Origin of the sequence: Pseudomonas jinjuensis, from assembly GCF_900103845.1 — a bacterium.
GTDB classification, from domain to species: domain Bacteria; phylum Pseudomonadota; class Gammaproteobacteria; order Pseudomonadales; family Pseudomonadaceae; genus Pseudomonas; species Pseudomonas jinjuensis.
In genome coordinates this window covers 1-56306 of record NZ_FNIJ01000004.1, presented here as the reverse complement: position 1 = coordinate 56306, position 56306 = coordinate 1, and the positions used below count along the sequence as shown (strand labels likewise).

51 protein-coding genes and 1 pseudogene (1 of these 52 running past the window's edge) are annotated in these 56306 nt (G+C 65.4%); 30 read left to right on the top strand and 22 right to left on the bottom strand.

Annotated elements, in window-relative coordinates; genetic code table 11:
- The 3 genes from BLR75_RS06650 to BLR75_RS06640 all read right to left on the bottom strand — a co-directional run.
- Positions 1-1851 carry the 5' portion of a glycogen/starch/alpha-glucan phosphorylase gene (locus BLR75_RS06650; protein ID WP_084314321.1) on the bottom strand. It extends 603 nt beyond the left edge of the window, so 1851 of the gene's 2454 nt are visible here — the first part of the coding sequence; it begins with the start codon at positions 1849-1851; its stop codon lies beyond the left edge, outside the window.
- A 153-nt stretch (positions 1852-2004) separates the two neighbouring features.
- Positions 2005-4521, bottom strand: coding sequence for a DNA ligase D (ligD, locus tag BLR75_RS06645; RefSeq protein WP_084314370.1), 2517 nt, complete (start codon positions 4519-4521; stop codon positions 2005-2007).
- 92 nt (positions 4522-4613) lie between these two features.
- A complete protein-coding gene (locus tag BLR75_RS06640; protein WP_245726111.1) occupies positions 4614-4835 on the bottom strand; it encodes a hypothetical protein in 222 nt (73 codons plus the stop codon).
- 365 nt (positions 4836-5200) lie between these two features.
- Here BLR75_RS06640 and BLR75_RS06635 point away from each other — a divergent pair, with 365 nt between their 5' ends.
- From BLR75_RS06635 to BLR75_RS06630, 3 genes are all read left to right on the top strand, one after another.
- Positions 5201-5374, top strand: a complete 174-nt coding sequence (locus tag BLR75_RS06635) for a con-10 family general stress protein (protein WP_084314319.1) — start codon at positions 5201-5203, stop codon at positions 5372-5374.
- A gap of 62 nt (positions 5375-5436) precedes the next feature.
- Entirely contained in the window at positions 5437-5589 is a 153-nt protein-coding gene (locus BLR75_RS26660) for a hypothetical protein (RefSeq protein ID WP_169720286.1), read from the top strand.
- Positions 5586-6116: a DUF3509 domain-containing protein gene (locus BLR75_RS06630; RefSeq protein ID WP_245726110.1), complete on the top strand. Its 531-nt coding sequence runs from the start codon at positions 5586-5588 to the stop codon at positions 6114-6116. The genes BLR75_RS26660 and BLR75_RS06630 overlap by 4 nt, the downstream gene beginning before the upstream one ends.
- A 10-nt stretch (positions 6117-6126) precedes the next feature.
- On the opposite strand, the gene BLR75_RS06625 is transcribed toward BLR75_RS06630, so the two are convergent.
- The 3 genes from BLR75_RS06625 to BLR75_RS06615 form a co-directional block, all read right to left on the bottom strand.
- Positions 6127-7065 carry a site-specific integrase gene (locus tag BLR75_RS06625; RefSeq protein ID WP_084314317.1) on the bottom strand — a complete coding sequence of 313 codons (939 nt, stop codon included), beginning with the start codon at positions 7063-7065 and terminating at the stop codon, positions 6127-6129.
- 586 nt (positions 7066-7651) lie between these two features.
- On the bottom strand, positions 7652-8755 hold the full coding sequence (locus tag BLR75_RS06620; RefSeq protein WP_084314316.1) for an amidohydrolase family protein: 1104 nt from the start codon (positions 8753-8755) through the stop codon (positions 7652-7654).
- A gap of 149 nt (positions 8756-8904) precedes the next feature.
- Positions 8905-9387, bottom strand: a complete 483-nt coding sequence (locus BLR75_RS06615) for a RidA family protein (RefSeq protein WP_084314369.1) — start codon at positions 9385-9387, stop codon at positions 8905-8907.
- 260 nt (positions 9388-9647) lie between these two features.
- Between BLR75_RS06615 and BLR75_RS26955 the strand changes: the two are divergent.
- Positions 9648-9802: pseudogene (locus tag BLR75_RS26955) on the top strand (IS5/IS1182 family transposase); the annotation flags it as partial.
- Between the two features lie 222 nt (positions 9803-10024).
- Here BLR75_RS26955 and feaR read toward each other — a convergent pair.
- From feaR to BLR75_RS06600, 3 genes are all read right to left on the bottom strand, one after another.
- Positions 10025-10975 carry a transcriptional regulator FeaR gene (gene feaR, locus BLR75_RS06610; protein ID WP_084314315.1) on the bottom strand — a complete coding sequence of 317 codons (951 nt, stop codon included), beginning with the start codon at positions 10973-10975 and terminating at the stop codon, positions 10025-10027.
- A gap of 129 nt (positions 10976-11104) precedes the next feature.
- Entirely contained in the window at positions 11105-11683 is a 579-nt protein-coding gene (locus BLR75_RS06605; RefSeq protein WP_084314314.1) for a DUF3156 family protein, read from the bottom strand.
- A complete protein-coding gene (locus BLR75_RS06600) occupies positions 11664-13163 on the bottom strand; it encodes an APC family permease (RefSeq protein WP_084314313.1) in 1500 nt (499 codons plus the stop codon). The genes BLR75_RS06605 and BLR75_RS06600 overlap by 20 nt, the downstream gene beginning before the upstream one ends.
- Positions 13164-13576: 413 nt before the next feature.
- On the opposite strand from BLR75_RS06600, the gene BLR75_RS06595 reads away from it, so the two are divergent.
- Positions 13577-15076, top strand: a complete 1500-nt coding sequence (locus BLR75_RS06595) for an aldehyde dehydrogenase family protein (RefSeq protein ID WP_245726109.1) — start codon at positions 13577-13579, stop codon at positions 15074-15076.
- 230 nt (positions 15077-15306) lie between these two features.
- Here BLR75_RS06595 and BLR75_RS06590 read toward each other — a convergent pair whose 3' ends face one another.
- A complete protein-coding gene (locus BLR75_RS06590; RefSeq protein WP_084314311.1) occupies positions 15307-16242 on the bottom strand; it encodes a p-hydroxyphenylacetate 3-hydroxylase reductase component in 936 nt (311 codons plus the stop codon).
- An 88-nt stretch (positions 16243-16330) separates the two neighbouring features.
- On the bottom strand, positions 16331-17503 hold the full coding sequence (locus BLR75_RS06585; protein ID WP_084314310.1) for a p-hydroxyphenylacetate 3-hydroxylase oxygenase component: 1173 nt from the start codon (positions 17501-17503) through the stop codon (positions 16331-16333).
- A gap of 308 nt (positions 17504-17811) precedes the next feature.
- Here BLR75_RS06585 and BLR75_RS06580 point away from each other — a divergent pair, with 308 nt between their 5' ends.
- Entirely contained in the window at positions 17812-19056 is a 1245-nt protein-coding gene (locus tag BLR75_RS06580; RefSeq protein ID WP_084314309.1) for an MFS transporter, read from the top strand.
- On the opposite strand, the gene BLR75_RS06575 is transcribed toward BLR75_RS06580, so the two are convergent.
- The 3 genes from BLR75_RS06575 to hpaR (BLR75_RS06565) all read right to left on the bottom strand — a co-directional run bounded on the left by BLR75_RS06575 (position 19010) and on the right by hpaR (BLR75_RS06565) (position 21669).
- Positions 19010-20215 carry a Bcr/CflA family multidrug efflux MFS transporter gene (locus BLR75_RS06575; protein WP_084314308.1) on the bottom strand — a complete coding sequence of 402 codons (1206 nt, stop codon included), beginning with the start codon at positions 20213-20215 and terminating at the stop codon, positions 19010-19012. The two genes, BLR75_RS06580 and BLR75_RS06575, sit on opposite strands and share 47 nt — an antisense overlap.
- 65 nt (positions 20216-20280) lie before the next feature.
- Positions 20281-21198 carry a 4-hydroxyphenylacetate catabolism regulatory protein HpaA gene (hpaA, locus tag BLR75_RS06570; protein ID WP_084314307.1) on the bottom strand — a complete coding sequence of 306 codons (918 nt, stop codon included), beginning with the start codon at positions 21196-21198 and terminating at the stop codon, positions 20281-20283.
- Between the two features lie 48 nt (positions 21199-21246).
- A complete protein-coding gene (gene hpaR, locus BLR75_RS06565; RefSeq protein WP_084314368.1) occupies positions 21247-21669 on the bottom strand; it encodes a homoprotocatechuate degradation operon regulator HpaR in 423 nt (140 codons plus the stop codon).
- 310 nt (positions 21670-21979) lie between these two features.
- On the opposite strand from hpaR (BLR75_RS06565), the gene BLR75_RS06560 reads away from it, so the two are divergent.
- The 9 genes from BLR75_RS06560 (at position 21980) to BLR75_RS06520 (ending at position 30824) form a co-directional block, all read left to right on the top strand.
- Positions 21980-22639: a fumarylacetoacetate hydrolase family protein gene (locus BLR75_RS06560; protein ID WP_084314306.1), complete on the top strand. Its 660-nt coding sequence runs from the start codon at positions 21980-21982 to the stop codon at positions 22637-22639.
- Positions 22640-22649: 10 nt separating this feature from the next.
- Positions 22650-23420: a fumarylacetoacetate hydrolase family protein gene (locus BLR75_RS06555; RefSeq protein ID WP_084314305.1), complete on the top strand. Its 771-nt coding sequence runs from the start codon at positions 22650-22652 to the stop codon at positions 23418-23420.
- 20 nt (positions 23421-23440) lie between these two features.
- On the top strand, positions 23441-24901 hold the full coding sequence (hpaE, locus tag BLR75_RS06550; protein ID WP_084314304.1) for a 5-carboxymethyl-2-hydroxymuconate semialdehyde dehydrogenase: 1461 nt from the start codon (positions 23441-23443) through the stop codon (positions 24899-24901).
- A 117-nt stretch (positions 24902-25018) separates the two neighbouring features.
- Positions 25019-25942 (top strand): 3,4-dihydroxyphenylacetate 2,3-dioxygenase, encoded by a 924-nt coding sequence (gene hpaD, locus BLR75_RS06545; protein WP_084314303.1) that lies wholly within the window; start codon positions 25019-25021, stop codon positions 25940-25942.
- Between the two features lie 10 nt (positions 25943-25952).
- Complete coding sequence (locus tag BLR75_RS06540; protein WP_084314302.1) at positions 25953-26345, top strand: 5-carboxymethyl-2-hydroxymuconate Delta-isomerase; 393 nt, start codon at positions 25953-25955, stop codon at positions 26343-26345.
- A gap of 51 nt (positions 26346-26396) precedes the next feature.
- Entirely contained in the window at positions 26397-27701 is a 1305-nt protein-coding gene (locus BLR75_RS06535; RefSeq protein ID WP_084314301.1) for an MFS transporter, read from the top strand.
- 12 nt (positions 27702-27713) lie between these two features.
- Positions 27714-28517 (top strand): 2-oxo-hept-4-ene-1,7-dioate hydratase, encoded by an 804-nt coding sequence (gene hpaH, locus BLR75_RS06530; protein ID WP_084314300.1) that lies wholly within the window; start codon positions 27714-27716, stop codon positions 28515-28517.
- A 79-nt stretch (positions 28518-28596) separates the two neighbouring features.
- Complete coding sequence (gene hpaI / locus BLR75_RS06525; RefSeq protein WP_084314299.1) at positions 28597-29397, top strand: 4-hydroxy-2-oxoheptanedioate aldolase; 801 nt, start codon at positions 28597-28599, stop codon at positions 29395-29397.
- 170 nt (positions 29398-29567) lie between these two features.
- Entirely contained in the window at positions 29568-30824 is a 1257-nt protein-coding gene (locus tag BLR75_RS06520) for an OprD family porin (protein ID WP_084314298.1), read from the top strand.
- Between the two features lie 220 nt (positions 30825-31044).
- On the opposite strand, the gene hpaR (BLR75_RS06515) is transcribed toward BLR75_RS06520, so the two are convergent.
- On the bottom strand, positions 31045-31467 hold the full coding sequence (hpaR, locus tag BLR75_RS06515) for a homoprotocatechuate degradation operon regulator HpaR (protein ID WP_084314297.1): 423 nt from the start codon (positions 31465-31467) through the stop codon (positions 31045-31047).
- A gap of 264 nt (positions 31468-31731) precedes the next feature.
- Between hpaR (BLR75_RS06515) and BLR75_RS06510 the strand changes: the two genes are divergently transcribed.
- Positions 31732-33030 carry an NAD(P)/FAD-dependent oxidoreductase gene (locus BLR75_RS06510; RefSeq protein WP_084314296.1) on the top strand — a complete coding sequence of 433 codons (1299 nt, stop codon included), beginning with the start codon at positions 31732-31734 and terminating at the stop codon, positions 33028-33030.
- Between the two features lie 36 nt (positions 33031-33066).
- Positions 33067-33432, top strand: coding sequence for a cupin domain-containing protein (locus BLR75_RS06505; RefSeq protein ID WP_084314295.1), 366 nt, complete (start codon positions 33067-33069; stop codon positions 33430-33432).
- A gap of 49 nt (positions 33433-33481) precedes the next feature.
- Here the strand turns inward: BLR75_RS06505 and BLR75_RS06500 are convergent, their stop codons facing one another.
- Positions 33482-34342, bottom strand: a complete 861-nt coding sequence (locus BLR75_RS06500) for a LysR family transcriptional regulator (RefSeq protein WP_084314294.1) — start codon at positions 34340-34342, stop codon at positions 33482-33484.
- 414 nt (positions 34343-34756) lie between these two features.
- On the opposite strand from BLR75_RS06500, the gene BLR75_RS06495 reads away from it, so the two are divergent.
- Both BLR75_RS06495 and BLR75_RS06490 read left to right on the top strand, forming a co-directional pair.
- Positions 34757-36268, top strand: coding sequence for an FAD-dependent oxidoreductase (locus BLR75_RS06495; protein WP_084314293.1), 1512 nt, complete (start codon positions 34757-34759; stop codon positions 36266-36268).
- A 40-nt stretch (positions 36269-36308) separates the two neighbouring features.
- Positions 36309-37181 carry a patatin-like phospholipase family protein gene (locus BLR75_RS06490; protein ID WP_084314292.1) on the top strand — a complete coding sequence of 291 codons (873 nt, stop codon included), beginning with the start codon at positions 36309-36311 and terminating at the stop codon, positions 37179-37181.
- 88 nt (positions 37182-37269) lie between these two features.
- On the opposite strand, the gene BLR75_RS06485 is transcribed toward BLR75_RS06490, so the two are convergent.
- Positions 37270-38205, bottom strand: coding sequence for a LysR family transcriptional regulator (locus BLR75_RS06485; protein WP_169720284.1), 936 nt, complete (start codon positions 38203-38205; stop codon positions 37270-37272).
- A gap of 120 nt (positions 38206-38325) precedes the next feature.
- On the opposite strand from BLR75_RS06485, the gene BLR75_RS06480 reads away from it, so the two are divergent.
- The 10 genes from BLR75_RS06480 to BLR75_RS06435 all read left to right on the top strand — a co-directional run bounded on the left by BLR75_RS06480 (position 38326) and on the right by BLR75_RS06435 (position 49921).
- Positions 38326-39519 carry an FAD-dependent monooxygenase gene (locus tag BLR75_RS06480; RefSeq protein ID WP_084314290.1) on the top strand — a complete coding sequence of 398 codons (1194 nt, stop codon included), beginning with the start codon at positions 38326-38328 and terminating at the stop codon, positions 39517-39519.
- A 43-nt stretch (positions 39520-39562) separates the two neighbouring features.
- Positions 39563-40633, top strand: coding sequence for a cupin domain-containing protein (locus BLR75_RS06475; RefSeq protein WP_084314289.1), 1071 nt, complete (start codon positions 39563-39565; stop codon positions 40631-40633).
- Between the two features lie 24 nt (positions 40634-40657).
- The gene (locus BLR75_RS06470) at positions 40658-41515 is read left to right on the top strand and encodes a fumarylacetoacetate hydrolase family protein (protein WP_084314288.1); all 858 of its coding nucleotides are present in this window, start codon (positions 40658-40660) and stop codon (positions 41513-41515) included.
- Positions 41512-42744, top strand: coding sequence for a CaiB/BaiF CoA transferase family protein (locus tag BLR75_RS06465; protein WP_084314287.1), 1233 nt, complete (start codon positions 41512-41514; stop codon positions 42742-42744). Before BLR75_RS06470 ends, BLR75_RS06465 begins: the two co-directional genes overlap by 4 nt.
- Positions 42745-42754: 10 nt before the next feature.
- Positions 42755-43750, top strand: a complete 996-nt coding sequence (locus BLR75_RS06460; protein WP_084314286.1) for a hydroxymethylglutaryl-CoA lyase — start codon at positions 42755-42757, stop codon at positions 43748-43750.
- Entirely contained in the window at positions 43747-45153 is a 1407-nt protein-coding gene (gene leuC / locus BLR75_RS06455) for a 3-isopropylmalate dehydratase large subunit (protein WP_090416018.1), read from the top strand. Before BLR75_RS06460 ends, leuC begins: the two co-directional genes overlap by 4 nt.
- A complete protein-coding gene (gene leuD / locus BLR75_RS06450) occupies positions 45153-45797 on the top strand; it encodes a 3-isopropylmalate dehydratase small subunit (protein ID WP_084314284.1) in 645 nt (214 codons plus the stop codon). Before leuC ends, leuD begins: the two co-directional genes overlap by 1 nt.
- Before the next feature lie 56 nt (positions 45798-45853).
- A complete protein-coding gene (locus BLR75_RS06445; protein WP_084314283.1) occupies positions 45854-47197 on the top strand; it encodes an MFS transporter in 1344 nt (447 codons plus the stop codon).
- Positions 47198-47466: 269 nt separating this feature from the next.
- Positions 47467-48744 (top strand): OprD family porin, encoded by a 1278-nt coding sequence (locus BLR75_RS06440; RefSeq protein WP_084314282.1) that lies wholly within the window; start codon positions 47467-47469, stop codon positions 48742-48744.
- 148 nt (positions 48745-48892) lie between these two features.
- Positions 48893-49921, top strand: a complete 1029-nt coding sequence (locus BLR75_RS06435) for a DNA-binding protein (protein WP_084314281.1) — start codon at positions 48893-48895, stop codon at positions 49919-49921.
- On the opposite strand, the gene BLR75_RS06430 is transcribed toward BLR75_RS06435, so the two are convergent.
- The 4 genes from BLR75_RS06430 to BLR75_RS06415 all read right to left on the bottom strand — a co-directional run bounded on the left by BLR75_RS06430 (position 49918) and on the right by BLR75_RS06415 (position 54487).
- On the bottom strand, positions 49918-50517 hold the full coding sequence (locus BLR75_RS06430; RefSeq protein WP_084314280.1) for a GNAT family N-acetyltransferase: 600 nt from the start codon (positions 50515-50517) through the stop codon (positions 49918-49920). The two genes, BLR75_RS06435 and BLR75_RS06430, sit on opposite strands and share 4 nt — an antisense overlap.
- Positions 50514-51569, bottom strand: coding sequence for an alpha/beta fold hydrolase (locus BLR75_RS06425; RefSeq protein ID WP_084314279.1), 1056 nt, complete (start codon positions 51567-51569; stop codon positions 50514-50516). The genes BLR75_RS06430 and BLR75_RS06425 overlap by 4 nt, the downstream gene beginning before the upstream one ends.
- Before the next feature lie 13 nt (positions 51570-51582).
- Positions 51583-52026, bottom strand: coding sequence for a hypothetical protein (locus tag BLR75_RS06420; RefSeq protein WP_139206998.1), 444 nt, complete (start codon positions 52024-52026; stop codon positions 51583-51585).
- Positions 52027-52714: 688 nt separating this feature from the next.
- Positions 52715-54487: an acyl-CoA dehydrogenase C-terminal domain-containing protein gene (locus tag BLR75_RS06415; protein ID WP_084314277.1), complete on the bottom strand. Its 1773-nt coding sequence runs from the start codon at positions 54485-54487 to the stop codon at positions 52715-52717.
- A gap of 164 nt (positions 54488-54651) precedes the next feature.
- On the opposite strand from BLR75_RS06415, the gene BLR75_RS06410 reads away from it, so the two are divergent.
- Positions 54652-55668: an AraC family transcriptional regulator gene (locus BLR75_RS06410; protein WP_084314276.1), complete on the top strand. Its 1017-nt coding sequence runs from the start codon at positions 54652-54654 to the stop codon at positions 55666-55668.
- A 211-nt stretch (positions 55669-55879) separates the two neighbouring features.
- Here BLR75_RS06410 and BLR75_RS06405 read toward each other — a convergent pair.
- Positions 55880-56306: electron transfer flavoprotein subunit alpha/FixB family protein (locus tag BLR75_RS06405; protein ID WP_217633585.1), on the bottom strand; the 427-nt coding region annotated here is incomplete at its 5' end.

Below are 56306 nucleotides of genomic sequence, written 5' to 3'. Positions count from 1 at the left end.
GCCGTTCACCGTGCGGGCGATGTCGTTGGCCAGCTTGATGATCAGCTTGGCCGCGTGGTAGCTGGGCGCGGCCTTGCCGGCGAAGATCTTCACCCGCGGGATGCGGTCCGGCGTCGGGTCGTCGCGGATGTCCTGGTACAGCGCCACGGTGTGCAGCAGGTTGAGCAACTGGCGCTTGTACTCGTGGATGCGCTTGACCTGCACGTCGAACAGCGCGTCCGGGTCGAGAGCCACGCCGAGCTGCTCCTCCACCAGCGCCGCCAGGCGCACCTTGTTGTGCCGCCGCTGCTCGGCGAACAGCCGGCGCAGGTGGCTGGTCTCGATGTGCGACTCCAGTTCGCGGAGGGTGGTTTCCGGGCTGTCGAGGATGCCGTCGCCGAGGGTTTCGCGCAGCAGGCCGGTCAGCTCGGGGTTGGTCTGGAACAGCCAGCGGCGGAAGGTCACGCCGTTGGTCTTGTTGCTGATCCGCGCCGGATACAGGCGGTGCAGGTCGCGGAACACCGTCTCGCGCATCAGCTCGGTGTGCAGCGCCGACACGCCGTTCACCGAATGCGAGCCGAGGAACGCCAGCGCGCCCATGCGCACGCGCCGGCCGTTGTCCTCCTCGATCAGCGACACCGCGCGCAGCAGGCCGAAGTCGTGGATGTCCTGAGCGCGCAGCGAGTCGATGTGGTAGGCGTTGATCAGGTAGATGATCTGCATGTGCCGCGGCAGCAGGCGCTCCATCAGCGCCACCGGCCAGCTTTCCAGCGCCTCGGGGAGCAGCGTGTGGTTGGTGTAGGACAGGGTCGCCACGGTCAGCGCCCAGGCCGGGTCCCATTCCATGCCGTGGACGTCCATCAGCAGGCGCATCAGCTCGGCCACGGCGATCGCCGGGTGGGTGTCGTTGAGCTGGATCGCCACCCGCTCCGGCAGGCTGTCCAGCGGATGGCTGCGCAGGTGGCGCTGCAGCAGGTCCTGCAGCGAGGCGGAGACGAAGAAGTATTCCTGGCGTAGGCGCAGTTCCTGGCCGGCTTCGGTGCTGTCGGCCGGATAGAGCACCCGCGAGATGCTTTCCGCGCGCACGGTGTCGGCCACCGCGCCGAGGTGGTCGCCGGCGTTGAAGCGGTCCAGCTTGAGGATGTCCTCGGCGCGCGCCCGCCACAGGCGCAGGGTGTTGACGCTGGCGCGGCGCCAGCCGACCACCGGCATGTCGTAGGCGATCGCCCGCACCCGCTCGTGCGGCTCCCAGACCTGGCGGGTCGCGCCACCCTCCTCCGTCACGCTCTGCACGCTGCCGCCGAAGCCGACGCTGAAGCTGAATTCCGGCCGCTCGAATTCCCAGGGATTGCCGAAGTCCAGCCAGGTCTCGGTGTGCTCCTGCTGCCAGCCGTCGCCGATCATCTGCTTGAACAGGCCGTGCTCGTAGCGGATGCCGTAGCCGTAGGCGGGGATGTCCAGGGTCGCCATGCTTTCCATGAAGCACGCCGCCAGCCGGCCGAGGCCGCCGTTGCCCAGCGCCGCGTCCGGCTCGGCCAGGCGCACGCGCTCCAGGTCCACGCCCAGTTCGGCCAGCGCCGCGCGGGCGATTTCCAGCAGGCCGAGGTTGCTCAGGTTGTCGACCAGCAGGCGGCCGATGAGGAATTCCAGCGACAGGTAGTAGACGCGTTTGCTCCCGCTGCGGTCGATGGAGCGGGAGGCTTCCTCCCAGTGGTCGACCATGTGCTTGCGCGCGGCCAGCGCCAGGGCCTCGAACCAGTCGTGGTCGTAGGCGTCGGCGGGGTCCTTGCCTACCGCGTAGCGCAGGCGGTTGAGGACCGCGTGCCTGAATTCCTCGACCTTGTCGCGATCGGGAGCGGGAAATTGCGTCATGGCTGCCTCCTGCAAGCTGTGCTGGATGGGCGTGTACGGTGACACACATGGATGATGAGTCCATGAAGCGTCACGAGAGTTCAGCGTAGGCAGGCGATATCGCAAGAGAGTTGCCGGCCCGCGGCGGGCTGGCAGGAATCCGCCGGCGGTGACTCAGTCCTCGAGTCCCAGTTGCCGGCGCATGGTCCGGGTCAACGATTGGCGGGTATTTTTCCACTCGTCCCAGGGGTCGTCCCGGCCCCGCAGTTCGAGTCGTTCCGCGACATTATGGATGTTCCAGGCGTTGGCTGCCGGTATTTCGTCCAGCTCCTCGCGGGCCACCGGCACCGACACCGGCAACCCCGGCCGCGCGCGCAGCGACCAGGCGCACACCGTGCTGGCCGAGCGGCCGTTGCGCAGGTAGTCGATGAAGATCCTGCCGACCCGGTTCTTCGGCCCGGAAACGGCGCTGATGCGGTCCGGCATCAATGCCGCCATGTGCCGGGTGATCGCCTCGGCGAATCCCTTGACCTCGTCCCAGCCGTGCCGGCGCTGCAGCGGCACCAGCAGGTGCATGCCCTTGCCGCCGCTGGTCTTGAGGAAGGCGCGCAGGCCCAGTTCGTCGAGCAGCACCAGGGTCAGGCGGGTGGCTTCCAGCATGCGCGCCCAGGGCAGTTCCGGATCGGGGTCGAGATCGAGGACGAAGCGGTCGGGACGCTCCAGTCTGTCGGCGGTGGCGTTCCAGGTGTGCAGTTCGACCGTACCCATCTGCGCCACGCCCGCCAGCGCCTCGGCCGAATCGATGCAGAGCAGCGGCTCGTGGCCCGGATCGAGACTGCGATCGAGCAGCCTGACGCCGGGAATTTCCCTCTGCGAGGCATGGCGCTGGAAGAACAGTTCGCCGCCGATGCCGTCCGGCGCGCGCAGCAGCGACACCGGCCGCCCGGCCAGCCAGGGCAGGATGCGTTCGCTGGCGCGCTCGTAGTACTCGGCCACCTCGAGCTTGGTGGCGCCGCTGTCGGGGTCGATGACCCGCTGCGGATTGCTGATGCGCACGCCGCGGACCAGCGGCTTGCCGGACCTTGCGTGCTTCTCGTGGTTGTCCTCGCGGCCAGCGGGTTGCGCCTGCTCGGTGGTGATCGCGCGGGCCGGCTTGTCCTCGCGCAGGCCCTGGAACACCGCCTGGCGGACGATGCCGTCGCGGGTGATTTCGGCGAACGCCACTTCGCCGAGCAGCTTCGGCGTCAGCCAGGTGACCCCGGCGGCTTCGCGGCCGCGGGGCGGGTTGTCCAGCGCGCTGCGTTCGCGCCGCAGCGGCAGCAGGCGCTTGTGCAGCGCGGCCAGGCTGGCGGCGCTGAAGCCGGTGCCGACCTTGCCGGCATAGCGCAGCCGGCCCTGCTCGTCGTGCAGGCCGAGCAGCAGCGCGCCGATGTGCCGGCGCGTGCCCTTGGGCTCGCTGAAGCCGACGATGACGAACTCCTGGCGGCGCTTGCACTTCAGCTTGATCCAGTCCCGCGAGCGGCGTTCCTGGTAGGTGCTGCCGGCGCGCTTGCCGATCAGTCCTTCCAGGTCCAGGCGGCAGGCGTGGGCGAGAATGTCCTGCGGTTCGCCGGTCAGCTCCTCGGAAAAGCGCAGCAGCGGCTGGTCGACACCCTGCATCAGCCGGCGCAGCGCTTCGCGGCGGGTTTCCAGCGGCTGCCGGCGCAGGTCTTCGCCGTCCAGCCACAAGAGGTCGAAGAGGACGTAGCGCACCTCCTCCTCATGGCCCTGGTCGAAGGCGTTCTGCAGGCGCTGGAAGTCCGGCCGGCCGTCGTCGTCGGTCACCACCAGCTCGCCGTCGAGCCAGGCCTCGTCGAGCGCCAGCCCGGCCAGCGCCCTGGCCTGGCGCGGCAGGCGGCGGGTCCAGTCGTGGCCGTTGCGGGTCAGCAGGCGAACTTCGCCGTGGTCGATGCGGGCGAGGATGCGATAGCCGTCGAGCTTGATCTCGTAGCGCCAGTCGCCGGGCGGCGGCGCGTCCAGCAGGGTCGCCAGTTGCGGCGAAAGCTGCTCGGGCAGCCTGCCCTTCCTTTCATGGGGCTTGCCGGTCTTATGGGGCTTGCCGGCCGCACCTGGGTGTTCGCCCGCCTCCGCGGGCAACGGCCTGCCGCTGATCACGCTCTGCGGTTGCTCGGCCAGCACGTCATGCTGCGGAAAGTCCCGCGCCAGGGCGTCGCGGCCCTTGATCAGGAACCATTGCGGCTGGCGCCCGCGCAACTGGGTGCGCACCAGGCTCCAGCTGCCGCCGAGCTTCTCGCCATGCAGTTCGAACTTCAGATGCCCTTCCGCCAGTCCTTTCTCGGGATCGCCCTCGGGCGTCCAGTAGCCGTGGTCCCAGACGATCACGTCGCCGGCGCCGTAGTGTCCTTCCGGGATATGCCCTTCGAAGTCGGCGTAGTCCAGCGGATGATCCTCCACCTCGATCGCCAGGCGCCGGACGCTGGGGTCGAGGCACGGCCCCTTGGGCACCGCCCAGCTCTTCAGCGTGCCGCCCAGTTCCAGGCGGAAGTCGTAGTGCAGGTGGCTGGCGTCGTGCTTCTGGATCACGAAGGCGAGCGTTTCCTCCCGCCGCCGGCCGCGCCCCGGACGGGGCTCGGGAGTGCCGCTGAAGTCGCGCTTGCGCGCGTATTCGTCGAGTTTCGCTGCGCCGGGCATGGCGTCCTCCTGGGCGGACCGCATCTCCTGCGGTCGACTGGCCGGCCCGACGATGATTCCATCGGATTTACCGCCGGCGAGTCCTCCAGAGTTCAGTCTTCCAGAACCATGTCCATCAGTTCGATCGCCAGGCGCTGCACGCTGCTCTCGTTCTGCAGTTCGGCCGCGCTGATGCCGACGAAGGTGGTCATGGGAATCCCGTGGCTCAGGCTGCTCAGCATGATCGAATAGCTGCCGTCGTTCTCTCGCTGACAGGTGAAGACGAACGATGGACTGGTCGCATTGAGAATGCCCTCGATCTGTTGAAGCATCATTTTCATCGCCCCTGACTTTCCAGTCCCACAATGCCCTCATGCAGGAATGAAAAACCTAGCACTCGTGCGGCACTTGCGCGCTTCGCTGCGACCGCCCATATAGGCCGCGAAATTCATGGCCATGGACAAGTTCAACAGTGGGAGGCGTTTATTCTTCTTGCCAGCCGGGCCGACAAAAAAACGGCACCACGCCGCAGGGAAGTTCTGGACGAGCGGTATCCTTCGTGCAAATTACATTAAAACCACATCGCCGCCCGCCCATGGTTCGAAGTTATAAAAACAGTACGAACTAACCTTCTCCTCCTTCTTTCCGATGAAGTGGGTGCCACTGACACCCCATTGTCGACCCACTCAGGAGAAGCGAAATGGCTGAACATAGAGGCGGTAAAGGCAACTTCGCAGAAGATCCCCAGCGCGCATCCGAAGCCGGCAAGAAAGGCGGCCAGGTAAGCGGAGGGAATTTCCGGAACGATCCCGAACGGGCTTCCGAAGCGGGCCGCAAGGGCGGACGGCAAAGCCACGGCGGCCGTAACAGCTGATCCCCCTACCCTGACTGGCCGGCGCAGGGATGCGCCGGCCAGTCCCGTTCCGGCCTGGTGACATGAAAAGCCCGCACGACACTCCGCACCCCGACCCCGTGGTTACCCGCGAACCGGACGAACTCGACGACCTGATGGAAATCGAGCCCGCCGACAGCCGTCAGGAACCCCATCATTCGGCAGCGAAACAGGAAGGCGTAATCGACGAACAATGAGCGCCATGTTCGTCGTGCAAATAGCAAAGTCGTTCTGCCCGATCCTGCAGGCTGCAACTATCAATTTGCCAGCGCAACTTCGTGCAGCCCACGGAATTCGCCGCATCCGCAAACTTCGAAAGTTCGGAACAGTTGATGCATTGGTCAAGTCCTCGTATTCGAACTTGAAGGAGCAGATCATGCAGGCAATCACGGATTATTTCTGCCAACAATTCAGCGACTATTCCGTGGAACTCCAACACCGCCCCGATGGTGGCGTTCTGCTCAACTTGCAGAACGAACAGGGTGAACAGGTCATGTCCCGCGTCATAAACAATGAAGAGTTGCGCAACAGTGTCCTGCTGAACAACTTCGTCGAAAGAATCCGTCGCGACCTCATCACTGCCTGCGGACCGCTGGAAGAACAGGATGTCGACTGGTTCAAGAAGCGCATCGAACTGCAGACCTTCATTCCCGACTGCCCACGGCACCGCCAGCGCAAGATCGTGGTGGCCGGCGCCAGGCTGCGCGCCCAGGCCGGGCTCTGAGCGGCCGCGCTCAGCGCTCGACGGGAGGCGGCAGGGCCAGCTCCACCGGGAACGGCGCTGCCTCGATGTAGCGCAGCGCCGACTTGCCGTCCTTCCAGCCGACATGCTGCATCAGCGACTTCTGGTCCCAGCCGCTGCGGGTCGCCCAGGTGGCGAAGCCGCGGCGCAGGGAATGGCTGCTGTAGAGTTCCGCCTGCAGCCCGGCGCCTCCCAGCACCGCGCGTAACAGCGGGATCAGGCTGTTCGGGTGCAGCGCCGTATCCGCCAGCCGCCCCCAGCGATCGATGCCGCGGAACACCGGGCCATAGGCGATGCCGGCGGTGCTGATCCAGTCGCTGTAGGCCTGCACCGGGCACAGCCGGGCCAGGGCCGGCGCCGAATGGGTGACACCGAGGTTGTCGCGGTCGCCCTTGCTGCGCGGCAGGAAGATGCGCATCCCCTCGCCCGCCCGCACCTGGATGTGATCCACCTGCAGGCGGCACAGCTCGTCGCTGCGGAACGCCCGCCAGAAGCCGAGCAGCAACAATGCCCGGTCACGCAGGCAGCGCAGCAGGCGGGCGTGATCACCCGCAACACGCGCCTGCCCGGCCTGATCCTCCAGCCAGGCGACGCAGCGCTCCAGCTCCCGCAGCTGCAACGGCTCGGCCTGGCGCTCCTGTTGTGGATGCAGGGTGCGGATGCCCTTCATTACCTGGCGCACCAGCGGCGTCCTGGTCGGATCGGGGAAACCCTGGCTGACATGCCACTGGGCCAGCGCGGCGAGGCGCAGCTTGAGGGTGTTGTGCGATAGCTTGCCGGCATGCTCGACCAGATAGCGAACGATGGCATCGCTGGTCGCCGGCAGGAAACCGCCCCAGCTCACCTCGAAGTGTTCCACCGCGGCGCGGTAGCTGCGCCGGGTGTTTTCCCGGGTTCCCGCATGGATATAGCGCTGGACTTCGTCGTTCACCCTTCTCCCCCTCTTTCGTACCGCTGTGCGCCTGGAATGCGGCTTTGGGCACTCTCACATTGGATAATTCTATATTATCCATTTTCATTTTTGATCATTTCATGTACTGATGTTTTGAATCAGTACAGATGTTTTTACGTAGTATGTAATACAGTACGAAATTGAGGGAGAGTGGCCGTGGCACGCGCGGGATATTGCCGGGGCGGCGGGCAAAATCGCTCCCGGCAAGCTGTTGAACTCCCTCATTGGAGAAGGCTCCCATGGACGATCCCGCCGGCCCCGCCCTGATTCGGCTCCCGCCAACTCCGTTCGCTGTTGATCGACGATCAGGTCCGGTCATCCTCTGGCTTCGATGAAGCACCCGCGAGCGAAGGTCGCGATCTTCCGCCCAGCTGGCGGTTTCAAAGGCTCGCCGCGCAACCGTGATCGCGAGTTGCGCAGCTTGGGGCTTGCGGCAACGTACCGGCCGAAGGTTTCGCCAGTAGAAGGGCTGGTGGAAATTTTGATTTCCCGGTCTTTCAAGCCGCCAGAGGCTGAAGGCCCGTCGTTCATGAATTACCTTGGGGGCGAAAGTTTTTGCCGGCCTCTACTTCAATTCGAACAATCGCTCCGCGTTCTTGTGCGCGATTTTTTCCTTGTCCTGCTGGCTAATCGGTGCATTCTCCAAAAATGTCCGGGCGCCTTCATTGGGGTAGTAAGGGTAATCCACGGAAAACATGATCCTGTCCGCCCCCATTGTCTCAAGGGCGTTCTGGAGTTGCGGCAGGTTGAACATCCCGCTGGGCGTGATGTAGATATTGTTCTGCATGTAATATTTGAAGTCGTGCTTCATCGGCGATGCCGTGGCGGGGAAGAATGTCTGGATACGCTCCATATAGAACGGGATCAATTCGCCCCAATGGCCCATGATCACCTGCAAATTAGGGTGGCGATCGAAAACGCCCGCAAAAATCAGTCGCATGACATGCACGCCGACCTCGTAGTGCCAGCCAATTCCAGCTGAAGCGAAGCGTGCGGCGAACGCCGGATCGGCGTTGTCATAATAGGCATCGCGCACTTCTTTCTTGACGATGGTGGGATGGATGTAAAGAGGCACCCCCAGCTCGGCGGCCGTGGCGAAGAGTGGCTCGAATTCCGGCTCGTCCAGGAAGCGGCCATGAGCTGTGCCGTTGATCATCGCGCCTTTGAATCCCAGTTCCGTGACGCATCTTCTCAATTCTTCGGCAGCCGCCTGCGGATCGGACATTGGCAGCGTGGCGAACCCGAGGAACCGGCCGGGATACGCCTTCGTGGCTGCCGCCAACTGGTCGTTCGCCCGCCTGGCCAGTTCTACGGCCAGCGGCGAGGGTAACAATTCGGTGGCGGGCGAGTTATACGATAGGATCTGCACGTCGATACCGTTCTTGTCCATGCTGGCGATTCTTCCGGCGCCGATATCCGTCAGTTGCTCCGGTTTCATGGTTTGTCTAGAACCAAAATCCCCAACAAACGCCCTGGAGTGTCCGGGTGCAATTTTCTCGACCTCGTCACGCGTGGCGGCAGTGATTTCGGCATTCAGGAAGTGCTCTTCTATAGCGATGATTTTCATTCTTCTGTGATCGTTCTTCACTTTGCTTTCCCCCTGCGCAGCAGCGCTAATTGCCAACGTCAGCGAAAGTGTCAGCATGAGAATTCTATTCAGGCTTTTCATTTCATGGCCCTTACCGATAAACACAAGAAACTGATCTTCAAGGCAACATCGACCTGGTGCACGAGCAAGCGCAAAAGTTCCAATTTATTTTCTTTGCACTGTTTCAAGGCTTGAACGGAAAGATAGGCGCGGCACGACTTTCCCGTTCATCACAACCCGATAATCGCCTCTATTTCGATATTGGCTTCAGGAGAAAACAGGCTTTTTACTTCGATGAGTGAACTGGCGGGCGGCTGTCCGGAATATTGGCTGGACAGCTCTTGTCTGAGTTCCGCAGCCTGGCTCATGTCGGTTACAAATATCGTCACCTTGATGAGTGACGACAGGTCCACCCCTTCTGCTTTGGCTATGGCCCTGAGTTTGGAAAAAATCGCTCGCGCCTGCTCGGAGATTCTTTTCCCCTGAGCTTCGGTACCGATTGCTGTGATTCCGGACACGTAGAGCACGTTGCCGTGCTTGACGGCTTGTGAAAACAACCTGCCCGGCGGCGTTGGCGCCTCATAATTCTTTCGCTCCACTGACGATTGCTTCTCTTCTTGAGCGGCATGGGCCGTGATTTCCGAGGCGGCATGCGTTGCCGTGACAAGGCCGACCAGTGCCACCGCAACGATGAGGGAAGCGTAATTATTCATCCGCATTTCTCAATCCTGCTGTTGAACGCGGCAAACCGCTTGTTCGCCGAGGTTTACCGCGCCTCCAGACTCATGACTATTTCGGGATAGCGGTCGACTACGATGGCTACTGGACAAAAAACCGGTCTAGTACGAAGCAAATATCTGGGATATGAAGCAAATTCATAGTCAAAGGGGAAAATGAAGTTTCCGAGTATCGGAAATATCCACTCCTATGACACTTGAGCTTCAGCCGGGGAATGCGAAATAAGAACTCACCTATTTTTCAGAATTTTTTCGTGCCCAGTGATCCCGTAATGGATGAGGCGCTATATAATTTTCATAATTGCGCCGGTTCGCCAGGTTGACGTTGACCCAAGGCAGCATCCCCGAAGATACGACGATCATGAACTTCCGCCGCCTGCTGGAGCAGCATGCGCAAGATCAAGCGCCTCGAATGCTCCTGTGCCACCGCAGGTTGCCGAGCCGCCCGCAACGCCCGATCGGAACTCTGCACGGCAATCTGGCGCAACCGGCAGCAGTAGCGGAACACGCCTGATGCGGTTGCCGATCACCAAGGCGCTGGCCGCGCCGGAATGCGCAGGCGGTGACGAATGAACCGAAAGAGCGGCTGGAGCGGTATTGCCCCGGCCCCGCTTCAGGCCGCGCCAGCCATCGCCTGCAGCGCACTGGCCCGGTAGTCCTTGGGCGACTGGGCGAATTGCTTCTTGAAGGCGCGGCTGAAGTGCGCAGAGTCGGTGAAGCCCCATTTGTACGCAATCGAGGTGATCGATTCGCCCTTCAGGAACGGATTGGCCAGGTCATCCGCGCTGCGTTGCAGGCGGGCGCGCTGGATGTAGCGGCAGACGCTGTCGCCCTGCTCCTCGAACAGGCGGTACAGGTGGCGCACCGAGATGTTCAGGCGGCTGGCGAGGCTGACCGGGGTGAGATTGGGCTGGGTCAGGGATTCGTCGATCAGCTTGTTCACGCTGCTGCGCAGGCTCGAACCCTGGGCCGGCTCGCTGCTGGGAACCCGCGCGTCATCCGCTGCCAGCGCCGGGCCGAGCAGCGAGATGAAAGCGCTTTCCAGTGCCGCGCTCTCGTCGCCGCCTTCCGGCTCGCGGCACAGCTGGTCGACCAGCAGGTGCAGCATGCGGCCGCTGGCGCAGATGGAAGAAATCTTGCCGAACAGCCGCTGGCGGGAACCCAGGGCCTTCTCGACGGCCGCGCGCGGCAGGTGCAGGGATGCATGATCGATCAGGCCCAGCGGGGTGATTTCGCAGGTGCCGATGGAATCCATCAGCAGCAGGTCGCCGGGTGCCAGGTCGAACGTCAAGCCGTTCTGGCTCACCTGGGAGTAGCCGCTGCGCTGGCTGATGAGGAAGCAGTTGCGGTCGTCGTCGCGGTCGGCCTTGAGCCTGGCGCGGGAGATCATGCCGGCGTTGGTGCGCAGGTGCGCCATGGTCAGGCCGGAGTGGGACTGGGCGGAAATCTCTCCAATGAACAGGGAGCGGCTGAACGCCAGTTGCGTTTCGAACTGGCCGCAGATCGAGCGCAGGGCGCTGTTCCAGCTTTCCAACCCTTCCTGAGCGACGTATTGCGCACGCATGGGAGTCTCCGCGGGTGATGTTATTTTTTGTTGCGCAATTGTTAACATGTTACCTATTCGCACGCAACCGTCTGACAGAGCCTTCCGGTCAAGCGGATCTGGTTTCATGAATTCTTGAAGGAATGGACTTCAGACGTCGCCGAGCAGGCGTTGCAGGCGGGCCAGGGTGGCGAGCAGGTAGAAGCGCTGATCCCGGTCCAGACGGATGTAGCGGCGGAAGCTGGGCATGCGGTTGACCACTTCGCTGGCGCCCATGTGCTCCAGGCGCACCGTCCAGCCGCCCTTCCCGCGCTCCAGGGTCAGGCGGCGGAAATCGAGCGGCAGCAGCACCTCGCGCAACTCGGTGGAATCGATCAGCCGTTCGATGATGCGGGCGCCCGCGAGCGGATCACCGGCGCGCTGCCAGCAGACGATGCCCCGCCGGCGCAGGGCTCCCGAGTGGGCGCACTCGAAGCGCAGTTCGCCCTGCCGCGCAGCGGGCACCTGCAGGACGAACTCGCTCAGCACCAGATGCATGAGGAACTGCGACTGCGGCAGCTCGCGCACTTCGAACGCCAGTTCGCCGTCGACGGTGCTGAAGCGGCCGCGCGCCGGCTCCAGCTCGTCGAAGCGCATTCCGGCGAGATTGCGCCGCACCTGCGCCAGCGTCGCCCCCGGCCGGTAGCCGGAGGGCGCGTTGCGGAAGGTTTCAGACAGCTTTCGAAACATGGCCGAAGAACTCGCTGGAATGGATGCCCGGCTCGTTGCGGAACTCCTTCTCCAGCACGTCCTCCACCGGCACCGGGCGGAACGGGTTGACCTTCTGCACCACCAGCGTCCAGAACAGCGCGTAGGCGGCGGTGGCGCCGAGCATCCAGGCGAACGGAACGTAGATGTCGCCCGGGTTCATCCCCGGCGGGGTGATGTACCACATGCCCAGCAGGATGCCGGCGCTGGAGACGATCTGCGGCAGCGGGAACCAGGGCGAACGATAGGCCCTCGGCAGGTCCGGACGGCGGATGCGCAGGATCACCACCGACAGGGTGACCAGCAGGTACGCGGTGCTCCAGGCGCATACCGCGGCCAGAACGAGATTCATGATGTGGTCGGTATTGCCGCCCAGGTACAGCGCGTGCAGGCAGGGAATCAGCACGGCGACGGCGATGCACAGCACCGGCGTCTTGAAGCGCGGATGCAGGTAGGTGAAGACCTTCGGCAAGGCGCCATCCACGGCCATGCCGTACATGATGCGCGGCACGCCGGCCATCAGGGTGTTGATGGTGGCGGCGCCGGCGAAGAGGAAGCCGATGCCCAGCCAGACCGGGCCGATGTCGCCCATCACCTGCTCGGCGAATTGCGGGATGGCCATCGGCGTATCCAGCAGGTGCACGCCGGTGGCCGCATCCAGCACGACGTTCTCCACCTGGCGCTTCATCGCGGCGCCGTAGATGAACATGCAGCCCGCCACACCGGCCAGTCCCAGTGCCATCGCGCGCGGCAGCACCTTCGAGGCGCGGCGTAGGTCGGGCGCCAGCGGGGTGACGAACTCGCAGCCGACGAACATGAACATCGCCATGCCGATCAGCGAGAGGATGGTGGTCAGGTCGGTGCCGACCATGGATGCGCCGAACAGGCCGTCCAGTTGCACCGCCGGCGCAGCCAGTAGGCCGAGCACGCCGAACGCCATCAGGGTGGTCCACATGCCGAAGGTCAGCACCACTTCGGCCTTGCCGAAGGCATTCACGCCGAACACGTTGAGGATGCCGAACACCACCACGAAGCCGACGCCCAGCAGCCAGGAACCGCCGGCCGATTCGGCGAGGGTATTGAGATGCTCGAAGTTCACCAGCGCCATCACGCCGGAGAGGATGGTCTCGGCGGTGCCGGCGAAGACGTGGACGATCAGGTAGGCCGAGATGGTCCCGGTGATGGCGAAGAAACGGCCCATGCCACAGGAGATGTAGTCGTATACCGAACCGGTAGTAGGCAGGATCGACGCGGCTTCGGCAAAGGTCGTCGACTGCGCCAGCATCATCACCGCGGCGATCAGCATGGCGAGGGCGAACGCGCTGCCGCCGATGCCGAAGCCCATGGTCGCGGTGAGGATGACCGGGCTGGCCATGATCAGGCCGATGGTGCTGGCGAGCGCGGTGGGAAAACCGACCGTGCCGCGGTTCAGGTGCTCGGTGAGCTTGTTGTTGATCGACATCCTGGGTGGCCCCTCTAAGCAGGTGTTTTCGTTTCTTGTGGCTTAGGCATGCAAGCGCGATCTGGCGAACGCTGATCGCCACTCTGCTCTCGCCGGCTGCGAGGTTCTTGCCCGTGGCTGCCGGGGGGCTTGTTGCTGGCTGACATCGGCATCGTTTCCATTTCCCGCGACGCGGGGGCGGGGAAATGCAGGGTGGATGGGGCTCTTTCCATCCACCATTGCGGGGCCGCCTGCGCGGTCATGGTGAATCGATGGAGCCTGATCCACCCTACATGGGCTATCAACAAATCCTCGGCACCCTGGGTCATGGGCTCTGGTCAGGCACAGTCAAGCCGCAACCGCGGGACATTCATAAGCTTGGGCCCCAGGCCAATCCGGCCAGCGAACCCGTTTCACCGCCCAGGAGCACACCCGTGACCTCTTCCCTGATCCAACCCCTCGCCAGCGTCGAGGCCTTCCTCGCCCGTACCCACGCGTCCTTCATCGACGGCCGGCAGCGCCCGCTGGAGATCGCCGCCAGCCGCGAGATCCGCAACCCCGCCGACGACAGCGTACTGACCCGCATCCTGCAGGCCGACCTCGCGCAGGTAGAGGCCATAGTGCAGTCCGCCCACCGCGCCTTCAGGTCCGCCGGCTGGGCCCGCCTGGCCCCGGCCGAGCGCGAACGCATCCTGCTGCTCTTCGCCGACCTGGTGGAGCAGCACGGCGAGGAACTGGCGCAGCTGGAAACCCTCAACCAGGGCAAGTCGATCCATCTTTCCCGCGCGGTGGAAGTCGGCGCCTCGGTCAACTACATGCGCTACATGGCCGGCTGGACCACCAAGATCGAAGGCCAGACCCTCGACGTATCGATCCCCATGCCCGCCAACGCGCGCTTCAACGCCTATACCCGTCGCGAACCGGCCGGAGTCATCGCCGGCATCGTGCCGTGGAACTTCCCGATGATGATCGCGCTGTGGAAGGTCATGCCGGCGCTGGCCTGCGGCTGCACCATCATCATCAAGCCGGCCGACGAAACCCCGCTGACCGCCCTGCGCCTGGCCGAGCTGGCGATCGAAGCCGGGGTGCCGGCGGGCGTGTTCAACGTGCTGCTGGGCAAGGGCTCGGTGGCCGGCAACGCGCTGGTTTCCCATCCGCTGGTGAACAAGGTGTCCTTCACCGGCTCCACCGCGGTGGGCAAGCAGGTCGGCGCCGCCGCGCTGCAGAACATGACCCGCTTCACCCTCGAACTGGGCGGCAAGAACCCCATGCTGGTGCTCGCCGATGCCGATATCGAGAAAGCCGTGGCCGGAGCCATCGGTGGCGGCCTGCTCAACCAGGGCCAGGTGTGCGCCGCGGCCTCGCGCTTCTACGTGCATTCCAGCCGCTACGATCGATTCGTCGAAGCGCTGGCCGCCCAGGTCGCCGAAATGCGCATCGGCTCCGGCATGGACCCGAACGCCCAGATCAACCCGGTGGTTTCGCGCAAGCAGCAGGAAAGCGTGCTGCGCTACCTGGACATCGCCCGCAGCGAGGGCGCGCAGATCTGCACCGGCGGCGGCCGCCCGGACCTGCCGGGCTACTTCGTCCAGCCCACCGTGCTCGCTAACGTCAACCAGTCGATGACCTCCGCCCGCGAGGAAATCTTCGGCCCGGTGCTGTCGGTACTGCCCTTCGACGACATCGACAATGCAGTCGCGATGCTGAACGACAGCGAATACGGCCTGACCGCGAGCATCTGGAGCAACGACCTCGGCCGCGTGATGGACCTGATCCCGCGCATCGAGGCCGGCACCCTGTGGGTCAACAACCACGTCCCGGTGGACCCCAACCTGCCCTTCGGCGGCTGCAAGCAATCCGGCATCGGCCGCGAATTCGGCCGGGCGGCCATCGAGGGTTTCACCGAAACCAAGTCGGTGTGCATTACCTACTGAGCCCCGTTCCCGCGCCCGGTCGCGGGTATGGCCCGCTCCTGCGCTGTTCCCACGCGGGAGCGTGGGAACCATGAATCCACCTTGCGGGAGCCAGCGAGTTGGCTCCTGCAGGCATCAATCCGATCGATTCCGTGCGGCGCAGGGTTCTGAAACGGGAAATCGGCAAATTTCGGGAAAGAGAAAATGATCCGTAGCGAAAGGAAACGGCGCCCAAAGGCGCCGTTCTCCGATCAGTTGGCGGCTATGACCGCCCTGAGGACAGTGCGGAAGGTTTCGATCTGTTCCGCGCTGAAGTCCGCGAAAACCTTGTCCTGCTGCTCCTGGGCGATGCCCCAGAGCGCCTCGGTCTGTTCCTCGCCCAGCGCGGTCAAGGCGTAGCCGTCACCCTGGGCAGTGACCATGTCCTTGCGGCGGAGGATCTCCACCGCCTGCTCGATTTCGTGGCGCGGCATCGCCACTTCCCGCTGCAAGCCACACATGTCCAGGCCGGAATCGTTCTCCAGCACCATCAGCATGCGCGCCTCGCTGGTGCGTAGACCGGCGGAAAGCTGGCGCGGCTGGTAGGACGTCTGGTAGCTGCGCACCGACTGGGTCATCAGGTAGTAGAGGTTGTCGCGCAGGCGGCCCTGGAAGGCGCTGGAGGCCTTCTGTCCTTCTTCCTTGCGGATCATCCGCGCATGGGGCAGGACCATGGAGTAGGCGCCCTGGTGGTAGACCAGCGGCGAGCGGCCGAAATCGTCGAACGCAACCACCTTGCCGAGCATGATCCAGTGGTCGCCGCCATCCACCATCTCCCACTTCTCGCACTGGAAGCGCGCCGCGCAGTCGGCGAACAGCGGCGCACCGCCCTCGCCGATCTCGTGATCGATGCCGGCGAACTTGTCTTCCCGAGGCCGGGCGAAGTGATTGGACAGGTCGATCTGGTCGGCGGCAAGGATGTTCACCGCGAAATGGCTGGCCTCGCGGAATACCTCGTAGCTGCTGGAGCGCTTGTCGATGCTCCAGAGAATCAGCGGCGGGTCCAGCGATACGGAGTTGAAACTGTTGGCCGTCACGCCGGCCTTGGCGCCGGAAGCGCTGGCGGCAGTGACGATGGTGACGCCGGTGGCGAAGTTGCCCAGCGCGCGACGGAAGTCGCGTGGGTCGAAGCACGCTTGAGTGGTCATTGTCAGGTTCCCGGAGTCGCCGCGGGAGCGCGCGACTCTCTTGTTGGGGACAAGGGAGGCAACGGCGGCCTCCCGTAGCGGCAGGTTCTCAGACCATGCTGGGGTCCGGTTCCAGCCCCATCAGCTCACGTCCGAGGATCTGCGTGCAGACGTCGTAGTCGGTGTAGGCGTGGGCGCCGGTCATGTGCGAATCGCGGAACAGGCGCTGCAACTCGTTGCTCTCGAACCAGGCGCTGCCGCCCGCGGCCTCGAACAGGCGGTCGACAGCCTGGATGCACATCTTCACCGCGTAGGCCTGGTTGGTGCGCCAGAAGGCCAGGGTCTGGCGATCCGGATAGCGCTTCTGCCGTCCGTGCTCGGCATGGTCTTCCCAGGTCTTCTCGAGGAAGGCGCGGGCCGCCGCCACCTGGTGGGTGGACTCGGCCAGGCGCATCAGCGCCGGGGTGGCGGTGCCGACATTGACGCCGGTGTAGGCGCGCACGCGGTTCTTCGTCTTCTCGGCGAACACGGTGAGCATGCGCTCGGCGATGCCCAGGCTGACCGCCGCGAAGCCACTGGCGAAATACGGACGGTACGGCGCGTAGAAGATCTTGCTGTCGGGATACAGACCGAAGCCGGCGGAGCGGCCCTCCATCATGTCCTTGGCCGCTTCGATGCGGTGGTTCGGGATGAACACGTCCTTGAGGATCAGGGTCTTGGTGCCGCTGGCGCGGATGCCCGAGACGAACCAGTCGTCGCGGATCTCGTAGTCGGAACGCGGCACCACGGCGAAGGAATACACCGGCGGTTCGCCCTCGCCAGCCTGGCGGCGGAAGCCGACGATGGCCCACTCGGCGTGGTCGCAGCCACTGCTCCAGCCCATCTCGCCGTTGAAGATCACGCCGCCCTCGGTCTCCTCGACACGTCCGAAGGGCGCGATGCTGCTGCTGGCGGTGGCGTCGGGATTGGTGCCCCACACGTCGTCCTGCAGCTGTCTGGAGAACAGCGCCATCTGGTGACTGTGGGTGCACAGCAGGCTGAAGGCCCAGGCGGTGCCTGCGCAGGCGCCAGCCAGGGCGACGACGCAATCGGCGAACTCGGGCAGGGAGATTTCCAGGCCGCCGTAGGCTTTCGGCTGGAAGGCGCGGTGCATGCCGATGCCCTTGAGCAGGGCGATGTTCTCGGCGGGCGCCATGCGGTCCTTCTCCGCCCGGGCGGCATTGGCGGCGATGGTCGGCAGGATGGCTTTCAGGTCTTCGAGGAGCGGGTTTGGCTTTTTCATGTTATCTGCCCTGATTGTTTTTGACTGATTGCCTGAGCGGCGAGCGGGTCGTCGTTGCGATCCGGGCCTGTCCGGCTGGGCTCTCGAGTGAAGTGGCGAGAGTGGCAGGGCGATTATGGGACGCTGCCGCGGCCTCCCTGAATGCAACTTCCACAGGCTCGATTGCACTTTTCGCAGAAATTCATTTCCTTGTTAACTTTTAACTGGAGAGGCTCAATCCGGCGGAATACGAAGCATGCTATCGGTTCCTCCGGGAAACTGATTAATATATGAACCGTTCGCCGACCTGCTCCGCCCCAAGGAATCCCATGCCCACGTCCAGGACCTGGCCCGCTTCGCTGCGCGCGCTCCGTCACCGCAACTTCCGCCTGTATTTCCTGGGGCACGCCGTTTCCACCCTCGGCACCTGGATCCAGCAGGTGGCGCTCGCCTGGCTGGTCTACCGGCTCACCGACTCGGCCGCCCTGCTCGGCGTGACCACCTTCGCCGCACTCCTGCCGCAGCTGCTGGTCGGCCCGCTCGCCGGCGCCTGGATCGATCGTCACGACAAGAAGCGCCTGCTGGTCGGCACCCAGAGCCTGCTGGCGGTGCAGGCGCTGACATTGGCCGGGCTGACCGCCAGCGGGATGATCGGCCCGACGCTGATCGTCGCCATGTCGGCGCTGCTGGGGGTGCTGAATGCGGTGGACACGCCGCTGCGCCAGTCGCTGCTGAGCCGCTTCGTCGACGACCGCGACGACCTGCCCAACGCGCTGGCGCTGAACGCCACGCTGTTCACCTGCTCGCGCTTCATCGGCCCGCCGCTGGCCGGGCTGCTGCTGGCGATGGTCAGCGAGGCGACCTGCTTCGCGCTGAATGCCGCGTCCTACCTGGCGCTGGTCATCGGCCTGCTGCTGGTACGCCTGCCTCCGGCGAGCCGCGCCCGGGGCAGCATGGGACGGGTGTTCCGCGAGGGGTTGGACTACGCGCTGCAGACGCCCAACGTGCGGGTGATGATGCTCAGCGTACTGATGGTGAACCTGACGGCATCCAGCTACGCGGTGCTGCTGCCGGTCTTCGCCCGCGACATCTTCGCCGGCGACGCGCGGACCCTCGGCTGGCTGTGGGGCGCCGCCGGGCTCGGCTCGCTGCTGTCCTCGGTGTTCCTCGCCGCGCGGCAGAACGTCGGCGCCCTGCCCCGCAGCATCCTGCTGGCCGCCGTCGCCAGCGCCGCCGCCCTGCTCGCCTTCGCTGCCAGCCGCAACCTGCCGCTGTCGTTGCTGGCGATGGCCGTGCTCGGGTTCGGCGTGACGATCTGCAACGTCGGCACCAACATCATCCTGCAGGGCCAGGCGCCGGAGGAACTGCGCGGGCGGGTGGTGTCGCTCTACACCTCGACGCGCTTCGGCTTCGACGCCATCGGCGGCCTGCTCGCCGGGCTGATCGCGGCGAGCTTCGGCGGGCCCTGGGCGATGGCGCTGGCCGGCGCCCTGCTGCTGGGCTATTGCGCCTGGCTGTCGCTACGCCTCAGGCAGGCTCCGCAAGCTGGCGAGCGTTCCCAGCCCGCAGCATGAGGAAGGCCAGGAAGCAGCCGACCCCGGCGCTGCCCACCACCGCGCACATCGGCAGCGGCGTGCCGTTCGCCAGGGCGCCGACCAGCGCGCTGAGCCCAGCCCCCATGGCGAACTGCCCCGCCACCGCCAGGCCCGCCGCAGTGCCCGCCTGACGCGGGAACAGCGCCAGCAGGCTGGCCACGCAATTGGCGCCGAGCAGCCCGGTCACGCTGACATAGGCCAGCAGGCAGCCGGCGATCGCCGGCAGGCCGCCGACTCCGCTGCTGCCGCAGAGCAGCAGTCCGAGCCCGGCGAGCAGCGCCACCAGCGAACCGATACCAAGCATGCGCTGCGGCCCGAGCCGGCCGACCAGTCGCGCATTCAGCCAGGTCACCACGATGATTCCGCCGATGTTCATGCTGAACAGCCAGGCGTAGGTTCGCGGCGATACGCCGAAGAACTCGATGTAGACGAAGGGCGACGCGGTGATGAAGGCGAACATGCCGCCGAACGACAGGCCCATGCACAGCAGGTAACCGATGGCGCGCGGGTCGGTGGCGATGGTCCAGTAGGCGCGGAAGGCATCCGTCACGCTGCGGCCGCGACTGTCCGCCGGGTGCGTTTCCGGGATGTGCTGCGTCACCGCCAGCAGGCAGACCAGGGCGAACCCCAGCAGTGCGGCGAAGATCGCCCGCCACCCGGCGATGTCCGCCAGCAGACTGCCCAGCAGCGGTGCCACCAGCGTGGCGAACATGGTCACCAGATGCATCAGCGACAGCACCCGCGCCGCCTCGGCGAGGGGGAACAGGTCGCGGACGATGGCCCGCGCCAGCACGGCGGCGGCAGCCCCGCCCAGTGCCTGGACAAATCGCCAGAGGATCAGGCTGGTGGAACTGTCGGCCACGCTGCAGCCAACGGAAGCCAGCAGGTACAGCACGATCCCGCCAAGCAGCAACCGACGGCGGCCGAAACGATCCGACAGCGGGCCGTAGCCCAGCATGCCCAGGCACAGGCCGGCGAGGAACACGCTGATGGTCATCTGCACGTCGCTCTCCCCCGCGCCAAGGTCGCGGGCGATCAGCGGCAGGCTGGGCAGGTAGGTATCGATGGACAGCGGCGCGAAGGCCACCAGGGCGGCGAGCAGCGGAATGAGGCGTTGCGGCCTGGCAGGAATGGACATGAAAGGCTCCGGTAGAATCAGGCGGAGCGCAACGTTAACAAGTTAACGAAATATGGGAAAGCCGGTCAGCGCCAGGCCTCTTCCTTGTCGTCCGCCTTGCGCTGGCGATATTCCCCGGGCGCCATCCCGGCATTGCGGGTGAAGAAGCGGCTGAAGTAGGCCGGGTCCTTGAAGCCGAGGTGGTAGCAGATCTCGTTCACCGAGTTGCCGGTGAACAGCAAAAGACGCTTGGCCTCCTGCATCACCCGCTCGTGCACCAGGCGCTTGGACGGCAGCCCGGCCACGCGGCGGCAGATATCGTTGAGCCGCGCTTCGGTCACGCCGATCTGCCCGGCGTAGTCCGCCAGCGGCCAGTGCTCGGCGTAGTGCTCCTCGATCAGCGCGTTGAAGCGGTGGAAGAACTGCAGGTCGTCGTGCCGTGTCGGCTGTGCCTTGAGCGAGCGCGCGGAGAGCCGCAGCAGGCTGATGAAGATCAGCCGGGTCAGCGACGCCAGGCTCATCTCGCGCCCCGGCCGCGCCGAGCGGAATTCGTCGCGCAGCATCCCGAACAGGCGGTCGAGGCGCTCGATCTCCTCGCGGTAGGCCTCGTCCAGTTCGTCGAAGGCCACGCAGACCGCGGCGATACGCGGCCCGCCGGCGAGCCCCTGTTCCGGTTCGAGCAATGGCCAGAGCAGTTGCTGGCGCACCGTGAGCACGTGGCCGTCGGCGTCGGACTCGGTGACGAAGGCGTGCGGGATGGTCGGCGGGGTGAGGAAGAACAGCGGTCCCTGGCGGTGGTAGAGCTGCTCGTCGAGATAGACGCGCACCGAGCCGCTCTTCACGTAGTGCACCTGGAAGAAGCGGTCGTGCCGGTGCACCGGCATGTTGCGGCCGAAGAAGTCGGCGAGCTTGCCGAGCTCCTCGTAGTGCACCTCGGAATCGGCATAGCGCAGGTCGTAGACCTGGCCGATGTCGATGTTGGGAATGGGCGCGCGGGTGGCCATCGGGTTCGCTCTCCGGACGAGTGAATCAGTGCCCCGCGCGCCGACGGCTCAGGGCTTGACCTGCTTCAGGTCGTTGAGCAGCTCCAGCAGTCGGTCGAGCTTCTCCTGGCCGAACTGCTCCTGGATCTTCCGGTAGTTATCTTCCATGCCTTCGCTCATGGCGATGAAGCACTGCTGGCCCTTCTCCGTCAGGCAGACGTGCACGCGGCGCTGGTCCTGCTCGGACTTCCAGCGCCGCACGATGCCGTCGCGCTCCAGGCGCGACAGCACGCCGGTCATGCTCGGCTTGAGGATGCAGGCCTGGCTGGCCAACTGGTGGCTTTCCATCTCGCCCTGCTGGCGGAGGATGCGGATCACCCGCCACTGCTGCTCGGTGAGGTCGTGCTGGTTGAGCAGCGGACGGAAGAAGCCCATCACGGCCTCGCGGGCCTGCAGCAGGGTCAGGGCAAGGGAAGTACGGGTGGTTTTCATGTAGGCGGCGCTCGCATCCAAAGGCCCCGGGAATATTAGGATTTTAACCATCAACCCGGCCCGGCGGGCAAATCCCCCCACCCTTTCGCCGTGCCGGCCCGCGCGCCGTCATTCCCGGTCAAGCCGCTGGCAGCGTCGAACAATCCCTTAGTGCCATTTTTCCCGTTCAAATCCCGTTCGCAGGTCGCAGCATGAAGATTGCCGCTTGACCTTGATTAACATGTTAACTATAAACGTTTCCATGTTAACTAATTGCCTGCCGAAACACCGCCCCGGCAGAACAACGAATCCCCCAGATCAGGAGAGCACCATGCGCCGCGCAGTCAGCGAAGTCGCTCCAGGCACCCTGTTCGGCGTCGCGCTGAACTACCAGGGCTTGCTGGAAAGCCGTCTCGGCGAATTCAACCAGCCGCCGTACCAGAAGCCGCCGGTCAAGCCCGTGTTGTTCATCAAGACGCCAAACACCCGCAACGCCAACGGCGAGCCGGTGGTCTTCCCGTGCGACGTGCAACGCCTGCAGCCCGGCCCGGCCCTCGGCGTGGTGATCGGCAAAACTGCCAGCCGCGTCAGCGTCGACGACGCCATGCAGCACGTGGCCGGCTACGTCATCGTCAACGAGTTCAGCCTGCCGGAAGACAGCTACTACCGCCCGGCGGTGAAGGCCAAGTGCCGCGACGGCTTCTGCCCCATCGGCCCGGAAGTGGTCGGCGCCGACGCGATCGCCGATCCGCACGCCCTCACCCTGAAGCTGTTCGTCAACGGCGAGCTGCGCCAGCAGAACAGCACCGCCAACCTGGTGCGCAGCATTCCCCGGCTAATCGCCGAGATCAGCGAATTCATGACCCTGCACGAAGGCGACGTACTGATCACCGGGACCCCGGAAGGCCGTGTCGACGTGCAGCCCGGCGACCGCGTGGAAGTCGAGATCGACGGCCTTGGCCGTCTCGTCAGCAACGTGGTAGCGGAGTAAGGAGCCAGCCATGAAACACGCACGCATCCGCTACCAGGGCGAAACCTTCGCCGTCACCGTGGAAGACGGCAACGCCGTCCGCCTGCCCGATGGCCGCCTGCTCGCCGAGTCCCAGGTGGAATGGCTGCCGCCGGCCAGCGGCAGCATGTTCGCCCTCGGCCTGAACTACGCCGACCACGCCGCCGAACTGTCCTTCAAGGCGCCCACCGAGCCGCTGGCGTTCATCAAGTCCCGGGGCACCTACACCGGTCACAACCAGGTCACCTGGCGCCCGGACGACGTCGCCTACATGCACTACGAGTGCGAACTGGTGGCGGTGATCGGCAAGCCGGCGCGCAACGTCAGGCGCGAGGACGCGCTGGACTACCTGGCCGGCTACACGGTGTGCAACGACTACGCGATCCGCGACTTCCTGGAGAACTACTACCGGCCCAACCTGCGGGTGAAGAACCGCGACGCCACCACTCCGGTCGGCCCGTGGATCGTCGACACCGCCGACGTGCCGGACCCGTCCAGGCTCACCCTGCGCACCTGGGTGAACGGCGAGCTCAGGCAGGAAGGCACCACCGCGGACATGATCTTCGACATCCCCTACCTGATCGAATATTTCTCCAGCTTCATGATCCTGCAGCCGGGCGACATGATCGCCACCGGCACGCCGGAAGGCCTGGCCGACGTGGTGCCGGGCGATGAAGTGGTGGTGGAAGTGGAAGGCGTCGGCCGTCTGGTCAACCGAATCGTCAGTGAGGCCGAGTTCTTCGCGAACCGCGCCGGCCAGTAATGAATAGAGGCAACAGCAGCATGATCAAGCACTGGATCAACGGCCGCGAGGTCGAAAGCAAGGAAGTCTTCGAAACCATCAACCCGGCCACCACCGAAGTGATCGCCGAAGTCGCCAGCGGCGGCGCGGAAGAGATCGCCATGGCCGTCGCCGCGGCGAAGGAAGCCTTCCCGAAATGGGCCGCCACCCCGGCCAGGGAACGCGCCAGGCTGATGCGCAAGCTCGGTGAACTGATCGACCAGAACGTACCGAACCTGGCCGAGCTGGAAACCCTGGACACCGGCCTGCCGATCCACCAGACGCGCAACGTGCTGATCCCGCGCGCTTCGCACAACTTCGAATTCTTCGCCGAAGTCTGCACACGCATGGACGGCCACAGCTACCCGGTCGACGACCAGATGCTCAACTACACCCTGTACCAGCCGGTGGGCGTGTGTGGCCTGGTGTCGCCGTGGAACGTGCCGTTCATGACCGCCACCTGGAAGACCGCGCCGTGCCTGGCGCTGGGCAACACCGCGGTGCTGAAGATGTCCGAGCTGTCGCCCTTGACCGCCAACGAACTGGGCCGCCTGGCGCTGGAAGCCGGCATCCCGGCCGGCGTGCTGAACGTGGTGCAAGGCTACGGCGCCACCGCTGGCGACGCCCTGGTCCGCCACCCGGACGTGCGCGCGATCTCCTTCACCGGCGGCACCGCCACCGGCCGCAGGATCATGCAGACCGCCGGCCTGAAGAAGTACTCCATGGAACTGGGCGGCAAGTCGCCTGTGCTGATCTTCGATGACGCCGACCTCGACCGCGCCCTGGATGCCGCGCTGTTCACCATCTTCTCGCTGAACGGTGAACGCTGCACCGCCGGCAGCCGGATCTTCATCCAGGAGAGCGTGTACGACCAGTTCGTCGCCGAGTTCGCCGCCCGCGCCAGGCGCCTGATCGTCGGCGACCCGCAGGACCCGAAGACCCAGGTCGGCTCGATGATCACCCAGGCCCACTACGACAAGGTCACCGGCTACATCCGCATCGGCATCGAGGAAGGCGCCACCCTCCTCGCCGGCGGCCTGGAGCGTCCGGCCAACCTGCCGGCGCACCTCGCCCGCGGCCAGTTCATCCAGCCCACCGTGTTCGCCGACGTGGACAACCGCATGCGCATCGCCCAGGAAGAAATCTTCGGCCCGGTGGTGTGCCTGATGAAGTTCAAGGACGAGGCCGAAGCGCTGCGCCTGGCCAACGACACCGAATACGGCCTGGCCTCCTACATCTGGACCCAGGACATCGGCAAGGCCCACCGCCTGGCTCGTGGCATCGAGGCCGGCATGGTCTTCATCAACAGCCAGAACGTCCGCGACCTGCGCCAGCCGTTCGGCGGCGTGAAGGGTTCCGGCACCGGCCGCGAAGGCGGCGAATACAGCTTCGAGGTGTTCGCCGAGGTGAAGAACGTCTGCATCTCCATGGGCAGCCACCACATTCCGCGCTGGGGCGTATGAAGCACGGCGCATGATAGAGCGATCAGCAAAGGTCGCCGCCATTACCCGCGTGCATTCATAAACACAATGAACAGGGCGTCACCCCGGATGGTGGCGCCCGACGCCAGGAGAATCACCATGGGCAAAGTCGCTCTTGCAGCAAAGATCACCCACGTCCCTTCGATGTACCTCTCCGAACTGCCCGGCACGCGCCAGGGTTGCCGCCAGTCTGCGATCGACGGCCACCGCGAGATCGGCCGCCGCTGCCGGGAGCTGGGGGTGGACACCATCGTGGTGTTCGACACCCACTGGCTGGTCAACGCCGGTTACCACATCAACTGCGCTCCGCACTTCCAGGGCCTCTACACCAGCAACGAGTTGCCGCACTTCATCGCCAACATGGAGTACGAGTTCCCCGGTAACCCGGAACTCGGCCGCATTCTCGCCAAGGGCTGCAATGACATGGGCGTGGATGTGCTCGCCCACGACGCCACCACCCTCAGCCCCGAATACGGCACCCTGGTCCCCATGCGCTACATGAACGAAGACCGGCACTTCAAGGTGATCTCGGTCTCGGCGCTGTGCACCGTGCATTACCTCAACGACAGCGCGCGGCTCGGCTGGGCCATGCGCAAGGCCGTGGAAGAGCACTACGACGGCACCGTCGCCTTCCTCGCCAGCGGCTCGCTGTCCCACCGTTTCGCCCAGAACGGCCAGGCACCGGAATTCGCCGACCGCATCTGGAGCCCATTCCTCGAAGTCCTCGATCACCAGGTGGTGGAGATGTGGCAGCAGGGCCGCTGGCAGGAGTTCTGCGGGATGCTCCCGGAATACGCCGCCAAGGGCCACGGCGAGGGATTCATGCATGACACCGCGATGCTTCTCGGCGCGCTCGGCTGGTCGAACTACGACGCGAAGGCGGAAGTGGTGACGCCTTACTTCGGTTCCTCCGGCACCGGCCAGATCAACGCCATCTTCCCGGTCACTCCGCAGGACGGCTCGGCGATTCCAGCCGCCCAGGCGTCGAATCCCGGGGCGAATCCTTCCGCAAGCCGCCTCTGAGGAGTCGCTCATGCCGCACTTCATCGCCGAATACACGCACAACATCGCCGAAGAGGCCGATCTCCCGGGCCTCTTCGAAAAGGTCCATGCCTATCTCGGCAGCAGCGGGGTCTTCCCCCTGGGCGGCATTCGCAGCCGTGCCATGCGCCTCGACACCTGGCGCATGGCCGACGGCAAGCACGACTACGCGTTCGTCCATATGACGCTCAAGGTGGGCGCCGGCCGTGACCTGGAAACCCGCCGCAAGGTCGCCGAGGAACTGTTCGAGGTGATCACCGCGCACTTCGCCGAACTCCAGGCCAGGCGTCTGCTGGCGCTGTCGTTCGAGATGACCGAGCTGCACGCCGAGCTCAACTTCAAGCAGAACAACGTCCACGCGTTCCTCAAGGACCAGGCGAGCTGAGCACAGAGCCCATCCGCCCTCACTGCACTCACACACAAGAAGCATAAGACCATGAGTCCAGCCATCCCCGTGAACACCATCAATCTGTCCGTCAACGACAACATCCACAGGAGGATCACCTGGCGGCTGATGCCGCTATTGCTGGTCTGCTACATCTTCGCTCACCTCGACCGCATCAACATCGGCTTCGCCAAGCTGCAGATGAGCGGCGACCTGCACTTCAGCGAAACCGTCTATGGCCTCGGCGCCGGCCTGTTCTTCGTTGCCTATGCCATCTTCGGGGTGCCCAGCAACCTGATGCTGGAGCGCGTCGGCCCGCGCCGCTGGATCGCCATCCTGATGGTGACCTGGGGCCTGCTTTCCACCGCCATGCTGCAGGTCACCAGCGCCGAAGGCTTCTATACCCTGCGCCTGCTTCTCGGCGTGGCCGAGGCCGGTTTCTTCCCCGGCATCCTGGTCTACATCAACCGCTGGTTCCCGGCTCATCGCCGCGGCCAGGTGACCGCGCTGTTCGCCATTGCCGTGCCCATGGCCGGCGTGATCGGCGGGCCACTGTCGGGCTGGATTCTCGACGGCTTCCACGACTTCCTCGGCCTGCGCGGCTGGCAGTGGATGTTCCTCATCGAGGGTCTGCCGGTGGCCCTGCTCGGCATCCTGGTCTGGTGCAAGCTGCCGGAGAGCTTCGAGCAGGTCGGCTGGCTCAGCGACGAGCAGAAAGCCGGGCTGCGCAGCCAGATGAGCAGCGAGGAACAACGCAAGTCGATCACCTCGTTCTCCGGCATTCTCCGCGACGGCCATGTCTGGCTGATGGTGGCGATCTACTTCGCGGTGATGCTCGCGGTGAACACCATCGCCTTCTGGATGCCCAGCCTGATCCACACCTCCGGCATCGCCCAGGACAGCCGCATCGGCATGCTCAGCGCCATCCCCTACCTGGCCGGCTGCATCTTCATGGTCGCCCTCGGCCGCTCTTCCGACCGCCGCCGCGAACGCCGCTGGCACCTCTGCGTGCCGCTGCTGATGTCGGCCATCGGCCTGGTCGCCGTAGCCCTGATGCCGCAGAACGCGCTGCTGGTGATGGCCGGGCTGATCGTCGCCGGCATGGGCGCCAGTGCTGCGCTGCCGATGTTCTGGCAACTGCCGCCGGCCTTCCTCGCCGACCGCACCCAGGCCGCCGGCATCGCGCTGATCAGTTCGTTCGGCAGCATCGCCTCGTTCCTCGCGCCCTACCTGATCGGCTGGATGCGCGACACCACCCAGAGCGCCAGCCTCGCCCTCTACCTGCTGGCCGCGCTCATCACCCTCGGCGGCCTGCTGGTCCTGAAAGCCCCGGCCGCAGTGGTCAACCCCCGTTAAGAGAAAGCCGTCATGCTCGACCAGAACCTCATCCAGCAAGCCGCCGCCCGCCTCGACGCCGCCGAGCGCGAGCGCACCCAGGTGCGCCAGTTCTCCCTGGACTACCCGGAGATCACCATCGAGGACGCCTACGCCATCCAGCGCGCCTGGGTGGCGCAGAAGATCGCCGACGGGCGCAGGCTGATCGGCCACAAGATCGGCCTGACCTCGCGCGCCATGCAGGTGTCCTCCAACATCACCGAGCCGGACTATGGCGCACTGCTGGACGACATGGTCTTCGAGGAAGGCAGCGACATCCCCTTCCAGCGCTTCATCGTGCCGCGCGTGGAAGTGGAGCTGGCGTTCATCCTCGGCAAGCCGCTGCGCGGACCGAACTGCACCGTCTTCGATGTGCTCGACGCCACCGAATGGGTGATCCCGGCGCTGGAGATCATCGACGCGCGCATCCAGCAGGTCGACCCGGACACCAGGGTCACTCGCAAGGTCTTCGACACCATCTCCGACAACGCCGCCAACGCCGGCATCGTCATGGGCGGCCGCGCCGTGCGCCCGACCGAGCTCGACCTCCGTCGCGTACCGGCGATCCTCTACCGCAACGGCGTGATCGAGGAGTCCGGCGTCTCCGCCGCGGTGCTCAACCACCCGGCGAAAGGCGTGGCCTGGCTGGCGAACAAGCTGGCGCCCTACGACGTCACCCTGGAAGCCGGGCAGATCATCCTCGGCGGCTCCTTCACCCGCCCGGTCGCCGCGGCGCCCGGCGACACATTCCACGTCGACTACGACCAGCTCGGCAGCATCGCCTGCCGGTTCATTTGAGGCGGCAGGCGATGCTGCAGGCGACAGGCAAGAGCGCTCTTCGCCTGCAGCCTGTCGCCTGAAGCCCTGGGAGACCCCCATGTTCATCAATCATTTCAAGGCTCGCCTGCAGTCCGGCGAAGCGCAGATCGGCCTCTGGCTCGGCCTGGCCGATCCCTACTGCGCCGAGCTGGCCGCCAACGCCGGCTTCGACTGGCTGCTGATCGACGGCGAACACGCGCCCAACGACCTGCGCAGCCTGCTCGGCCAGCTGCAGGCGGTGGCGCCCTACCCCAGCCACCCGATCATCCGCCCGGTGCTTGGCGATACCGCGCTGATCAAGCAACTGCTCGACATCGGCGCCCAGACCCTGCTGGTGCCCATGGTGGAAAGCGCCGAACAGGCCGCCGAACTGGTCCGCGCCATGCGCTACCCGCCCTTCGGCGTCCGCGGCGTCGGCAGCGCCCTGGCCCGCGCCTCGCGCTGGAACAGCATCCCCGGCTACTTGGACAAGGCTGACGAGCAAATGTGCCTGCTGGTGCAGATCGAGAACCTCGAAGGCCTGGCCAACCTCGACTCCATCGTCGCCGTCGAAGGTGTCGACGGCGTCTTCATCGGCCCCGCCGACCTCAGCGCCGCCATGGGCCACCGCGGCAATCCCGGTCACCCCGAAGTGCAAGCCGCCATCGAGGACGCCATCACCCGCATCCGCGCCGCCGGCAAGGCCGCCGGCATCCTCATGGCCGACGAGAAGCTGGCCCGCCGCTATATCGAGCTGGGCGCGGCGTTCGTCGCGGTGGGGGTCGATACCACGGTGCTGATGCGCGGTCTGCAGGCGCTGGCCGGGCGCTTCAAGGATGCGCCGACGGCTGCGGCGGCAAGCGGCGGCGTTTACGGATAAGCCGGACGCGTGCCGGGGATTCGCGAGCAAGCTCGCTCCTACGAGAAGCGCGACTGCCCTGTAGGAGCGAGCTTGCTCGCGAACGATCGTCCCGGCAGCTCATGGCAATGGCGACCTCGCCACTTCCCCTCGTTATCTGATTGACAACAACAAGAACCCAGGGACGAACAATGATCCAGGCACACTTCCCCTCCCGCGTCCTTTGCTATTCGGCACTCGGCGCCACGCTTCTCCCCTTCGCCGCCCAGGCGGATTTCATCGACGACAGCAGCGCTAACCTCGACCTGCGCAACTTCTACCAGCTACGCGACTTCCGTCAGACGACCGCTCCACAGTCCCAGGCCGGCAACTGGTCCCAGGGATTCGTCCTGCGCGTGCAATCGGGCTTCACCGATGGTCCGCTCGGCTTCGGCCTGGATGCCATGGGTCTGCTGGGCGTGAAGCTGGATTCGGGACGCGGGCGCAGCAACGACGGCACCCTGCCCTTCGGCCCGACCTCCCGCGAGCCTGTCGACGACTACAGCCATGCCGGGGTGACCGCCAAGGCGCGTTATTCGAAGACGTTGCTGAACCTGGGCATTCTCACGCCGCAGTTGCCGGTGGTGTTCCGCGACGACACACGCCTGCTGCCGCAGACCTTCGACGGCGCGATGCTGACCTCGAATGAAATCGACCGGTTGACGCTGACCGCCGGCCAGCTGTGGAAGTCGCGCACCCGCGAATCGGCCGGCAGCGACGACATGTACATCATGGGGCGCAGCAAGGCATTCGCCAGCGACGAGTTCAACCTCGGCGGCGCGAGCTACGCCTTCACCCCCGACTTCACCGCCAGCTACTACTATGCCCAGCTGCAGGGCATCTACCAGCAGCAGTACCTGGGGCTGGTGCACACGCTGCCGCTGGGCGAAGGCCTGTCGCTGCGCAGCGACCTGCGCTACTTCGACAGCAGCAAGGACGGCGCCGCCATTTCCGGTCCGGTGGACAACCGCAACTTCAACGGCATGCTGACCCTCAAGGCCGGGGCGCATGCGTTCAGCGCGGCCTACCAGAAGATGATCGGCAGCGACGCCTTCCCGACACTGAACGGCTACACCACGCCCTACGTGCACAACCTGATGACCATCCAGACCTTCACCCGGCCGCAGGAGAAGTCCTGGCAACTGCGCTACGACTACGACTTCGCCGCACTCGGCGTGCCGGGGCTCAGCCTGATGACCCGCTACACCAACGGGGACGATATAGATCGCGGCGCCGGCAAGGCCGACGACAGCGAATGGGAGCGCGATACCGACCTGGCCTATGTGGTCCAGAGCGGCCCGTTCAAGGATGTCTCGTTCAAGTGGCGCAATGCCGCCTATCGCAGCCGCTACAGCGGCGACATCGACGAGAACCGCTTCATCGTCAATTACACGCTCAAGCTCTGGTAACGACACCAGAGCGGTTTTCCACCAGGCTCCTGCCCGGGATTCGCGGGCAAGCTCGCTCCTGCGCGAAACGCGACATTGGCGTGTAGGAGCCAGCTTGCTGGCGATCAAATGTCTCCTCTGTACACAGCGGTGCCGGCCGATACCTCGGATCGCCAGCAAGCTGGCTCCTACAGGACCGGCATGGACCGTACCATCGATCCACCGGCCGCGATGGCCCGGTTCAGGGCCTCAACCCCTTCACCTCCCCCAGCAGTTCGATCAGCGTCGTCAGCTTTTCCTCGCCAAGCTGCTCCTGGATGCGCCGATAGTTGCGCTCCATCTCCACGCTCATCGACTGGAAGCACGCCTCGCCCTTCTCCGCCAGGCTGACCATCACCCGCCGCTGGTCCTCCGCCAGCTTGCGCCGGCGCACCATGCCGTCGCGCTCCAGGCGGGCCAGCACGCCGCTCATGCTCGGCCTGAGGATGCAGGCCAGGTGGGCCAGCTGGTGGCTTTCCAGTTCGCCGTGCTGGCGCAGCAGGCAGATCACCCGCCATTGCTGTTCGGTCAGGCCGTGCAGGTTGAGCTGGGGGCGGAAGAAGCGCATGGCCGCTTCGCGGGCCTGCAGCAGGGAAAGGGTCAGGGAGATACGGCGGGTAGGCATCTGGGACGGGCACGCAATTCATGAGTTCCGGAATCTTTTCCGCATTCAATCCTCGGCCCGGAAAAAATGCATGTGCGAGCCTGCCATTCGTTTGCACCAGCGTGCCGCAGTGCAGCGCCGGTCAGCGAATACCCCGGCACTGGCTGTCAGCATGAGTCAAGAATGCGGGCAGTCAGGGTCAAGACAGCAGCCATCGCCCGGCCGCCTAATAGCGCCATACCGCTGGAGCTTCCAGCCCCCCAATCACCGCTTCAGGCCGCAGTCATGATCAACATCGAGACGCCCACCTACTACACCGTCACCAAGAAGTACGACCTCGGCTTCCCGTCGCTGGAAGCCGATCTGGAGGCCGACGTCGTCGTGATCGGCGGTGGCTTCTCCGGCATCAACACCGCGCTGGAGCTGGCCGAGAAAGGCATCGCCAACATCGTCGTGCTGGAAGCGCGCCACCTGGGCTTCGGCGGCACCGGGCGCAACGGCGGGCAGATCATGGCCGGCATCGGCCACGACCTGGAGAAGATCAGGAAGGACGTTGGCGAGGACGGCCTGCGCGCGATCTTCGAGATCAGCGACATGGGCGCCGACATCATCAAGGGCCGCATCGAGAAGTACGGCATCGACGCCGACTTCTGCCACGGATACGGCTACATGGGCTTCAACGCCCGCCAGGCGAAGACCCTGCGCGCCTGGGAGCGCGAGTTCAAGTCGCTCAACTCCAGGCACGAGATCCGTTACCTGGACGGTTCCGAAGTGCGCCAGATCATCGGCTCCGATGCCTACGGCGGCGCCCTGCTGCACATGGGCGGCGGCCACGTGCATTCGCTGAACCTGCTGCTCGGCGAGGCCAGGGCGCTGGCCAGCCACGGCGTGAAGATCTTCGAATACAGCCCGGCGCTGGAAGTGCAGTACGGCGAACGCATCACCGTGCGCACCGCCAAGGGTTCGGTGAAGGCCAGCAAGCTGCTGTGGGCCTGCGACAGCTTCCTCGACAAGCTGGAGCCCGAGCTGCACCGCACCACCATCAACACCTACGCCTTCCAGATGATGACCGAGCCGCTGCCGGATGAACTGATCCAGCGGATCAGCCCGATTCGCGGCGCCTACAGCGACATCCGCCCGGTCATCGACTACTACCGCGTGACCAACGAGAACCGCCTGCTGTTCGGCGCCGCCACGCCCTTCATCGAGCGCATCCCCGGCGACCTCAAGGCCTGGAACCGCAAGCTGATGCTGAAGATCTTCCCGTACCTCGACAACGTGAAGATCGACCTCGCCTGGGGCGGGCCGATGGCCTGCAGCCCCAACCTGTTCCCGCAGATCGGCACCCTGCCGGGCCGGCCGAACGCCTTCTTCGTGCAGGGCTACTCCGGCTTCGGCGTCACCCCCAGCCACATCATCTGCAAGGTGCTGGCCGAGGGCATGAGCGAAGGCTCCGCGCGCTACGACCTGATCAGCTCGGTGCGGCGCATCCCGGTCCATGGCAAGGACCAGTTCCGCCCGCTGCTGCTCAGCGCCGGCAAGACCTGGCACCAGGTTTCCGGCTACTGGAGCGGCCGCCGCTGATTCGACATTTTCATTCCCCTGTCAGGAGACACCCACATGGCACTCATCAACATCAAGAACGGCACCAACCTCGACGAACTGGACGCCTGGGGCACCGTGGCCGACCTGGGCTCGGAGATCCTCGAAGGCGAACTGAAGTGCTTCGGCAAGATGACCTTCGGCGCACCGACCGACCCGGTCAGCTCGGCCTACTTCGGCACCACCAGGGGCAAGTTCCGCATGACCTACCCGTTCAGCGAGCAGGCCACCGTGGTCAGCGGCGAACTGCTGCTGACCGACGAATCCACCGGCCAGACCACCCGCTACAAGGCCGGCGACAGCTGGTTCGTCACCAAGGGCACCCCGGTGCTCTGGGAAGTGCTCAGCGACAGCTTCGTCAAGCACTACTACGCGGTCGCCTGATCGCCATAGCCAGCCCCCGCGCCGGGGCTGGCTCACGCAATACGGCATGTCATGCATGCTGGCGCAGAATCTCCGCGGTGACCTCACGCAGGATCTGCAGCACGACGCCCAGCGTTTCGGGCTGCGGATCGGCCGGATACACCAGATAGGCCGGCAGCCGGAAGTCCGGCGCATCGGGATGCCGATGCAGCTGCCCTGCGTCCAGCGCCTGCCTGACCAGGCGCAGAGGGAAATACCCGGCGCCGCCGTAAGCCAGGATGTGGGTTAGGCCCAGCCAGCCGATATTGGCGCTCAGTCCGGCGCCGAGAAAATCGGGAAAGGCGGCACTGTGCCTGCTGGCGAACTCCGGCCCCCAGTCGATGTACACATAGTCTTCACCGGGCGGGCTGCGGGCGTCGGCGCTGGTGGACACATACACCAGCTGTTCTTCCAGCAGCGGTTCGACCACCAGCCCCGGCCGGCTCTGGGGTGTGTACATCACGCCGATGTTAGTGCGCCCCTCCACCAGCCCCTGGATGAGTTCATCCTCGAAGGCCATCTCGGCGCGAATGGCGATATCAGGCACCGCCCTGCGGATGCGCGGCAGGCAGGCGAACAGCAGATCGTCCCAGAGCCCGAAACGTCCGCCGATGGTCACCGACGCCCGGAAGCCCAGGGCCACGCCGATGTCCTGGCGGGCACGTTCCACCGTGCGCACCAGCGTGGTGGCGAAGGGATGGAAGGACCTGCCGGCCGGGGTGAGGGTCGTGCCGGCCTTGTTGCGCACGAACAGGCTGCAACCGAGCTGTTCCTCCAGTGCGGCGATCCTGGCGCTGACGGTCGATTGCGTGACGAACAGCCGCGAGGCGGCATTGCGGAAGTTTCCCGCCGCGATGACGGTGAGAAAGGTCCGGGCAAGTTCGGTATCCATGGGCTGCAATCCCCTCGCTCGTGATCAGGCGTGGCAGTGCCGGCATTCGCCGAAATGGATTCGATATCACCGATATTTACGGCCAATTTTTATCGTTATTCAAATGCATCCGGGCGGCGTAGCGTCGGAGATGACATCCGCAAAGGGCTTCTGCCGAGGTGATCAAGATGCATTTGCTAGGCTCAGAAGATCGACAATCCCTGCGCAGCATCGCGATTCTGCTGATGGGTTTCCTGCTGCTCGTTGGCGTATTGATCGTCGTTGCGGTGATGGCTGGCTGAGCGCACGGGAAGGGTCGAAACCCGGATACGCCGCGTGCCCCGCGGCGACCATTCCGGGTCTGGCGCCGTCCGGTCGCGCGCTGTGCAGGACGGTGCCACCCGGGCGGATCTTCCCCATCAAAGGAGTCACGTCATGGCTCACTCCGATACTCCCGCCGGTTCCGATCTGACCAGGGGCGTGCCCCTGTCCAGCGTGCCGGCCACTGGCGTACTCGCCGGCCACGTCGAAGGCGAGCCGGTCCTGCTGGTGCGAATGGACGATGGCCTCCATGCGGTCAGCGGTCTGTGCACCCACTACGGTGCGCCACTGGCCGAAGGCCTGGTGGTCGATGACGAGATTCGCTGCCCCTGGCACCACGCCTGTTTCAGCCTGCGAACGGGCGCCGCCCTGCGCGCTCCCGCCTTCGCGGCGCTGGCGACCTGGCGTGTGGAGGTCGTCGGCGACACGGTATTCGTGCGCGGCGCGGAAACCGGCGCCCAGCCGTCGCGGCCGGCTGCCCTCCCCAGCCAGCCCGAGCGGATCCTGATCCTGGGTGGCGGCGCCGCGGGGTTCGCGGCGGCCGAGCGGCTGCGCGAACTGGGCTATTCCGGCGCGCTGACGATGCTCAGCGCCGATGCATCGGCGCCCTATGACCGGCCCAACCTGTCCAAGGACTACCTGGCCGGCACCGCACCGGAAGACTGGATTCCACTGCGTGGCCCGAAGTTCTATGCCAATCGGCAGATCGACCTGCGCCTCGGCTGCGAGGTCAGCGCGATCGATACCGGCGCACGGGAAGTGCAGACCGCATCGGGCGAACGGCTGGCCTATGACGTCCTGCTCATCGCCACCGGTGCGGAACCGCGGCGGCTGCCCATCCCCGGGTTCGACCTGCCCAACGTGTTCATGCTGCGCTCGCTGGCCGACGCCCGGGCGATCGTCGCGGCGAGCCAGGGCGCGACCTCGGTGGCCCTGATCGGCGCCGGCTTCATCGGCATGGAGGCGGCGGCCGCGTTGCGGGCGCGCGGGCTCCAGGTGCATGTGGTGGCGCCCGAGGAGGTGCCGCTGGAGCCTGTGCTGGGTCGGGAAGTGGGCGGCTTCATCACCGGCCTGCACCGGGAACAGGGAGTGCAGTTCCACCTTCGCTCGGGAGCCAGGGGCTTCGATGGCAAGACACTCACGCTGGACGACGGCAGCGGAATTGCCGCGGACCTGCTGATCGTCGGCGCCGGCGTCGCACCGCGCATGGAACTTGCGGCCAGGGCAGGAATGAAAGTGCAGGACGGCATCCTCGTCGACGCCCACCTGCAGACCTCGGTTGCCGGCCACTTCGCCGCCGGCGATGTCGCCCGCTATCCATACGGCGCGGAGCTGATCCGCGTCGAGCACTGGGTCCATGCCCAGCGCCAGGGCCAGGCGGCGGCCGCCAACATGCTGGGCGCCGGGAAGGCGTTCACCGATGTACCGTTTTTCTGGACGCACCACTACGGCCTGGATATTCGCTACACCGGTTACGCCCACGGCTGGGACGAGGTCCGCATCGACGGCACGCTGGCGAAGAAGGACTTCACGGCCCGCTACTTCCGCGGCGGAGCACTCCTCGCGGCAGCCTCGGTCGGGCGCGATCTGGAGAACCTGGCCATCGAGGCGAACCTGCAGGGGTGAGCGCGCCCGTGCGGCGGAAGATCAGTCCGGGGCTGCTCACATGAATCAGGCCGGAACACGGAAAACGGCCTTCGTGCTGGCCGGCGGCGGCAGTCTCGGCGCGGTACAGGTCGGCATGCTCAAGACGCTGACCCGGGCGCAGATCACGCCCGACCTGATCGTCGGCGCCTCGGTGGGAGCGATCAACGGCGCCTGCTTCGCCGCCTCTCCCGACGCAGACGGCGTCGCCCACCTCGAGCGGATCTGGCTGGCCTTGCGCCGCCCGGACATCTTCCCGTTCTCGGCGCTCGGCACGCTCCTGGGACTGCTCGGCCGGCGCGACCACCTGGTGCTCCCCCAGCGCCTGCGCGCACTCATCGAGTCGCAACTCCCCTACCGGCGCCTGGAGGATGCGGCAGTCCCCTGCCACGTCGTCGCCACGGACGTGCTGGATGGCACGGAAGTCATCCTGTCAGCAGGCGAAGCCATCTCGGCGCTGCTCGCCAGCACGGCCATCCCGGCGGTATTTCCGGCGGTCACCATCGCCGACCGGCCGCTGATGGACGGCGGCATCGCCAGCAACACCCCGATCTCCGCGGCGGTCGCCCTCGGCGCCGCCCGGGTGCTGATCCTGCCGACCGGAACGCCGTGCGTCCTGCGCACACCGCCGCGGGGCGCGCTGGCCAATGCGCTGCATGCGCTCAACCTGCTCGCCATGCGCCAGCTGGTGGCGGATGTCGAGCGCTTCGCCGGACGCTGCGAATTGCTGGTGGTGCCGCCGCTGTGCCCGCTGGCCGTCAACTCCTACGACTTCTCGCACACCGCCGAACTCATCCGCCGGGCGGCGAGCGCCACCGAACACTGGCTGGAGGGCGGCATGCAGAACAGGGATCCCGCCTGGGTCCTGGCGCCGCATCACCATCGCAAGGGCTGAATCACTCAACCGGATCGAGAAGCGGATTCGTGGGATGCAAGCGCGAAAAATCGACGATGGGGCTAACAGCCTGCAACCTTCGACGAACTCATGGGCGGATCGACTTCCGCGAAACGCTGGTTTCCTTGAACAGTTCGTACACCAGGGCCCTCAACCAGCGAACGGCAGCGTCATCATGGAAGCGCTTGTGCCAATGCTGGCGAAGCCGGAATGTCGGAGACTCGAACGGCAGCGCATGCACGGTGACGCCTCCGGTGCCGCGGAACAGCTCGCCGGCCTCCAGGGGCACGATGGCGATGAGATCCGACTGCGGGACGATCTCGAGCAGGCTCAGGAATCTCGAAACCTGAAGGGGCACCTTCCGGACGATTTTCTCTTTCTCCATGTAGCGCAGGATGATTTCCTGCGTCCGTCCCGGCGTCGTCACATCGATGTGTGAAGCGGCGAGGAACTTGTCCATCGTCAACTCGCCTTGCAGGTGCGGATTGTCCTTTGCGGCGATGGCGACGAAGCGACTGGTGAACAGCCCCTGCTGGTAGAAGTCGGCGCCTTTCAGGTCCGGATAGTTGCCGATGGCGAGATCGACATCGCCCGACTCCAGTTGCTGCGCCAGGACCGAGGGTGTCGGCGAGAACACCTGGAGCCGCAGATGTTGCCCGTGGCTGCGCAGGGCGCGGATCAGGAACGCCGTGAAGAAACTTTCGCCAACGTCGCTCATCGCGATGCGGAATTCCCGATTCGAACTCTCGGGGTCGAACACCGCCGGGCTGAGCAGGTCGGCCTGGATGCGTCGCAGGACGTCGCTCACCGTCTCGACCATGGCCAGGGCTTTCGGGGTCGGCTGCATGCCCGACTTGACGCGTACGAACAGCGGGTCATCGAACGCCTTGCGCATCTTCAGCAAGGCGTGGCTCATCGCCGGCTGGCTCAGCCCCAGTTCACGCCCCGCAATCGTCACGTTGCGGTACTGCATCATCGCGTCGAACACCACCAGCAGGTTCAGGTCCAGCCTACCAAAATTCATATTTCGAATTTCCACTATTCGGTCTCGCTGATTGACGAATATTCCTAAGAAATCGACCATCGCGTCAACGGGACATGGCACTGCGCTGAGCCCCTTTCACATAAAAACAAGGAGGCAAATATGGATCTTCCCATCATCGTGGTGGGTGGTGGTCTGGGTGGCCTGAGCCTTGCCCTGGCACTCGGCCAGAAGGGGCGCCGGGTACACATCCTGGAGCAGGCGCCGCAGATATCCCCCATCGGCTATGGCATCCAACTCGGGCCGAATGTGTTCAAGGCATTCGACCGGCTGGGGATTTCGGAGACGGTCAAGGCCGCCGCGGACTTTCCGCTCTCCCTGGTCATGCCGGATGCGGAAAGCGGCCAGACCCTGGCGCAGGTGCCTCTGAAGTCGGAGAAATTCCACCGCCGGTTCGATAACCCCTACATCGTGATCCACCGGGCCGACATCCATAACATCCTGCTGGAAGCCTGCCGCCGCACGCCGGGCATAGAACTGACGGTCAACGCCACCGCGGTGCAGTTCGAAGACCGTGGCCGCGACGGCGTGTGCGTCACCTGCGCGGACGGGCGCCGTTTCGATGGTGCCGCGCTGATCGGTGCCGATGGCCTCAACAGCAGGATCCGCAGTCATGTCGCCGGCGAAGCGCCGGCCCGGGCGGTGGGCTATGTCGCGCACCGGACCATCATCGACATGAAGGATGTTCCCGCCGACCTGCCGCATCAGCACGACGTCGTGCTATGGGCCGGGCCGGGTTATCACGTGGTGCACTACCCGCTTCGCAACCGCAGCATCTTCAACATCGTCGCCGTGTTCAAGGACCCGGCTCCCGGCCACGGCGACCTGCGGGTCACGCACGAGGAGGACGTCCGCCACGTGTACGCCGAGGCTCACCCTGCGCTGAAGAAACTCCTGTCGATGATGGACCTGGAACGCCGCTGGGTGCTGGCCGACCGCGACCCGATCCGGCAATGGACGCGCGGACGCGTGGCCCTGCTGGGCGACGCCGTGCATCCGACGCTCCAGTCGCTGGCGCAGGGCGCCGGCATGGCGATCGAGGACGCCGTCTGCCTGGCGGACCTGCTGCACGGCATGGACTACGACTACGAACGCGCCTTCCGCGAGTATCCACGCCGCCGCCTCGTGCGCAGCGCACGCATCCAGCTCGGCTCGCGCGAGCTGTGGGAGTTCTATCACGCCGAAGGCATCGCCCGCGAAGTGCGCGACGCCGGATTGAAGGAGCGTGGCGAGGACGACTACTACGACTGCCTCGAGTGGATCTGGAAGGGCGACCCTTCCCTCGTTCAAGCCTGACCGCCGCCTGTAGCCAGGCGATTTCAAGAACAAGGAACACATCATGAGCACACACACGAAAGTCGCTGTGCAGGATAGCCCTGCGCCCGAAAACGGCATCGCCTATCGCGAACGACTGGCGGCACTCAACGTCGCCCCCTTGTGGGACGTCCTGAAAGGGCTGGTTCCGACCGAGCCCCGCGCGAAATCCAGGCCGCATAACTGGCAGTGGGCGCAGATGCGCGAGCGGCTGATCGAGTCGGGCAGCGTCGTCAGCGCCGAAGAGGCGGAGCGGCGCGTGCTGATGCTGGGCAACCCCGGCATGGACGGGCTGCCCTATGCCACCGACACGATGTATGCGGGCCTGCAGCTGATTCTGCCTGGCGAAATCGCCCGCGCGCATCGCCATACCCAGTCCGCACTGCGTTTCGTGCTCGAAGGCGTCGGCGGCTATACGTCCGTCGATGGCATTCGCACCGAGATGCATCGGGGCGACTTCATCGTGACGCCTGCGTGGACCTGGCACGACCACGGCAATGACGGCGACGGCCCGGTCATGTGGCTCGACGGGCTGGACCTGCCGCTCGTGAGCTTCCTGCGCGCCGGATTCCGCGAAGAGTACGGGGCTGCCACGCAGTTTCCTCGCCGCGGCGAATCCGACCAGGTTCTGCTGCGCTACTCCGACGCGCTGCTGCCGCTGGAGAGCACGCATGCGGGAGCGAGTTCCCCGATCTTCAATTATCCGTATGCGCGGACGCGGGAAGTCCTCGATCGGCTCGCGCGTCATTCGGACATCGATTCCTGCCACGGCGTCAACGTTCGCTACGCCAATCCGCTGACCGGCAGCTGGGCGATGCCGACGATCGCCGCCTCGATGCGCCTCATCCCGCGCGGCTACACCACCGAGTTCTTCCAGTCTGTGGAAGGCACCGTGCTGGTCGGCGTCGAAGGCGCCACTTCGGTCGAGATCGAGGGCGCCGGCCGCTTCGATATCGCCGCCAACGACGTGTTCGCGGTGCCCGGCTGGAGCCGCTGGCGCATGAGCGCCGGGGCGAGCGAAGACTCCGTGCTGTTCGCCTACTCCGATCGACCCGTCTTCGAAAAGCTCGGCCTCTACCGCGAAAAGCGCGGCTGACCCCAACTGATACAGGAACAAGCCATGAAAATCTGCCGCTTCAACGACAACCGTATCGGCATCGTCCGCGACGATATGGTCCACGACATCACCCCGCTGTTCGCATCGCTCGGCGAACCGGGCTGGCCGTATCCGTCCTACGACTGGATCATCGGCAACTTCCCCCGCGTCCGGGACCAGATCGAGCCCTATCTCGCCCGCGCCGCCACCCTCCCCCTGTCGGCGGTGACGCTGCGGGCGCCGGTGGCGAACCCGGGCAAGATCATCGGTGCGCCGATCAACTACCGCGATCACATCGACGAGGCCAACGCCGACCAGCAGATCGCCCATGGCAAGACCTTCACCACGCTCGACCAGTACGGCCTGTTCCTGAAGGCCACCACCGCGCTGACCGGGCCGGACGGCACTGTCGAAATCCCCTTCCCGGAGCGCCGTACCGACCACGAGATCGAGCTGGGCGTGATCATCGGCAGGAAGGCCAGGCGGGTGCCGCGCGAGCGCGCGCTGGAGTACGTGTTCGGCTACTGCGTCGCGCTCGACATGACGGTGCGCGGCCCGGAATTCCCGGGGTTCCGCAAGTCGGCCGATACCTTCGCGGTCATCGGCCCATGGATCACCAGCGCCGACGAGATCGCGGACCCGAACAATCTCGATTTCGAACTCTCGGTCAATGGCGAAGTGCGCCAGAAGTCCAATACGCAGTACCTCATCTTCAACGTCCAGCGCCTGATCGAATACGCCTCGGCGATGTACACCCTGCAGCCGGGCGACATCATCATGACCGGCACGCCGGCGGGTGTCGGCCCGGTGCAGCCCGGGGACGTGATGCACGCCCGCGTGAGCGGCCTGGGCGAGCTGACCATGCGGATGGCGCAGCCATGAGCGGCAAGCCGACCTCGCAGGCCAGCGAACCCACGGCCGAGGCGCTGCCTCTCGCCGGCATCAGGGTGCTCGAACTCGGCTCGCTGATCGCCGGGCCCTATGCCAGCGCGCTGCTGGCCCAGTTCGGCGCGGAAGTCATCAAGGTCGAGCCGCCGAAGGACGGCGACCCGCTGCGCAAGTGGCGCAAGCTGCACAAGGACACTTCGCTGTGGTGGTACGTGCAGAGCCGCAACAAGAAGTCGGTCACGCTGGACCTCAAGCGTGAGCAGGCGCGTGACATCGTGCGCAGGCTTGCGACGCAGGTCGACATCGTCATCGAGAACTTCCGTCCCGGCACGCTGGAGAAGTGGGGACTCGGCTGGGAGCAGCTCTCGGCGCTGAACCCGAAACTGATCATGGTGCGCATTTCCGGCTACGGGCAGTCGGGCCCTTACAGGGAGCGCCCGGGATTCGCCGCGATCGCCGAATGCATGGGCGGGCTGCGCCACGTCACCGGGTTCGCCGACCGGCCGCCGGTGCGGGTCGGCGTGAGCCTGGGCGACACGCTGGCATCGCTGTACGGCACCATCGGTGCGCTGGTGGCGATGCATCACCTGAAAAGCCCTGGCGGCAAGGGGCAGTTCATCGACGTCGCGCTGTACGAATCGGTGTTCGCGGTGATGGAAAGCCTGGTTCCCGAGTACGCCGAATTCGGCTTCGTGCGCGAGCGCTCCGGCGCCAGCCTGCCGGGAATCTCGCCGTCGAATACCTATCCGTGCGGCGACGGCGACTATGTGGTGATCGCCGGAAATGGCGACGCCATCTTCAAGCGACTGATGCATGCGATCGGCCGCGACGACCTCGGCGAAGCCCCCGAGCTGGCCCACAACGATGGCCGCGTCAGGCACAACGACAGGCTCGACCAGGCGATCTCCGACTGGACCGCGCAGCGCCCCCTGACGGAGGTGCTGCGCATTCTCGAAGCCGCCGAAGTCCCCGGCGGACGCGTCTATACCGCCGCCGACATCGCCGCCGACCCGCATTACCAGGCGCGCGGCATGATCCAGCGCGACACCCTGCCGGACGGCGAGCCCATCGACCTGCCAGGCATCGTGCCGAAGCTGAGCGCCACCCCGGGACGCACGAAATGGGTCGGCCCCGCGCTCGGCGCGCATACGCAGGAAGTCCTGGAATCGCTGGGCATCGGCGCCGACGAGTTCGCCCGTCTGCGCGCCGATGGCGTGGTCTAGGGAGGTGTCGATGAAAACTGTCGAACGGCAGCGTTTGTACATCCAGGAAGTGTCGGTACGCGACGGCTTCCAGATCGAACCCCGGTTCGTGCCTACCGATCGGAAAGTCGAACTGATCGATGCGCTGAGCCGCACGGGCCTCGCCAAGATCGAGGTGACCTCATTCACATCGCCCAGGGCCATACCGGCGCTCGCCGATGCCGAAGAGGTGATGCGCCGGATCGAACGCGTCCCCGGCGTGCAGTACGCGGCCCTGGTGCCCAATGTGCGGGGCGCGGAGCGCGCCCTTGCCTGCGACGTCGATGAATTGAACCTGGTGATGTCTGCCAGCGGCACGCACAACCTGGCGAACCTGCGCATGACGCCGGAGCAGTCGTTGGCCCAGTTCGCCGATATCGTCGCGATCGCCGCTGGCCGCGCGCAGGTCAACGTGTCGCTGTCGACGGCCTTTGGCTGCCCCTTCGAAGGCGCGATTGCCGATGCCGTGGTGCTCGGGTTGCTGGAGCGCCTGGCGCAGATCGGCATACAGCGCGTCACCCTGTGCGACACCACCGGCATGGCCAACCCCGCGCAGGTCAGGCGCTTGTGCCACGCAGTCAGGACCGCCTGGCCCGGGCTGACGCTCACCGCCCATTTCCACGACACCCGCTCGATGGGCCTGGCAAACGCGCTGGCCGCGCTGGAAGCCGGGGTCGATCGCTTCGACGCCTCGCTCGGCGGACTCGGCGGCTGCCCGTTCGCGCCGGGTGCCAGCGGCAATGTCTGCACCGAGGACCTGGTGCACATGTTCGAGGCGATGGGCTACGACACGGGCGTCGATCTCGACGCGCTGCTCGTGCTCGCCCGGGGCCTGCCGGAGCTCGTCGGTCACGATGTGCCCGGGCAGGTGGCCAAGGCCGGTCCGTGGACGCGCCGCTACCCGGTGCCCGAAAGCCTGGGCGCACAAGCGGGCGTAACCGGCCCCTGCGGCGCCACGCTCGAGCCTGCTTCTACGAGGAACGCATGATGGGAACGACTCTGGTCGAGAAACTCTGGCGACGGCATGTCGTGCATGAAGCGGCAGACGGGCCCACTTTGCTGTATGTCGATCGTCACCTGGTCTACGAGGTGACCAGCCCGCAGGCGTTCGAAGGCCTGCGGCTCAGCGGGCGCACGCCTCGCCATGCGCGGACGGTGCTCGCCACCGCGGACCACAACGTGCCGACGACCACCCGCGCCGAGGGGATCGCCGACCCGCTATCGCGCATCCAGGTGGAACAGCTGAGCCGCAACTGCGAGGAATTCGGCATCACCGAGTTCGGCCTGGCGGACCGGCGCCAGGGGATCATTCATGTGGTCGGTCCGGAGCAAGGCGCCACGCTGCCCGGCATGACGGTGGTCGCGGGCGACTCGCATACGAGTACGCACGGTGCGTTCGGGGCGCTGGCATTCGGTGTCGGCACCTCGGAGGTCGAGCACGTGCTGGCCACCCAGTGCCTGTCCGTGAGCCGGATGACGCCGATGCTGGTGCGCATCGAGGGTGAGTTGCCACCGGGGGTGACGGCAAAGGACCTGATCCTGCACATCATCGGCCGGATCGGCACATCCGGCGGCACGGGCTGCGCCATCGAGTTCGGCGGGAGCACCGTCAGGGCGTTGTCGATGGAAGGCCGGATGACCTTGTGCAACATGGCCATCGAGGCGGGTGCGCGGGTCGGCCTGATTGGCGTCGACCAGAAGACCATCGACTACATCGAGGGCCGGCCCTTCGCTCCGCGCGGCGAACGATGGGACCAGGCCGTCGCCTACTGGCGCACCCTGGTCAGCGACGAGGACGCGCATTTCGACAGGACGATCGAGATCGATGCGACCACCGTGAAGCCCATGGTCAGCTGGGGTACCTCTCCGGAAATGGTCCAGCCCATCGACGGGCAGGTTCCCGACCCCGCGCTCGAACCCGACCTCGTGAAACGTGCCGGCATGCAGGCCGCGCTGGCATACATGGGGCTGCAGCCGGGCACCGCCATCGAGGCGATCCGCCCCGACAAGATCTTCATAGGCTCGTGCACCAACGCGCGCATCGAGGACCTGCGCGCCGCGGCCGCCGTGCTCAGGGGCCGGCATATCGCCCCGACGATCAAGCTGGCCCTGGCTGTCCCGGGCTCGGGGCTGGTGAAGGCGCAGGCCGAGGCCGAAGGGCTCGACCGTGTGTTCATCGATGCGGGGTTCGAGTGGCGGGAGCCCGGCTGCTCCATGTGCCTCGGCATGAACGAGGACCGGCTCCTGCCAGGCGAGCGTTGCGCCTCGACGTCGAACCGCAACTTCGAAGGACGGCAGGGCGCGGGCGGCCGCAGTCACCTGGTCAGCCCGGCAATGGCGGCGGCAACGGCCATTGCCGGCCATTTCACCTATCCCCTGGAGTCACGCTGATGCAGCCCTTCACGACGCTGGACGGCCTCGTCGTACCGCTCGACCGGGCCAACGTCGATACCGACGCGATCATCCCCAAGCAGTTCATGAAATCGATCCGGCGCACCGGCTTTGGCGACAACCTGTTCGACGAGTGGCGTTATCTCGATCGCGGGGAGCCGGGGCAGGACTGCGCCCTGCGGCCACGAAACGCGGATTTCGTGTTGAACGAAGCGCGTTACCAGGGGGCGTCGATCCTGCTGACCCGCGCCAACTTCGGCTGCGGCTCGAGCCGCGAGCACGCCCCCTGGGCGCTGCGCGACTACGGCATACGGGTGCTGATTGCGCCGAGCTTCGCCGATATCTTCCACGGCAACTGCTTGAAGAACGGCATGCTGCCCATCGTCCTGCCGGAGCCGCAGGTGCAATGGCTGTTCGAGGAAGTCGCAGCCAGCCCGAACTACCGGCTCGGCATCGATCTCGCCGCCCAGAGCATTACCGCTCCGGACGGCCGGATCATCGACTTCAGCATCGATCCGTTCCGCAAGCACTGCCTGCTTGGCGGCCTCGACGACATCGCCCTGACCCTTGAGCGGGACGCCGACATCCGTCGTTACGAGGAGTCGCGGCGTGCACTCGAACCCTGGATTTTCGAATCGCCCTGAAAGCGTGCCTGAAGATAAATAAATATAACGCGAGCCATAATACTGGGAGAACAACAATGAGCCAGGATTTTAGAGCAGCCATAAATACGAGCCCGATGAGCTCGTTTCAGAAAATGGTATTAATCGTCTGCATTGCCTTGAACATGCTGGACGGTTTCGATGTTCTGGTAGTTGCATTTGCCGCACCTCATCTGGCGGCGGACTGGCAACTCAACGGCCAGCAACTTGGAACATTGCTCAGTTCGGGTCTGCTTGGCATGGCGGCGGGAGGACTTTTCATCGCGCCCTTCGCCGACCGTATCGGCCGGCGACCGCTGGTGCTGATCTGTCTTTTCGTAATCGCGATAGGCATGCTGGCGTCCGCATTCGCCCAGACATACAACCAGCTTGTATGTCTCCGCATAGTCACGGGCCTGGGAATTGGCGGCATGCTGGCGAGCATATCGGTCATCGCCGCGGAATACGCTTCGGATAAATGGAGAACCGGTGCGGTCACGATGCTATCGACCGGCTATACGCTCGGCGCGACCATTGGCGGTGCGATAACCGGCGTACTGCTGGCGTATTACAGTTGGAGAAGCGCCTTTCTCCTCGGCGGCATCAGCACACTATTGGTCATTCCACTCGCCTTCTACGGATTCCAGGAGTCGCTGGATTTCCTGATCGCGAAGCGCCCCAGGGGAGCGCTTTCCCGGGTGAACGCAATACTGCGGCGCATGAAAAGGGAAACCGTCGAGCAACTGCCGGACCCGGATGGCATTGGACAGGTTTCATATGCGCCGATGGCCGGGACGTCGGTACCGTCGTCCGTCATGGTTCTGCGCACCCTGCTCATCTGGATTGCGTTCATCTTCGTCATGGCCGGGTTCTATTTCGTGATGAGCTGGACGCCCAAGCTCCTGGTGCAGGCCGGCATGTCCGCGACCCAGGGCGTAACGGGGGGCGTGCTGCTGAACGTGGGCGGACTTATCGGCTGTACGCTGTTCAGCCTGGTTTCCGGCCGTATCAAACTGAGGCCCCTGCTCACATGGTTCCTGGTCATCAGCGCCGCGTTGCTGGCTACTTTCGGCGCGAATGCGTCGGAACTGCAGTTCGCCATGCCGCTGGCGATCATCCTGGGCGCGACCATTTCGGCCTGCGTGGGAGGGCTCTACGCATTGACGCCGCTTCTCTACTCTCCCAAAGCCCGGGCGACGGGAGTGGGCTGGGCCGTCGGCATGGGACGCCTGGGTGCAATGGTCGCGCCGGTACTGGTCGGCATACTGATCGACGACGGCTGGGAGGCGCAAAAACTGTATTACCTGTTTGCAGTTCCCTTCCTGCTGGCAGCGCTGCCCATCAACCTGATCGCCTATACGCTCGTCAAGCGAGGTAATAGCGTAGCGAAGACGACATGCTAGCCATGCCAGATATTCGCAACTCATATCCGCTCATATAGAGACATTTTTATACCGCGCTCGCGTTACATCGTTTTTTTCGAGTAATGCGGAGTGTCATTCATTGTCCCGCACTTGCAACTTCACCCGGTGAGGTTGCGAGTGATTTGAACAATGGATGCTCCAGCGAGCGCGATTAAAAATTCTTATGCATGGCCATGAAGATGGTATTCGGCCAATTCTCAATCTCGCCTACTGAAAGTTCATCCATAAAAACAACAAGGTGATGAAACATGAATAATCGTTTTTCCCGCTGCAGGCTGTACAGCCTGGGGTTGCTCGCGGCTTTGCTGTCGGAAAGTGCAACGGCAGACTTCATCGAAGATGGCAGCGTCACGCTCACGGCGCGCAACTTCTATCTGGATCGGGACTACAAGGGTGAAACACCCTACTCCGCCGCCAGGGAATGGGCGCAAGGCTTCATTCTCAGGGCCAACTCGGGTTTCACCGAGGGGACCGTCGGCTTTGGCCTGGATGCCACGGGGCTGCTGGGCATCAAGCTCGATTCGTCTCCCGATCGAACGGGGACCCAGCTGCTGGCCTTCAACCCGGTGACGCGCGAGGCCAGGGACGAGTACTCCGAACTGGGCCTGGCGCTGAAGACGAAGATCTCCAGGACCACGCTGTCGGTCGGTACCCAGTTCCCGATGTTGCCGGTGATAACGGCAAGCCCGGCGCGTCTTCTGCCACAGTCATTCCGCGGCGCCCATCTGGTGTCCGAGGATCTGCAGCGCTTCACCCTGCACGCCGGGCGCATGGACAGGACCAACCTGCGGGATTCCACCGACTATCAGCCGATCTTCCTGGCGTCCCCCAATGGCCGCTTCAGGGCCGGGGCGACATCGGAGCGCTTCGACTTCTACGGTGGGGACTATCGCTGGGCCGACAACCTGACCCTGCGGCTGTTCCATGCGCAACTGGAGGATATCTACAGCCAGGACTTCTTCGGGCTGATCCACACATGGCCGCTGGGCAACGGCAAGCTCAAGTCCGACATCCGCATCTTCAACAGCCGGGATGACGGCCAGGCCAAGGCGGGGAAGGTCGACAACCTGAACGTCGGCGGCATGTTCAGCTACATCCAGGAGGGCCACAGCTTCGGGATCGGCCACATGCGTCAGTTCGGCGATACCGCCTTCCCCTATCTCGGCGGAGGCGAGCCAGCGGTGCTGAGCGACGGAACGCTGAGCGCGGACTTCGTGAACCCCAAGGAGCGCACCTGGGCCCTGAGATACGACTTCGACTTCGCGGCGGCGGGGATTCCAGGGCTGACCTTCATGGCGCGCTACCTGCACGGCGACAGCATCGACCTGCCCGCGCTGGGCGGCAGGGACATGACGGAGTCGTCCAAGGACTTCGAACTGTCGTATGTCATCCAGTCCGGCCCGGCGAAGAACCTGGCGTTTCGAGTCCGGGAAGCCTTCTACCGGAACCAGCAGGGCGCAGCCGCAACCTTCCGCAGCGACAACGAGACCCGCATCAACATCGACTACACCATAAAGCTCTGGTGAGCCTTGCAGGCGCTGCCCGCATCGGCGCGGGCAGTGCCCTGCCGACCGCCCAGGGGCGGCCAGCAGTTCCTGTCCAACCCCCGGCCAGATATTCGCGGGGCAGCATGCCGCTTATCATGTACCACGGTACGTAATCAGCGGAGAGACCATGGCACGCGGCGGTATCAACAAGGTGGTGGTGCAGAAGGCCCGGCAGGCCCTGCTCGCCCGGGGCGAACATCCGAGCATCGATGCGGTGCGGGTGGAACTGGGCAATACCGGCTCGAAAAGCACCATCCACCGCTACCTGAAGGAACTGGAGAGCGAAGCCAGCGCGGCCGCCCCGCCTACCCTCAGCGATGAGCTGGGCACCCTGGTCGGCCAACTGGCGGACCGGCTCGCCGAAGAAGCCGAAGCCTCGGTGGCCGAGGAGCGGGAAAGGCTGGCGCGAGTGCGGCTCGACTTCCACACCCAGCTGGAACAGGCGCAGGCGCGCATCCAGGCGCTGGAAGCGGAGAAAGCCGGCCTTGGCGGCCAACTGGAGGCGTCGTGCGAGGAGCTGCAGCGGACGCAGGACAGCCTGCAGCAGGTGGAAGTCGAGCTGGCGCGGCAGCGGCAGGCCGCCACGGACCTGCAGGTGCGCCTGGCCGATCGCGACGAGCAGGTGCGTTCGCTGGAAGAAAAGCACCTCCACGCCCGCGACGCGCTGGAGCACTACCGGCAGGCCAGCAAGGAACAGCGCGAGCAGGAACTGCGCCGCCACGAAGGCCAGGTGCAGCAGTTGCGGGTGGAAATGCGCCAGCTGCAGCAGACGCTGGTGCTCAAGCAGGACGAACTGACCCGCCTGCACCGCGACAACGAACGCCTGCTCGGCGAGATGCGCCAGTTGCAGAAGGAACAGCGCACCCAGGCCGGCCAGCTGGAGCGGCAGGCGCTGGCCCTGGAGGAATCGCGCAATTCCCTGGCCGAGGCCAGCGGCGCGCGGGCGGTAGCCGAGGAACGCAGCCGGCATCTGCAGGCCGAACGGGATCGCCTGCAACAGCTCGCGGAAGAACGGCTGCAACAGCTGGCGGAACTGCAGGAGGAATTGCAGCAATCGACGGCACGGCAGGAACTGCTGCGCAAGGCGCTGGCCGCGGCGGAACGCAGGGAAACGGGCGGACCGGAAGACTCCAGCCCGCCCGCAGCGCGCGGTTAGCTGCCCAGGGTCTCCGGAAGTCCGAAGATTTCCATCAGCGACTGCACCGCGGTGACGTCATGGCTGAGCACCACGATGTCGTAGGTCTGGCCGTCGCGGTCCTTGACGTGCTTGCCCAGCACGGCTTCGGCGCGGAAGCCCAGTTCCTCGAAGGCGGTGATCGCCGAGCGCTGGTCCACCGTCATCAACACGGTGAGCTTTTCCAGTTCGAGGCCGAGGGCGACCGCGAAGCTTTCCTGGATCAGCCAGCGGCCGAGACCGCGACCGCGCCACGTCGGCGCGACGAGAACCCGCAGCTCGCCGACATGGCTCGACCAGGACAGCTCGTCGACGATGATCGCGGCGCAGCCGAGGAACTCGTCGCCGCAGTAGGCGACCAGGCTGTTGATCCCGCCCCGCTCCACCGCTTCCATCCAGGCGGCGATCACCTTGGGATGGCTGACGTCGCGGCGGGCGAACAGCAGGTCGTGGGTCGGCAGCGTCTTGACGAATTCGCTGAAGGCCGGGCCGTCGGCGGCGGTCATCAGGCGCACTTCGACCGTGGCCTCGCCGAAAGGCATGCGGCGCGGATACTTGCGCATTACAGGCTTGTTCATACGGAGCGTTTCCCCAGCCATTGATCGAGTTTCGGCCACATCCGCCGGATCGCGGCAGGCCCCGCCACCAGGCTGAGATGTCCGCCCGGCAGCACCAGTTCTTCCTTGTCCGTCGAGCCGACGCCTTCCACCAGCGGCCTGGAGCACTCCGCATTGACCATCGAGTCGTACTGCGCGACCACGTGCAGCAGCGGCACCTTGATGTTCTGCAGTTGCACCTGCCGGTCGCCGATGCGCAGGGTGCCTTCGTACAGGCCGTTCTTCCACGCCAGCTCGGAGACGGTCTGGCGGTAGTACTCGCCGGCCAGCGGGACGGTTTCCTGGCCCATGGCGACCATCAGGCGGTAGGCCTTGACGAAGTCGTCGTTCCACATGTTGTCCCACAGGCGGATCTGCCCCACCAGGCGGGTCGCCGGACGATGCATCTCTATCGCGCGCTGGACGGTCGAGGTGGGCACCAGGCCGTCGGCGTCCAGCATGCGGTCGACGTTGAAGAATTCCTTGTCGGCCAGCTTGCCGAAGAACATGTGCCGCCAGTCGATCGGCGTGGTGAAGCACACCAGGTTCTTCAGCGGGCCATCGGCATGCAGCGCCGCGTACATGCTCGAGAGCACCCCGCCCATGCAGTAGCCCACCAGCGAAATCTCATCCACGCCGGCATGTTCCTGCACCCGGCGAATGCAGTCCGGGATGAAGTCGAGCACGTAGTTCTCGAAGCGCAGCTTGTTCTCTTCGCGGGTCGGCGTGTTCCAGTCCATCACGTAGACGTCGTAGCCGCGCGCGAGGAGGAACTCGAACAGGCTCTGCCCCCTGGCGAGATCGAAGATCGACGCGTTGTTGGTGGTCGGGATGACGAACAGCAACGGCACCCGATAGATCTCGTCCACCACCGGGTGGTAGTGATACAGCGCCAGGGTGCCGCGGCGATGCAGCAGCGTCCTTGGCGTCACGCCGACCTTGGGGTCGGGCGTGGTGAGGTAATCGATGCCCTTGAGGCTGCGTTGCACCAGTTGGCTGACCTCGGTGTGCAGGCGATCGGCGATGGAGCTCATGTTTCCCTCGAACTCACGGAGCGACTGCTTCGCTCATCGCCGTGGGCGCCGCTTCGGCACCCTCGACCTTGGGCTTGCCGGCCGCCTTGGCAGTGCGGGCCGGTTTCGGCTCCGCTACGGTTTCCACCGGCGGACGACGGGTACGCGCCGGGCGCGGCACGGCCACGGAAGCGGGCTGGGGAGTCAGTTGGTCGATCTTGTCCTCGACCCGCTGCAGCGCGGAGGCCAGCTCGATCACTTCACCACGGCTCGGTACGCGCAGACGCTTGTAGAGGCACTCCAGCGACCTTTCGGAGACATTCTGGAGACTCAGGGACACCCTGGAAATCCGGTTCAGGGCCCGGGCGACGTGCTTCGAATCCAGCTGCTCCGCAGCGATGGCATTGACCCCGGTCTCGAATTTGTTCAGCGCCGCGCGGCAGATCTTCAGGGGATCGGGAATAAACGACAATGGCACAATTATCTCCTTGTGTGTTTCTCACACGGTTGATTCGCTCGGAAGCGATGCACGCAATCTTCTGGATTTCCGCCATCCCTGCGGCGGGTCGTCGACGGGGAATGGGCGGGGCGCCGTTATCGCGCCAGACGACACTTCAGGCTCGACGGAACTGCCTGTATGAAGTCGAGACTGAATATCAAGAATACTTTCGTCTAATGGACGTCCGTCCTACCCTGCTCGGGTAGGCAGACCCTGCGCGGGCCTCGGCAATCGACGAACGGTCGCCTGAAACCTTACTGCCAGGCGGCCTTCCCCATTGGTTGCGGGATACGGGCAGGACGCGGGCGGGTTTCGGCAGGGCCAGTTTGTCTTCGACACATTGCACGTCGGCGGCGGACTGCATGGTCGAAAACGGAGCGAGAGTACCAACTGGCGTCAGCCAGTTGCCTACCTAGATAGGATGAACCTGGGAATACTCTGAACGATCGTCCCATTCCGAACTTGTAGGAGCCAGCTTGCTGGCGATCCTAGGCGCCGACCGGCCCCGGGGCTGCCGGAAAGTCTGCGATCGCCAGCAGGCTGGCTTCTGCGAAAAGCGGGACTGTGCGTCTCCATCGTTCCAGGGCGGGAACATGGCGGCACTTCGAAGCGGCAAAAAAATGCGCGGCGGAAAACACCCTGCCGCGCATCAACACTCAACCTTGGATCAGAACTGTTCCGCAGCCAGCTCGAACAGCGGCTCGCTGCCTGCGCGAATGCTCGCTTCCAGACCCAGCGTGCGCGGCAGCAGGCGGCGGAAGAAGAACTCCGCGGTCGCCAGCTTGGCGCCATAGAACGCTTCGTCCTCGCTACGCCGCGCCTCTGCGGTGGCGGCCATGCGCGCCCACATGTAGGCGTAGGCGGTGTAGCCGAACAGGTGCAGGTACTCCACCGAAGCGGCGCCGATCTCGTTGGGGTTGGCCTTGGCCTGCTGCAGCAGCCAGCCGCTCACCGCTTCCAGGCGCTCCAGCGCCACCAGCAGGTCGCTGCCGTAGGCGTGCTCGTGCTTCTGGGCGAAGTGGCGGGCTTCCGCGCAGAACTGGCGCAGCGCAGCGCCGCCGTCGGCGACCAGCTTGCGGCCGACCAGGTCCAGCGCCTGGATGCCGTTGGTGCCTTCGTAGATCTGCGCGATGCGCACGTCGCGCACCAGCTGCTCCTGGCCCCACTCGCGGATGTAGCCGTGGCCGCCGAACACCTGCTGGCCATGCACGCAGCTTTCCAGGCCGTTGTCGGTGAAGAAGGCCTTCGCCACCGGCGTCAGCAGGGCCACCATTGCCTCGGCATGCTTGCGCTCCTCGGCATCGTCGGTGAACTTCGCGAGGTCCAGCTGCTGGCCGACGTAGCAGGCGAAGGCGCGGCCGCCCTCGGTGAGCGCCCGCATGGTCAGCAGCATGCGGCGCACGTCGGGATGGACGATGATCGGGTCGGCGACCTTGTCCCTGTTCAGCGGACCGGTCGGTGCGCGGCTCTGCACACGCTCGCGGGCGTAGGCCACGGCGTTCTGGTAGGAGGCCTCGGCGCAGCCGATGCCCTGGATGCCGATGGACAGGCGCTCGTAGTTCATCATGGTGAACATCGCCGCCAGGCCCTTGTTGAGCTCGCCGACCAGGTAGCCGGTGGCGCCGTCGAAGTTCATCACGCAGGTGGCCGAGGCCTTGATGCCCATCTTGTGTTCGATGGAGCCGCAGGAAACGGCGTTCCTTTCGCCCAGCGAACCGTCGGCATTGACCATCAGCTTCGGCACCAGGAACAGCGAGATGCCCTTGGGACCGGCCGGTGCGTCGGGCAGCTTGGCCAGCACCAGGTGGATGATGTTCTCGCTCAGGTCCTGCTCGCCGCCGGTGATGAAGATCTTGGTGCCGCTGATGCGGTAGCTGCCGTCCGCCTGCGGCTCGGCGCGGGTGCGGATGATGCCGAGGTCGGTGCCGGCGTGCGGCTCGGTCAGGCACATGGAGCCGGCCCAGGTGCCTGCGTACATGTTCGGCAGGTACTGGTTCTTCAGCTCCTCGCTGGCATGCGCGTCGAGGGCCAGGCAGGCGCCGGAGGTCAGGGCCGAATACAGGGTGAAGCTGTTGTTGGCGGCGTAGAGCATTTCCTCGAACTGCACGCCGAGCATCTTCGGCATGCCCATGCCGCCGAACTCGGGATTGCCGGACAGGCCGACCCAGCCGCCCTCGGCATAGGTGCGCCAGGCCTCGGGGAAGCCGGCCGGGGTGGTCACCACGCCCTCGCGCCACTGCACGCCCTCCTCGTCGCCGCTGCGGTTGAGCGGTGCGAGCAGTTCGCCGGTGACCTTGGCCGCCTCTTCCAGGATGGCGTCGGCGGTATCGGCATCGACGGTCTCCGCCAGCTTCGGCAGACGCGCCCAGATGGACGGAGCCTGGAAGACCTCATGGAGGACGAAGCGCATGTCGCGCAGGGGTGCATTGAAGGTCGGCATTTCCACTTCCTCGAATCTGTTCGAACCTTGTGCAAGTCTAGGCATTCCGGGCGGCATGACCTATGCCCAAACTGCGCGCCGCCGGGCGGCAATTTTCGCCACTGCTGGTATGACAGACGGATGCACTATCATCGACAGCCTCATCGGTCCGGGCGGGAAAGCCAATGCGGGAAAGCGATTCGGTAGCGGCGTACTTCGTTCAGGCGGCCTTGCATAACCTGCGCGACGACCCCGTGCGGATGCACGCCGTGCTCGAACGCTCGGGCATCGATCCGGCGCAGATCGAGCATGCCGACAGGCGCCTGCCGGCCAGCGCCGTCACACGCTTCTGGCTGGCGATGGTGGACGAGCTCGGCGACGAATTCTTCGGCTTCGACTCCCACGGCCTGCCCAGCGGCGCCTTCGCCCTGATCTGCCGCGGGCTGATCCAGGAACCGACCCTCGGCAAGGCGCTGCAGCAGCTTCTCAAGGGCCTCGGGCTGTTCCTCCGCGACATTCGCGGCAGCCTGGAAATCCGCGGCGGACGGGCAGCGATCAGCCTGCAGACCCGGCTGGACGATCCGGCGATCCGCAGCAGCGCCGAGGAAATCTTCCTCAGCATCATCCTCGGCGTGCTCTGCTGGCTGGCCGGACGGCGCATCCCGCTGAACCACACGCGCTTCGGCCATCCCCGCCCGCCGCATGGCGCCGAGCCGCTGCTCTGGGGCCCGCTGCCGGAATTCGATGCGCCCTGCACCGAGGTCAGCTTCGACGCCAGCTACCTGTGCCTGCCGGTGGTGCAGGACCTGCCGGCCCTCAAGCACTTCCTGCGCACCTCGCCGCAATGGCTGGTGATCCGCTTCCGCAACCAGGGTCTTGCCGCCGAGGTCTACCGCCGCCTGCGCCACCACGACGACCCCGAGTGGCCGACGCAGACGGCGCTGGCGCAGGAACAGGGCATGACCGCCACCGCGTTCCGCCGCCAGCTGGAGCGCGAAGGCTTCAGCTTCCAGGAACTCAAGCACGAGGCGCGCCGCGCCATCGCCTTCGAACACCTGCGCGACGACTGCCTGAGCATCGGCGAGATCGCCAACCGCGCCGGCTTCCAGGAAGCCAGCGCCTTCCACCGCGCCTTCCGCCAGTGGACCGGGGAAAGCCCGGGGCACTTCCGCCAGCGCCTGCAGAGGTCAGCAGAACCGTAGGAGCAACTGTCCCGGCATCTCAGCGCATCTTGTTCGCGAGCAAGCTCGCTCCTACAGGTCGAGGCCGGGTTTGACGATTGTAGGAGCGGGCCATGCCCGCGACCGGTCGCGCCCGGGTGCGCTCCTACAAAAAGCCCCGCGTGCAACGATGAACCGCCCGAAAACGAAGAAACCCGCCGGATGGCGGGTTTCTTCTTCAGCGGATTCAGCCTCAGATGGCCGCTTCCAGCTCCGGAATGATCTGGAACAGATCGCCAACCAGGCCGTAATCGGCAACCTGGAAGATCGGAGCCTCTTCGTCCTTGTTGATCGCGACGATGACTTTCGAGTCCTTCATGCCGGCCAGGTGCTGGATGGCACCGGAGATGCCCACGGCGATGTACAGCTGCGGCGCGACGATCTTGCCGGTCTGGCCGACCTGCATGTCGTTCGGCACGAAGCCGGCGTCGACCGCGGCGCGGGACGCACCGACAGCGGCACCGAGCTTGTCCGCCAGGGAGTACAGCAGCTTGAAGTTGTCGCCGTTCTGCATGCCGCGGCCACCGGAAACCACGATCTTGGCGGCGGTCAGTTCCGGACGGTCGGACTTGGCCAGCTCTTCGCCGACGAAGGCGGACTTGCCGGCGTCGCTGACGGTG

Bases quoted from the DNA above. Each gene is read 5' to 3' on its own strand.
- ligD (WP_084314370.1), bottom strand. From the start codon at position 4,521: ATGCCCGGCGCAGCGAAACTCGACGAATACGCGCGCAAGCGCGACTTC.
- BLR75_RS06640 (WP_245726111.1), bottom strand. From the start codon at position 4,835: ATGATGCTTCAACAGATCGAGGGCATTCTCAATGCGACCAGTCCATCG.
- BLR75_RS06635 (WP_084314319.1), top strand. From the start codon at position 5,201: ATGGCTGAACATAGAGGCGGTAAAGGCAACTTCGCAGAAGATCCCCAG.
- BLR75_RS26660 (WP_169720286.1), top strand. From the start codon at position 5,437: ATGAAAAGCCCGCACGACACTCCGCACCCCGACCCCGTGGTTACCCGC.
- BLR75_RS06630 (WP_245726110.1), top strand. From the start codon at position 5,586: ATGAGCGCCATGTTCGTCGTGCAAATAGCAAAGTCGTTCTGCCCGATC.
- BLR75_RS06620 (WP_084314316.1), bottom strand. From the start codon at position 8,755: ATGAAAAGCCTGAATAGAATTCTCATGCTGACACTTTCGCTGACGTTG.
- BLR75_RS06615 (WP_084314369.1), bottom strand. From the start codon at position 9,387: ATGAATAATTACGCTTCCCTCATCGTTGCGGTGGCACTGGTCGGCCTT.
- feaR (WP_084314315.1), bottom strand. From the start codon at position 10,975: ATGCGTGCGCAATACGTCGCTCAGGAAGGGTTGGAAAGCTGGAACAGC.
- BLR75_RS06605 (WP_084314314.1), bottom strand. From the start codon at position 11,683: ATGTTTCGAAAGCTGTCTGAAACCTTCCGCAACGCGCCCTCCGGCTAC.
- BLR75_RS06600 (WP_084314313.1), bottom strand. From the start codon at position 13,163: ATGTCGATCAACAACAAGCTCACCGAGCACCTGAACCGCGGCACGGTC.
- BLR75_RS06590 (WP_084314311.1), bottom strand. From the start codon at position 16,242: ATGACCACTCAAGCGTGCTTCGACCCACGCGACTTCCGTCGCGCGCTG.
- BLR75_RS06585 (WP_084314310.1), bottom strand. From the start codon at position 17,503: ATGAAAAAGCCAAACCCGCTCCTCGAAGACCTGAAAGCCATCCTGCCG.
- BLR75_RS06580 (WP_084314309.1), top strand. From the start codon at position 17,812: ATGCCCACGTCCAGGACCTGGCCCGCTTCGCTGCGCGCGCTCCGTCAC.
- BLR75_RS06575 (WP_084314308.1), bottom strand. From the start codon at position 20,215: ATGTCCATTCCTGCCAGGCCGCAACGCCTCATTCCGCTGCTCGCCGCC.
- hpaA (WP_084314307.1), bottom strand. From the start codon at position 21,198: ATGGCCACCCGCGCGCCCATTCCCAACATCGACATCGGCCAGGTCTAC.
- hpaR (WP_084314368.1), bottom strand. From the start codon at position 21,669: ATGAAAACCACCCGTACTTCCCTTGCCCTGACCCTGCTGCAGGCCCGC.
- BLR75_RS06560 (WP_084314306.1), top strand. From the start codon at position 21,980: ATGCGCCGCGCAGTCAGCGAAGTCGCTCCAGGCACCCTGTTCGGCGTC.
- BLR75_RS06555 (WP_084314305.1), top strand. From the start codon at position 22,650: ATGAAACACGCACGCATCCGCTACCAGGGCGAAACCTTCGCCGTCACC.
- hpaE (WP_084314304.1), top strand. From the start codon at position 23,441: ATGATCAAGCACTGGATCAACGGCCGCGAGGTCGAAAGCAAGGAAGTC.
- hpaD (WP_084314303.1), top strand. From the start codon at position 25,019: ATGGGCAAAGTCGCTCTTGCAGCAAAGATCACCCACGTCCCTTCGATG.
- BLR75_RS06540 (WP_084314302.1), top strand. From the start codon at position 25,953: ATGCCGCACTTCATCGCCGAATACACGCACAACATCGCCGAAGAGGCC.
- BLR75_RS06535 (WP_084314301.1), top strand. From the start codon at position 26,397: ATGAGTCCAGCCATCCCCGTGAACACCATCAATCTGTCCGTCAACGAC.
- hpaH (WP_084314300.1), top strand. From the start codon at position 27,714: ATGCTCGACCAGAACCTCATCCAGCAAGCCGCCGCCCGCCTCGACGCC.
- hpaI (WP_084314299.1), top strand. From the start codon at position 28,597: ATGTTCATCAATCATTTCAAGGCTCGCCTGCAGTCCGGCGAAGCGCAG.
- BLR75_RS06520 (WP_084314298.1), top strand. From the start codon at position 29,568: ATGATCCAGGCACACTTCCCCTCCCGCGTCCTTTGCTATTCGGCACTC.
- hpaR (WP_084314297.1), bottom strand. From the start codon at position 31,467: ATGCCTACCCGCCGTATCTCCCTGACCCTTTCCCTGCTGCAGGCCCGC.
- BLR75_RS06510 (WP_084314296.1), top strand. From the start codon at position 31,732: ATGATCAACATCGAGACGCCCACCTACTACACCGTCACCAAGAAGTAC.
- BLR75_RS06505 (WP_084314295.1), top strand. From the start codon at position 33,067: ATGGCACTCATCAACATCAAGAACGGCACCAACCTCGACGAACTGGAC.
- BLR75_RS06500 (WP_084314294.1), bottom strand. From the start codon at position 34,342: ATGGATACCGAACTTGCCCGGACCTTTCTCACCGTCATCGCGGCGGGA.
- BLR75_RS06495 (WP_084314293.1), top strand. From the start codon at position 34,757: ATGGCTCACTCCGATACTCCCGCCGGTTCCGATCTGACCAGGGGCGTG.
- BLR75_RS06490 (WP_084314292.1), top strand. From the start codon at position 36,309: ATGAATCAGGCCGGAACACGGAAAACGGCCTTCGTGCTGGCCGGCGGC.
- BLR75_RS06485 (WP_169720284.1), bottom strand. From the start codon at position 38,205: ATGAATTTTGGTAGGCTGGACCTGAACCTGCTGGTGGTGTTCGACGCG.
- BLR75_RS06480 (WP_084314290.1), top strand. From the start codon at position 38,326: ATGGATCTTCCCATCATCGTGGTGGGTGGTGGTCTGGGTGGCCTGAGC.
- BLR75_RS06475 (WP_084314289.1), top strand. From the start codon at position 39,563: ATGAGCACACACACGAAAGTCGCTGTGCAGGATAGCCCTGCGCCCGAA.
- BLR75_RS06470 (WP_084314288.1), top strand. From the start codon at position 40,658: ATGAAAATCTGCCGCTTCAACGACAACCGTATCGGCATCGTCCGCGAC.
- BLR75_RS06465 (WP_084314287.1), top strand. From the start codon at position 41,512: ATGAGCGGCAAGCCGACCTCGCAGGCCAGCGAACCCACGGCCGAGGCG.
- BLR75_RS06460 (WP_084314286.1), top strand. From the start codon at position 42,755: ATGAAAACTGTCGAACGGCAGCGTTTGTACATCCAGGAAGTGTCGGTA.
- leuC (WP_090416018.1), top strand. From the start codon at position 43,747: ATGATGGGAACGACTCTGGTCGAGAAACTCTGGCGACGGCATGTCGTG.
- leuD (WP_084314284.1), top strand. From the start codon at position 45,153: ATGCAGCCCTTCACGACGCTGGACGGCCTCGTCGTACCGCTCGACCGG.
- BLR75_RS06445 (WP_084314283.1), top strand. From the start codon at position 45,854: ATGAGCCAGGATTTTAGAGCAGCCATAAATACGAGCCCGATGAGCTCG.
- BLR75_RS06440 (WP_084314282.1), top strand. From the start codon at position 47,467: ATGAATAATCGTTTTTCCCGCTGCAGGCTGTACAGCCTGGGGTTGCTC.
- BLR75_RS06435 (WP_084314281.1), top strand. From the start codon at position 48,893: ATGGCACGCGGCGGTATCAACAAGGTGGTGGTGCAGAAGGCCCGGCAG.
- BLR75_RS06430 (WP_084314280.1), bottom strand. From the start codon at position 50,517: ATGAACAAGCCTGTAATGCGCAAGTATCCGCGCCGCATGCCTTTCGGC.
- BLR75_RS06425 (WP_084314279.1), bottom strand. From the start codon at position 51,569: ATGAGCTCCATCGCCGATCGCCTGCACACCGAGGTCAGCCAACTGGTG.
- BLR75_RS06415 (WP_084314277.1), bottom strand. From the start codon at position 54,487: ATGCCGACCTTCAATGCACCCCTGCGCGACATGCGCTTCGTCCTCCAT.
- BLR75_RS06410 (WP_084314276.1), top strand. From the start codon at position 54,652: ATGCGGGAAAGCGATTCGGTAGCGGCGTACTTCGTTCAGGCGGCCTTG.